Source organism: Pontibacter fetidus, assembly GCF_010119545.1.
GTDB classification, from domain to species: domain Bacteria; phylum Bacteroidota; class Bacteroidia; order Cytophagales; family Hymenobacteraceae; genus Pontibacter; species Pontibacter fetidus.
Map to the genome: position 1 here is coordinate 57672 of NZ_JAAEAA010000013.1, position 57671 is coordinate 115342.

The window sequence follows — 57671 nt, forward strand, 5'->3', positions numbered from 1 at the left end:
GTGCTCCAGGCTGCTGGTTTCAAATATCCGGTCGCAGGCTTTTATAAACTGTTCCCACACCTGGTCTGATACAGACGGATGCACCGGGCCTACTTTTTTCCATTCGGCCTGCAGTTCCTTGGCGCGACGTACGGCATCGTTCAGGTTATGCTGCTCCAGCAAACCGTTGGCTTCGTCTACCAGCTGCTTTTTCTTTTCGTAGTTAGTGTCGTAAAACTGCTCGCGCGATGCATTCTTTTCGCTGTTAATCTTCACCTTCAGGCGCTCAAAAAAGTGGTTATGCGCTTTACGGAAGTCAGTCCATAGTTTGCTGGTAACTTTGCGCGGCAGGCTGCTGTCTATGTCTTTCCACTGGTTCTGCAATTGCTTTAGCTTGGCTGTTGTGTTTTCCCAGTCGTCGGAGTTCTGCAGCGCTATCGATTGCCTGATCAGGTCTTTATACTTGTCGTATGCGTGGTTCTGCATACGCTTCTTGTCTTCAAAGAAGTTCTTTTTGCGCTCAAAAAACGCCTCTATCGGGGCTTTAAAGCGTTCCTCAATTTCTTCGGTCAGTTCCTTGTCTACAGGGCCGGTCTTTATCCAGGTGGCGCGCAGTTCTTTTAGTTGGTCCGATGCTTCTTTCCATTCAATACTCTCCTGCAGTGCTTCGGCCTGTTGTATCAGCCCTATTTTAATGGCCAGGTTCTTCTCCCGGTTCTGCTTTATCGTTTCGTTAATGTTTTCTTCGGCCTTACTCAGGGTATGAAACATTACTTCAAAATCGCCAAGGGCATCGTACTCGCCCACCTGCTCTTTCATATGAAGCACTTTCATCAGAAAAGACCCCTTGTTCTCAGATGACGCAATTCGCTCCAACAGGGAGTTCACTTTTTCACGGAACATTTCAAAACGTCTCGCAAAGTATACTAAGGAGTCGTTCTCAGATTCTTTTACATCGCCAACCTGGCGGGCAGGGTAGTTCATGAAGGGTTTCAGCCACACCTGCTGGTCCTGAATAAAGCCATATTTCTTGGCTTCTTCCAATAGATCGTTGTTTTCCATTTGACTGGATCGGGTTTTGCGTCAAAAAATAGGGTAAGGCACTTTTTAAACTAACTTTAGCATACGCAGCTTTAACTTAAGCGTTATATGAGCGCATCCGTAAAACAGATGGCACAAACAGTTTGCAGGCGAAGCTGGTTGCAAAGCAAGTATAAGTATACTAAACCCAACAGTATTTTACAAGTTTAACGATTTCGTGGCAATATTCTGAGGGGTAAATGCATGAAATTTTACGATATTTGTATTTAATCTGAAAACGAAAACGATGGCAGCCTGCTGTTTGAAAAAGCAGATTTGCCACTTTCCGGAACGTATAAACCTGACAGAACGATAGCATGAGCAACGAAAAGATCATTTTCTCGATGGCCGGGGTAAGTAAAGTTTACCCTCCGCAAAAACAAGTACTTAAAAATATTTACCTCTCTTTTTTCTATGGCGCTAAAATTGGCGTGCTGGGTCTTAACGGTTCTGGTAAGTCTAGCTTGCTGAAGATAATTGCAGGAGTTGATAAGCAGATACAGGGCGAAGTAGTCTGGAGCCCGGGTTACACAGTAGGTTACCTGGAGCAGGAACCGCAACTGGACCCAACCAAAACTGTGCGCGAAGTGGTGGAAGAAGGCGTAAGCGAAGTGGTGGCTTTGTTGAAGGAATTTGACGAGATCAACATGAAGTTTGGCGAAGAGATGACTGACGATGAGATGAATAAGCTTATCGAGCGCCAGGGTGTAGTGCAGGAAAAACTGGACCACCACAACGCCTGGGAACTGGACAACCGCCTGGAGCGCGCCATGGACGCCTTAAGAACGCCGCCTGAAGATGCTATAATCGGTAACCTGAGTGGTGGTGAGAAGCGCCGTGTAGCACTATGCCGTTTGCTATTGCAGGAGCCCGATGTACTGTTACTGGATGAGCCTACCAACCACCTGGATGCTGAATCAGTAGACTGGCTGGAGCAGCACTTAAAGCAGTATAAAGGTACCGTAATTGCCGTAACCCACGACCGTTACTTCCTGGATAATGTGGCTGGCTGGATACTGGAACTGGACCGTGGCGAAGGTATTCCGTGGAAAGGTAACTATAGCAGCTGGCTAGAACAGAAATCTAACCGTCTGGCACAGGAAGAAAAGACCGAAAGCAAGCGTCAGAAAACATTACAGCGCGAGTTGGAGTGGGTTAAGATGGCGCCCAAAGCACGCCATGCCAAGTCTAAAGCGCGTATCAGCCAGTATGATAAACTAGCCGGCGAAGATGCCAAACAGAAAGAAGATAAACTGGAGCTATTTATTCCGGACGGCCCGCGTCTGGGTGCTCAGGTTATCGATGCGCACAACATCAGCAAAGCTTATGGTGATAAATTACTGTTCGAGAACCTGAACTTCTCGCTGCCGCAAGGTGGTATAGTTGGTATCATTGGTCCAAACGGTGCTGGTAAAACTACTTTGTTTAAACTGATAACAGGCCAGGAGAAACCAGATGCCGGTGACTTTACAGTGGGCTCTACAGTGCAGATTTCGTATGTAGACCAGGAGCATGCCCAGCTTGACCCTAATAAATCTGTATTCGAGGTGATATCGGGTGGTACGGAGCACATGATGATGGCTGGACGCCAGGTAGTTTCCCGGGCTTATGTAAGCAAATTTAACTTTACGGGAGGCGACCAGGAAAAGAAAGTAGCCAACCTGTCGGGTGGTGAGCGAAACCGTGTGCACCTGGCTATGACGCTGAAAGAAGGCGGAAACTTGCTGCTACTCGATGAGCCAACCAACGACCTGGACGTGAACGCGATCCGTGCGCTGGAAGATGCCCTGGAGAACTTTGCAGGTTGCGCTGTAATCATCTCACACGACCGTTGGTTCCTTGACCGTATCTGTACGCACATCCTGGCCTTTGAAGGCGACTCGCAGGTTTGCTGGTTTGAAGGTAACTACACCGATTACGAAGAGAACAAGAAGAAGCGCATGGGCGATGTTGAGCCAAAGCGTATCCGTTATAAGAAGCTGGTATAAAACAGTTTTATATACTTTATAAAAAAGGCTTGTTGCAGATTTTGCAGCAAGCCTTTTTCTTTTTCATCGCCTGAGATCAAGCCAATTAAATGAATTCTTATTTAACCTGAGCAACTATAAAAAAAGCTGTTTTTAGGTCTTAAATTGAATTTTTTAAATTAAATATTGTTTGTTTTTGGGTTATTTTATCTTGTGTTAACAAATCGGTAACAACGCTCGTAGCCTATAATACAAAGACAGCCAAAGGGATAAATCAGTGTTTAACGATTAAAGGTTGTTTATGATGAAAAATGTTTACCACAATCAAGATGAGTTAGCTTACTGGATCATTGCAGGATACTTCGCAGTTGTTGGAGTAGTGGCAATGCTGGTTTCTTAAGTTAATCGTTCCTTAACGGAAACACAAAAGCCGCACCCGTAAGTGCGGCTTTTGTGTTTATAGTTACCTGTAAGGTTATTAGTTACTTTACACGCTCAAACTTCAGCTCATCAAAGTGGAAATCCGGGTTGTCAGAATCTATGCGCATCTGGCTTATAGTTCCGTCCGGGCCAACTAAGAACCGCACTTTTGTAGGTGTCAGCAATGCGAAATCGTTTTTCCAGTCCAGGTCAAAAATATCGTGCTGCCAGTGGGTAAGCGTACCTCCTAATGCCTGCGCTGGTACCAACTGTAGATCCAGTTTGCCGTCTTTTATAGTTACAGTAGCATTACCGTATAGCTGGCTGTAGTAGGTGCCCGTATAAGCGCTCAGGTCCATGGTTGGTTTGCTTTTGCGCTTTTTCTCTTTCGGGGCTTTGGCTTGCGTTTCGGCTTGTGCTTTTTTCGCTTTTGCCATCATATCCAACGTAACCTGGCTCCAGTCTTTGCCATGCTGCACACCAAAAAACTGGTCTAAGGTATAGTTGGCAATCGGTGTCATAATGCTGCTCATGCTGTTAGTCAATATCACGATGCCCAGTTTCTCTTCAGGAGCCAGTACGGTACGGCTGTTCATGCCCTCGTGTCCGCCACCATGGTATACCAGTTTGCGGCCTTCGTAATCGCTCACAAACCAACCCAGGCCTGCTGCACTAAAGTGGGTAGAAGGCATAAACTCTTCAGAGCCTTTAGACACAGGCATGGGGTTGTGGGCCTGCCACATATGGCGGCTGGCATTTTCGCTGAAAATCTTTTTGCCGTTATAGGTACCGCGGTTCAGTTGCAGGCGCATCCACTGGGCCTGCTGGGTTACGCTGGTAAAAATGCCGGCAGCCGGATTCCAGTTGTCCCAGGCGGTAAGGATGGTAGCTACTGGTTTACCCTCTTTATCAAAACCGTGCGGTGAAGCTACATTCTGCACCCCTTTCAGGTCGTTTACCGAAGTATAAGAACGGGTCATGCCCAGTGGCTGGAAGAAGGTTTCTTTTATATAGTTTTCCCAGGTCTTGCCAGTTACATTTTCAATCACTTCACCAGCGGTTATAAACATCAGGTTAGAGTAGCCATAACCATCCCGGAAACCATAATCGGGCTCCAGGTACTGCATTCTCCGGATAATTTCTTCGCGGCTATAGTTGGTGTTGTACCAAAGCAGGTCGCCGCCAAATGTTCTAAGCCCTGCACGGTGGCTTAGTAAGTCTTCTATAGTCAGGTTTTCGGTAACGTATGGCGAATACATTTTCAGGTATGGGATGTACTTATTTACCTTGTCTGTCCATTTTATTTTGCCAGCATCAACTAGGGTTGCCAGCGCAGCCGAAGTATAGGCTTTGGAGTTAGACGCGATTCCGAAAAGTGTATTGGCATCTACTTGCCCGCCTGTTTTGTTGTTAAGTACGCCATAGCCTTTGGCAAATATTACTGAGTCGTTTTTAACGATAGCAATAGCCATTCCCGGCACATCCCAGTCTTTTAAAGCTTTTTGGTAGTAAGCATCGAGTTTGGCTATAGTTGCGGCATTATTGTTTTTCTGAGCCAGGGCAGGCTGCAATATAAAGCACAGCAACAGGCTCAGTAGCAGGAAACTTCTGCGCAAAGTAGTCAGGTTGTTCATAAGGTTTAATAGTATTTTTAAGGTGTAGCAATATAGGGTTTTTTAGATTGTAAGGGAAATCAGGGGTAGTGTCATTTTGAGGGTAGTGAGATCTGTTTTTTTATGAACTAGCAATGTGTCCAGCTTTTGCTAGAGCCTAATACTATAGTTGAACATTTGTCATTTCGACGCAAGGAGAAATCTGTACCAGCTTTTAGTTAATTATAGTTGCATCTTGAGCCAAGCTATACTTTCAAATTTCCTCTAATCCTGGGAGCTTTACCTACCCATCGTTTCAAATGAGCTTTGGTGCCCTCACGGCCGGGAGGCCCCGTCTTCGGGCATCGCGCTGCTGCCTTCTTGCTATCCTCGTTCCTCGGATTGGCTCACGCCACCGCAACAAGTCAAAGGCGCTCAACCCAAAGACTGCTATCTTTCTATTATGTTCCTCTGTCTATAGTTTGATAGTATAAGCTTCGAGATTGATCGTGGGTATAGTTTCGTAGGAACAGGTCGCGACCTGTCCGCCTCATGGACTATAACTATGAATCTATACAGTCAACTATAATTATAGCCAAAAAATCCCCTCTTGAGAGGGGCAGGGGTGTGTTATAGCAAAGGCTTCACGCATCTCGTCACAAGATCCTTCCAGGATGACAAATAAAGTAGTAGTAGCAGTAAAAACTCCCTCTCCTGTATTGGGGGTAGGAACCCTCTTCAAAAGGAGAGGGCTGGGGTGAGGTTAAATCCTGCTAATCCATTAATCCTGCAAATCCTGATTCAGACAAGCTTACTCTAATTCCCTTCCTCTCTTGGTTTGTGCGGGCCGGTTTCGTAGTCTTTTTTCTCCATTTCCAGGCGGTGCAGTTCTTCGGGGGTAAGGGAAGTGGCGAGTGTGCCTAAATTTGGTTGTCCGGCATCTACCCAGGCGGTATACCAAAAGCTGGCAACGGTTTGTATCGCTAAGCGCATTTGCCGCTCTACCTGGCCGTTCAGCTTTTTACTATAGGCTTCCGAAAATTCGCGGGAGTAAACACGGGTGGTCAGGTTATTTCGCAGTTCAAAGCCGTATTTTTTCTCCTCATCAAAAGCTATAGTTAACTGGCGCTCAAAACTCAGCACAGAATCAAGGGCTATGTGGGCGCTGGCAACCAGGTCCCAGGCCCGCAGCTGCGGATTAGTAATGTACTGTGCAGGACCTACAAAAAAGTCATAGTTATCTGAAAACAGTTCCGGCAACCGCGACTCCCAGAAGCCATGTATCCCGCGCTGATCGGTAAGTTGCCCGTTATAGTTGCTGGTGGTGTGCAGCGGCACGCAGGCATCTGCAATGTAATGGCCCAGGTCAGACGACACCCGGAGTATTTTGTCCAGGTTCCGTTCTTTAAACGCCTGCGTAAGCTGATACTTCATAAAATTGATGTGCCAGGGCACAATGCCAAACGCCATTAAGGTGTCTTCGGTAAACTTTTCGACGGCGGGCTGCCAGTAACGTGGTAATTTATACAGGGCGCTGTCGCCATACTCGTCTAAGTCAATGTAGTGGCGCGGAGCTTCGCCTTCTACTGCGTAACGGCGCTTGTCGGGGTTAACGGCGTTCTCGGTAATGTAACGGATGTGTTTCTTGTAAAATCCGACCATTTCGGGAGGTAAGGCAAACACAGCCAGCCGGTTAATACGCTGGTGTGCGTAAAATCCCCAACTATAGCTATGCAAGGGCAGCAGCAAAGCAAACAGCACAAATACAGTTGTTATAGTTCGGGCCATACATGCCCTGTACGCAATAAAACGATAAGTTGGTTTATAACCATTGCCTGGCTAATCGCTAAATTATTTATGCTTTTCTGAACTATAGTTAAACACCCGTTCAGGTTTTGCCTGCCATACCAGTATAGTTAATGCTGAAAAATTTTACGGATGATTTTAATCATCTAATGTAAATAGCTTAACCTATACCTTTGAGATTAGTTAAATAATTGAATCTACGGTTAAAAATATGGCAGAAATGCTGAAGCAGCTTCTCGAATTTAAACAGACAGACCGCAAGTGGCATTTGCCGGTGCTGGCTGGCCTGTGTGTGGGCCTACCTGTATTGGCAGGCTACTTTACTGATAACCTGCAGGATGGTAAACTGGTTTCGATGGCAGCTTTGGTTATTTTGTACATCCAATCCCAAAGTATAGCCCGCCGCATGATCGTGCTGATGGCAAGCTCATTCGGAATTATGGTGTCGTATGCGGTGGGAGCTTTGTTTGGCTTTAACCCGGTGGTGGCTTCTTTGGTGCTGGGCCTGTATGCTTTTACAGTGCACCTGGTGCTTTATTACCTTAAAATGGTACGTCCGCCAGGTAACTTCTTTTTTATCATGATCGCGTCGGTTGCCATATCCTTGCCGCATAACTTGGAAACTGTTCCGCATAAAATAGGGCTCGTGGGCATCGGAACGATGATCTCGTGCCTGCTAGGGCTGGTTTATAGTTTGGTAACCTTAAGAAATACCAATGCTGCTGATGAAGTTATAACCGTGACCAAAAACCAGTACATCAATTTTGTAGAGTCAGTTACGTTCGGGTTTTTTGTGGGTGTTTCGTTGCTTATTGCCCATTTATTTGAGCTGGATACGCCTTACTGGGTGCCAACCTCTTGCGCAGCTGTAATGCAGGGGATTAGCGCTACCCATATTTGGCAACGTAGTGCGCAGCGTGTGTTGGGTACATTTATAGGGCTGGTATTAACGTGGTTTATATTGTTGCTAAACCCATCTATGCTCGTCATTACCTTGGGCATCATCTTGCTGCAGATAATTGTGGAGTTTCTGATCGTGCGCAACTATGGTATTGCGGTTGTTTTCATCACGGTGCTTACCATATTCCTGGCAGAAACCGGTACAGCTTTAACTATAAACCCAAGTGAGTTAATACAAGCCCGCTTTTTCGATATTTTAACCGGCAGTATAATTGGAGCGATAGGTGGCTGGATTTTATTCAACGAAAGGCTGCAGTTTATAGCGACAAGGCAGATCCGCAAAACAAGGATATCGTTGGTGAGGCGAAAGTTATAGGTTAGGTTATACTTGAAGAGTAGTGAAACTATAGTTAATTGATAATTACTATATTTGATAAGCAGCTACTCCTGCTATCTACCGTATTTGGCAGATAGTAGGAGTAGGTACTCCAGATATCCAATAGTTATAACCAATTTTAGATACAAAAATGAAATCAAACTTTTTACTTTTAGCCCTATCAATGTTTAGTTTTAGTGCGCTTGCACAGTCAAACGAGCCAGTTCAATCAAAAGAGTTGGTAAGTATGACGAAGCTTGAAATAGGACTCCAAGGAATTGGAGTAGGCTATGAAGTGCCGTTTAGCGATAAGTGGTCTGTAAACCTAAGTGCTGGTTTGGGGGGCGGATACTCTATTGACAAGAACAGCTATGCCAACGGGTTCAACAGTACGTTCATCCTCAAAGAGCCTGTGGCTTATTTTAGGTCTGAGTTCAAATATACCTATAACCGAGATAAAAGAGCTACTAAGTCAAAGTCTTTACTAAACAACGCGGGTAATTACGTTGCCTTTCAGACTAAGTACACCACAGCCAGAGTTTTCGAAAACAACGAGTGGAATCAGCTAAATAATCCCCTGAATAGAACTTTACTGAATGAAGTACATTGGGGCATGCAAAGGCCTCTTGGACAGAAGTTTCTTTATAATCTTCACCTAGGTTTAGGTTATGCAGCTGACTTTGATTTTAAAAATAGCCAAATTTATCCAGCGGCGGGACTTCAATTTGCCTACGTAATTTCTAAAAACAAAAGGTTATAACCATACCCATAAGCCAGCTACGCCGCCTTATGGCTAAGTCCGTTAAAAGAAACCAAACCGGCCTGCTATAAAACTATAGCAGGCCGGTTTTTATACTTCTAAACTATAAATCTAGCGGCGCTTATCGGCAGCCGGGAACTTCATTTTATAGTCGGCGTCTACTTCGCCTTTCGATATTTTGGTCAGCTTATTTTTGATCAGGCGCTTTTTCAGGCCGTTCAGGTGGTCTGTAAACAGGATGCCTTCAATGTGGTCGTACTCGTGCTGGATAACGCGGGCAGTCATGCCATCATAGGTATCGGTGTGTTCGTTCCATTCTTCATCAAAATAGCGGATAACAATGCGCTCCGGGCGGTACACGGTTTCGCGGACACCTGGTATACTTAAACAGCCTTCTTCAAAGCCCCACTCTTCACCGTCTTCTTCCAGTATCTCAGCGTTAATAAAGGCTTTCTTCACACCTTTTCCTTCATCTTCGTCGTCCATCATCGGCTCCGAATCTATCACGAACAAACGAATAGCTTTCCCGATTTGTGGTGCTGCCAGGCCAACGCCGTGTGCATGGTACATGGTGGTAAACATGTCATCTACCAGTTCTTTCAGGTTCGGAAAATCCTTTGGCAGGTCGTCTGCTTCCTTTTTTAGTACAGGGTCGCCGTAGGCTACAATAGGGTAAATCATAATATGTTTTTGCTCTCTAAATACGATTGTAAAATAATGGCGGCGCTCACACGGTCTACAGTGCCTTTGTCCTGACGGTCTTTCTTTTTAAGGCCGCCGGCCAGCATGGCAGCCTGTGCCATTTTAGAAGTAAACCGCTCGTCTATAGTATGCACCGGTATAGTTGGGAACTCCCGCTGCAGAATACGCATAAACCCAACCACATGCTGTGTGGCATCCGAATCTTCGCCGGAAAGACGGCGCGGCATACCTATAACTATAGCCTCTACAGGCTCGCGCTGCACATAGGTTTTCAAGTAAGCAAGCGCATCTTTGGAGTGTACCGTATCCAGCGGATTGGCCGCAATCTGCAGTACATCCGTAACGGCTATGCCAACGCGTTTTGTTCCGTAATCAATTGCCAGTATCCTGCCCATAGTATGCATTTGCACCACAAAGGTAAGTATTTAATTGCTGATTGTTACTTGTTGATTGTTTGGAGATTTAATTGCTGAATTGCTGTAATGTCAGGTTGCTGAAGGATTAATTGCTAAATGGTTGGCTCAACTATAGTTTATGAAGCAAATTGTTTATCTCTATAGCGCTTTAACTTTCTAACCTTCTAACTTCCCAACTTTCTAACTTAATCAACTCCTAAATTATAACACCGGCTGTAGTAGTGTGGCAAAACGCAACCCTGTTAAATTTGTACTTGTATAGATAAGTAGCCCTTCCGTATATTGAAGCGTAATTGGTAGTGCGGCTTGGTATTTGAGCGGATACTACACAGACACACAAAGAACTATGAGTAAAATAGAGCACAGCGAAGAAAGGAAAAGCATCCGCAATTCGCCTATTCAGATAAAACTGCCGCTTTTTATTGCACTGGCCATGGCAGCCGGCGTCCTGATCGGGGCAAACACGTTTTCGCCATCTACTACCAATCCGCAGGATACTGCCAAAAGCTACCTGAAGTTCCGGGATATACTCAGTTACATAGACCGCGACTATGTAGACACCGTGGATATAGAAGCACTGACAGACCACGCTATAACCGAAATGCTGGAGAAACTGGATCCGCACACTTCCTATATTCCGGCTAAAGATATGGCTATGGCCCGCTCGTACCTCGAAGGCGATTTTGAAGGTATAGGAGTGGAGTTTAATATTTTTAATGACACCATTTATGTAATTACACCACTTAGCGGAGGCCCGTCGGAGGCAGCGGGTATACTGGCCGGTGATAAGATCATAAAAGTAGATAACGAGAATGTTGCTGGCACGGGCATTACTAACGAAGGCGTATTTAAGCGACTGCGTGGCAAAAAAGGCTCTAAAGTTAATTTAAGTATACAGCGCGGCACCAACCCCAAGCTACTGCCCTTTACCATACAGCGCGACAAGATACCAACCGTGTCGGTGGATGTGAGCTACATGGTAAATGACAAGACCGGATATATTAAAGTGAGTCGCTTCTCGGCCAATACATTCGAAGAGTTTAAGCAGGCACTTTCCGGGCTTAAAAAGAAAGGCATGAACCAACTGATACTGGACCTGCGTGGCAACCCCGGCGGCTACATGGACCACGCCACCCGCATGGCCGATGAGTTTTTGGCTGGTAATAAGTTGCTCGTTTATACCGATGGCAAAGGCACGCGTTATGATTCTAAAAGTTTTGCCCGCACCAAAGGCGATTTCGAGAATGGTCCTCTAATTATATTGCTGGATGAAGGCAGTGCATCGGCATCAGAGATCGTGGCCGGTGCCATACAGGACAACGACCGCGGTCTTATAGTTGGGCGCCGTTCGTTTGGTAAAGGACTGGTGCAAATGCCGATACCGCTGAACGATGGCTCTGAACTGCGCTTAACTATATCCAGGTACTATACACCAAGCGGGCGCTCTATCCAGAAATCGTATACCAACGGCACCGAAGAGTATGAAAAAGATATGCTGAACCGGCTGGAGCACGGCGAGTTCTTCCACCCGGATAGTAGTTTGTTTGTAGATTCGCTGAAGTATAAAACAGCAAAAGGGCGTGTAGTATATGGCGGCGGCGGTATTATGCCCGATGTGTTTGTGCCACGCGATACCACAGCTTTCTCAGAGTACCTGAGCCAACTATACAACAAAAATGTGCTGCGCGAATATGCCCTGGCTTACTACAAAAATAACCAGAAACAACTGGAAAAGATGAGCTTTGCACAGTACAAAAAATCGTTTGAAGTAACAGACAAAATGCTGCAGGACATGGTGAAACTGGCCGGTAAAAATGAGGTAACATACAACGCCGAACAGTTTAACCGTTCTAAAAGCCTGATCCGCAACAACCTGAAAGCCTTTATTGCGCGCAGCGTGTATGGCAATGCCGGTTTCTTCCCGGTACTGCACGAGTCCGACGAAGAGTTTCAGGCAGCGCTTAAGCAGTTTGGTAAAGCCCAGAAGCTGGCAAAAGGCGGCGTATAAAAGCACTGTCGCGGATATTTGTACATTTGTAAAGATTACACCAGTTTTAACTATAAACGTAGCTTTAACGCATGCCATTTTATTATAAACTGGGAGAGATCCCGCAAAAAAGACATACACAATTCCGGCAGCCGGATGGCAGTTTATATGCCGAGCAGCTAGTGGGCACGCTGGGCTTCAGTGGCGTTTCATCGTTGCTGTATCACATAAATCCGCCTACCAAAATAAGCCGCATAGACGAGCCGGTGCCGTTTAAACCAACTATAGCCGAAGGTACAAAGCTGGCACCGCACCACCTGCGCACATTAAACATTGAAACGACCGGTACCGATTACCTGGATGCCCGCAAAACCGTGCTGCTCAACAACGATGTAGATATCAGTATCTGCAACCCGAGCGAGCGCGAAATGAACTACTACTATAAAAATGCAGCCAGCGACGAAGTAGTTTTTGTGCACGATGGCTCCGGCGACCTGCTCACCCAGATGGGGCGCATCCCGTTCAAGCCCGGCGATTACCTGGTAATTCCGCGCACGGTTATCCATAAATTCCGGTTCGATGAAGGGCAGGTAAGACTGCTGATTATAGAAAGCCATAGCCCTGTTGAAACGCCGCGCCGTTACCGCAATCACTTTGGCCAGTTGCTGGAGCATTCGCCGTTCTGTGAGCGCGACATGCGCCCGCCGGTAGAACTTATCACCGAAACCGAAAAAGGCGAATACCGTGTGCAAATCAAAAAAGAAGGCTACCTGCACCAGTATTACTATGAGTTCAGCCCGTTTGATGCCGTGGGTTGGGATGGGTATTTCTTCCCGTATGCATTCTCGATCTATGATTTTGAACCGATAACCGGCCGCATCCATCAGCCACCTCCCGTGCACCAGACCTTCGAGGCGCATAACTTTGTAATTTGTTCATTTGTGCCAAGGCTGTTCGATTACCACCCGCTGGCTATTCCGGCGCCATACAATCACTCTAACGTAGACTCTGACGAGGTGCTATACTACGTGGAAGGGGACTTTATGTCGCGCAAAGGCGTAGATAGGGCATCGTTTACGATACATCCGGGTGGTATTCCACATGGTCCGCACCCAGGCACGGTAGAGGCAAGCATCGGCAAAAAAGAAACGCATGAATATGCCGTAATGATTGATACCTTTAAGCCTTTGCTCCTGACGAAATATGCTGTAAACCTGATGGACAAAAATTACCCGATGAGCTGGAGCGAAGACCACCCAACCAACGGTCCGCGCCCAGCTGATATGATGGATTAATGCAATTAAATTTTTGTAAATTGCGGCAGGAGAGGCGGTTTATACTTGCAATTCCTGTCGCATTTATATTTTATATGTTTTCTGTTAAACCTTATTACAATATGAAACGCATACTTTTTGTTTTTGCAGTTCTTTTAACTTTTGCCACAGTAGTAGCCTGCGATACCATCGACGATCTGCTTACTTTTTATATAAACGAGGAAGCAACAATAGTTGTAGAATCTAACTTCCCGATAGGCCTGGTGGCTTTTGACCCTGTAACAGTGCCTACCAACTCCGAAGCTACTTTTAAGAATAACAAGACCCGTGCGGAGCTGGTAAAAGATGTTACCCTCGATAAACTAACCTTAACTATACCTGAATCCGAAGGTGCGGATTTTGATTTCCTGAAAAGTATAGAGATCTACATTGAAGCCGATGGCCTGGACGAAGTGCGTGTAGCTTACCTGGAAGAGGTGCCGATGGATGTGAAAACACTGAACATGCGCCTGACCAATGCCAAGCTAGACGAATACCTTAAAAAAGATAGCTACACCATACGTACCAGTGCTGTGCTGCGCAATACCGTTGTAAAAGATGTAAGCATTAACGCAGCCATGCGCTTTAAAGTAACCGCCGACCCTATTTAATGCAGCCACTGTCCATGAGAATATCGGAAAAGAATAAGCTGGAAAAGATCATTATAGTTGGCGACCGGGTGCTTATAAAACCAAAATCATCGCGGGAGCAAACCAAGAGTGGGTTGTATTTGCCACCAGGCGTGCAGGAAAAAGAGAAAGTGCAGGAAGGCTACATTATGCGCGTTGGCCCCGGCTACCCTATACCCGCCGACTATAGTTTTGATGAAGAAGACTGGGACGAAGACAAAGATGACGTGCGCTACATACCGTTGCAGGCCAAAGAAGGCGACCTGGCCATATACCTGCAGCGCGACGCTGTAGAAATAAACTATATCGGCGAAAAGTATTTTATAGTTCCGCAGTCGGCAGTGCTGATGCTGGTGCGCGAAGAAGACCTATAGTTTATACTTCTGTTAAAACTGGAAGCCATGCCGCTGAGGCATGGCTTTTTTATTTTAGAATTTTCTGCTGCCTAAGCAACCATTTACAGGTTTGCTACATCTTTATCTCATTAAGGTTATACTTGGCCGCAATAAGCGATTACCTTTGCACTTTAGAATAAACATTACGCGCACATACTACTATGAAAAAAAGTTTACAAGCAGCTTTGTTGCTGGTTTTTTGCTGTTTACTATCTTTCCTGCCGGGCACGCACGCGGTGGCGCAATCAGCTAAACAACCGCAGCCCACTGCTCCTAAAAAAGAACTCTCAGCATTACGGGTAACCGCTACTCCTAAAATAGATGGGGTACTTGATGAGCCGGAATGGCAGCAGGCCCAGATCGGGACAGACTTTATCCAGAACAGGCCAAACCCGGGCCCAAAAGAAAAATACCCGACACAAGTAAAAGTAATGTATGATGATGCCGCCATCTACATTGGTGCCGTAATGCAGGAAGTGTCGCCTGACAGTATCTTTAAAAGTTTGAGCGGCCGTGACGACACTGGTAATGCCGACTGGTTTGGTGTCTTTCTGGATACATACAATGACGAAATTAATGGTTACGGCTTTTTTGTAACACCCGCAGGTGTGCAGTTAGACTCCCGTTATTCCTCGAATGGCGAAGACTTTAGCTGGAACGCGGTGTGGGAAAGCAATGCAACAATACAAGGCAGCAGCTGGGTGGTTGAAATGAAGATACCTTATTCTGCTATCCGTTTCAGTGAGCGACCAGAACAGCTGTGGGGCCTAAACTTTATGCGTAACCGCCAGGCCCGCCGTAAAGGCTATTTCTGGAACCACGTAGAGCCCTCTAAAGACGGTTTCGTAAACCAGTGGGGTTTGTTAAAAGGCATTAAAGAAATAACACCACCTGTGCGCTTGTCCTTTACGCCTTATGTTTCGGCCAATGCCGAACGCTTCCCGACTGGCGCAAGCGAAGGCGCAGGCGAAAAATATAAAGAAGACGTTAAGTTTAGCGGTGGCATGGACCTGAAGTATGGCATCAGCGATGCGTTTACCCTGGATATGACCCTGATCCCGGATTTCAGCCAGGTAAAATCAGATAACCAGGTGCTTAATCTTTCACCGTTCGAGATTCAGTATAACGAGAACCGTCCATTTTTTATGGAAGGTACAGAGCTGTTTAATAAAGGCAATTTTCTGTACTCCAGGAGGATAGGCGCTAGGCCTATACATTTCTACGATGTTCAGAGAGACTTGCCCGAACATACGGTAATAAAGGAAAACCCTGGTGCAACTAAAATGATAAACGGTACCAAGGTATCGGGCCGTACCAAATCCGGGCTTGGTGTAGGGGTATTTAACGTAGTGGTGGGGCGTGCATATGCCACCTTGCGCGATACCATTACCGGCGCCGAGTTTGAGCGCGAAACCCAGCCCCTTACAAACTATAACGTAACCGTACTGGACCAGACCCTGAAAAACAACTCCTACGTAACGTTTGTAAACACCAATGTTATGCGACAGGGCAGTACCTACGATGCCAACCTGAGCGCCTTTCTGTTCAGGTTAAATACAAAAGGAAACAAGTACGCGATAGATGGCAAGGTTGCGCTTAGCCAGCAATACCATACCGATGATACCAAATTAGGCTATACTTACTCGATAGGTGCAGGCAAAACCAGTGGTAATTTTACCTATAACTTAAACCATACTATAAAATCAGATACCTATAACCCCAACGACTTAGGTATAAATTTTCAGGATAACCTGATTGAAGAGAACCTTTATCTGCAGTACAACATTTACCAACCCTTCTGGAAACTGCTGAACATGAACAGTAGCATCGGGGCGGTCTATTCGCAGCGCTACGATACCGGCGACTTTCAGAATTTCTTTATCTATAGTAACCTGAATGCAACGTTTAAGAATTTTGTGAATGCAGGTTTATTCGCTAACCTGGAGCCTGTTAAAACCTATGACCACTATGAAGCCCGCGTACCTGGCTGGTTTTATGAGTACCCTAGAAACTATAGTGCAGGAGGGTATATCTCTACCAACTATAGTAAAAAGTTTGCCCTTGATATAAGTGCTGATTACCGCTGGTTTGATGAGAATGATCGCCAGAATTTTGGTTTCTCTATTTCGCCACGTTTCCGCCCTAACGATAAACTGCTGCTTCTGTATAGTTTCTCAAATGGTTTGAGAGTAAGTGAAGTTGGTTTTGCGGATATGCATGAAGGAAAGATCATCTTCGGGACACGCGACGTTGACAATGTATCGAACAGTGTGGAGCTACAATATGTGTTTAATAACAAAATGTCGCTTAACCTGCGGGCATGGCATAACTGGTCAAAAGCTGAGTTTGAGACTTTTTACGAGCTGCTTGATAACGGTAAGCTGGTTCCTTCAGATTTTAAAAAGGAAAACGCCTCCGTAGCGCTTGACAAAAATTTCAACTCTTTTAACATGGACCTGGAGTATTCGTGGTGGTTTGCACCGGGTAGCCAGTTATCCATTGTGTTCAAAGACGCGTTCTTGGAATATGGCGACACTCTTAAGCCACGCTATTTCGATAACATAAACCACACGTTCAGCTCACCGCAGTCTAACATGCTTTCGGTTAAGCTGCTCTACTACATCGATTACCTGACCGTGAAGAATAAACTAACCAAAAGCAAAGTATAATCTATAGTTAGTACGCATAAGTAGCTATAGTTTACACTTCCGGATTTTTTGAAAACGATTATATGTAACTAAAAAGGCTCTGATAATTCAGAGCCTTTTTGTTTGGGTTATAGTTTATAGTTTGGTTTAGCGCTGTATCACTATTCGTTTCACAATCACTTCATCATTCTTCTGTATGCGAACCATGTATATGCCTGATGCTACCCCGGCAAGGTTTACCTGTGCTTCGTACTGGCCGTTATAGTTGCTTATTTCGCCTGTACGCAGGGTATTGCCCAGCATATCGTGCACAGCAAATGTTACCACATCTTTAAGTTCCAATTCGCCTTCCAGGGTAAATAAGCCGTCGGCGCTTGGGTTCGGGTATACTATAAACTCCTTGCCAAGTATAGTTTTCCCGGCTTTATGTACAAAGTTATAGTTTACTGCCTTTTCTGATAAGCAACCGTCTTTCTGCACTTCAACTGTATAAACACCGCTTTCGGTTGGCTCCAATACCTGTGCTGTTGCCCCTACTATGGCGGTGCCATTACGGTACCACTGGTTACCTTCTGCTGCGCTGGAGTGTAACTTATGGCCTTCGCGGGTCACTATAGGTTGGGTTAACGGTGTAGCACCTTTTATTTGTACCTGCACACGGTTGCTTGGGCAACCAAGGGCTTTCACCTTAAGGTCGTAGAAATAATAGTAGTAGGTATTGGTGTTGGTAGTAGCAGAGTTGCCTGTAATCTGGAACACATTCGGTATGCCCATCGGGTAAGGTACAGCAGACTCGTTGTTTCGGTAAATAGTAGCTCCGTCTTCGTAATCGATCGCAATTCTGTAGTCGCCGGCAGCAGGTAATACCAATCCCAGGTAGTAAACTTCCCCTTGGTCTGCAGGGTCATTTTCTACTGGTCCTGCAGCTTCGGTGGTGCGGGTAGCTGTTACGTTCAGTGTTTTTACAGATACGGCAGCGTTGTCCTGGTTAAACACCGTGAACGTTATTTTGCCACTATGTCCGATATAAAGACGAGCTGTTTCCAGCATCATTGGTGCCGAAGCTTTTACATACACATCCGGGTCAAATGCATTATAGCCGCCCTTGCTTAGGTCGTTTTTAGTTTTGTATCCTACAGTGCTGCTAAAATCGTTAAGGGCAGCAAACATAGTAGCGCCTACTTTAGATACCGGGTATAACAGTTGGTTGCCGGCAGCCACAGGGTTTGCATCGGTAGCTGCGTTGTACCAGTAAATAGTGCCGTTGCCAGTACCTGTTAACGAGAAATTAGGATCGTTGCCGCAACGGAAAACAGAAGCCTGTGGCGCAGCTTCGGGGTTGCCTACCGAGAAACTAAAGCTTGCTTCATTATTGCTGGTTTGTACATCGCCCTGCAGTGTTGCCAAGCCAGTTAGCTCATATGTTGCGCCGGCTTCGGTAGCAAAAGAGGTAAGGGTAACTTCGCCTACGCGCGATGGATTTATAGTTCCTTTATAAACGCCTGTCAGTTGGGTAAGCTCCGCACCATTTTTACGAACCGTTACTTTTACCGGTATGTTGCTTTGCGGTAGCATGCCGTTGTTACGGATCTTAACCTGAATTGCCTGAGCAGGGTTGGCACATACTGCTTGTGTTGCCGGGGCTACACTTAGCGTAGCCACATCTTTTCCGGGCTTGTTTAGTTGCACCAGGTAGTCCTGCGTTTCGCCTTTGGCATAGCTGCCGCACGGGCTTATAGTTGATGCTTCAGTTGTTTCTGATAACACCACACGCATACGTACTTTATTGCCTGTAGCTACAGTTGCAGGCACAGCGATAGAAGCCGAAATGGTTGTGTTATCAGTTACTACACCTGATGTGGCTACCAATTCGCCTGTATCTTCAAAACTGCCATTCCCGTTCCAGTCTATAAACACTTTAGCCATTTTGGCAGCGTTAGCGGTGCAGGTACCAGGTGTTAAACTTATAGTTTTAGTTTGGCCAGCCTCTAACGCGAATAAGGTCTCTGTAAAATCTGAATACGTAGTGCAGCCTGCCGAGCGCGACGGAGAAATGGTAACGCCGTCAATAGCTATAGTTTCGATAGTAGCGCCCTGGTCTGAAGTAGGAGCAGAGGCACAATAAGCTGCACCACCCACGCCACTGGCTACAATAGAATAGGCTTGCGGACCACGTACTAATGTACCTTTATGCGCGATTTGGATCTTGTATGTTTCGCCTGGTACGGCATTGGCAATAAATACCTGCTCTACGTTATCCAGTTTGTTATCGCCGGTTGTGGCTGCACTTGCCGGACTTTCAGGGGTTAATACCCAGGGCTTATAAGTAGTGTTTTTATGAAGTATACGCAGGTCCAGGTCGTTGATCAGGCGCGGTGTTCTGTTGTTAAGTACATTTGTGTTTACTGCAAGGGGAGTAGCTTCCGGGTCTGTCCAGGCTATAGTTACTACAAGCGGGCCTGCACCAGAGGCAACCACATCAAACGTATACATATCGCCTTGCTGTAGCTGGCGTTCTTCCAGCAGGTGTTTGTAAACCGGTTTTGCCATCGATTTAAAATCAGAAATAACAGCAGCCGCACGGCCCATATTCAGTATTCCCCAGCCAAAAATATAATCGGGTCCAGGGTTAGTGCCGGCTTCATCGGCAGTGTGTATTACGAGCGCCTTAAGTGTGGCTGACCGCATCTTGTTGCCGTTCATTACATTAGCATAATGCTCTTGTAACAGTAACAACGAACCTGATACGTTTGGAGCAGCCATAGAAGTGCCGCTGTAAGTGGCATAAGCATTATCGCTGGTACTGATTGAGGATAGCAGGTCCACGCCATTTCCAACTATATCCGGCTTAATGCGGCCATCATCGGTTGGCCCCCAGCTACTAAACGTAGATATTTTGACATCAGAAGACTGCATATACCCATCAGAGATGGCGTCTACTGCACCAACAGTAAGTATATTTTTAGCATTGCCGTAGGTTGAAATGATATCATAGCCATTGTTGCTACTGATGTTCTCACGCATACTTACCAACTCAAAGGTACCGCTGTTAGTGCGGCGGTAATACGATTCGCCATCTCTTGGGCCTGTTTCGCCACGGTTATTACCAGATGATTTTACCATCAAGTAATAAGGTGCTTCAAAGGCTATTTTATCCCATTGGGCAGCACTGTTGTCGTAATACCCAAACTTATAGTCTTCGGTGGCGCTTACGGCCTGGTAACCCCACCATTCCCAATACGGGTCTACGGGTGTACCTTTCCGGGTAGAGTTATAGCGCCAGCCACTGATAGAACCATACGAGTGGTTTGAAACCAGCAGGTTTGGAGCAGCTGCCGCCATTTCAGATACATCGCTGTTAAAGTCGTAAGCTAAAAGCGATTTGGCAGCGTAGGCCATACCTTTGGCCAGCAGGTTTACGCCGCTTGCTACCATAGTTCCGGCTACGTGAGTTGCATGGTCGCTTGCTTCGGCTGGTGTATCTTTCTGCACAATTCGTCCGGTCAGTTCCTGGTGCGAGCCACGCACACGGCCTCCATCCCAAATAGCCAGTTTATCTTTTACGTTAGAGCCTGCACCACTTAGGGTAAGACCCAACGCACCTCCTGCCCATACCTGGTCGGTACCTACTGTGGCAGCCGCACGTGCATTGTTATCGGTAATAAAATAGATAGGTAGTCCGTTAGTATCAAGGCCCTGCAGGGAAACGTGGCGCCCATCTGGAAACGTTTTTTCCACAACCCAACCATGTTTTTTTGCCAGTTTAAGTGCTTTCGTCCTGTTGGCTTTGTAGTCTTTTGCTGCTGCTGCGGCAAACCTGCCCAGTTCTTTTGTGTTAGTGCGTACTTCCTGTTGTTGGGCAATGGCCGAAGTGGCTGAAGCCAGGGCAACCGCGGTTACCCAAAGGCGTAATCTTCTCATAAAATGGTAAAAGTTGTAGTCGTGTGTGCTTTAAAGTTAAACTAAAAGCGCTTTAAAGCCAAAGCAGTTCAGGCGTTGTTATAATAAAAATTAGATGTTATAACATTGTTGTAGTGGTGATAAACAAAAAAGCACCGGCCATAACCGGTGCTTTTTAAACTATAGGTAAGGATCTGTTATCTACGGATATACTGAGCGTATTCTTTGGCAAAGTAAGTAAGTATAACATCGGCACCTGCGCGCTTTATACTTGTAAGCACTTCTACCATGGCTTTTTCGCCATCTATCCAGCCGTTTTGGGCAGCTGCTTTTACCATAGCATACTCGCCGCTGATGTTATAGGCCGCAATTGGCAGATTAGAATTATCGCGGAGCAGTTTAATGATATCGAGGTAAGCCAGGGCTGGTTTTACCATCAAAAAGTCTGCGCCTTCCTGGGTATCGAGTTCGGCTTCTATCAGGGCTTCGCGGCTGTTGGCAAAGTTCATCTGGTAAGTTTTTTTGTCACCTTTTTTAGGAGCAGAGTCCAGGGCATCGCGGAACGGACCGTAAAACGAGCTGGCATACTTGGCTGTGTAGCTCATGATGCCTACTTTATGGTAACCGGCAGTGTCCAGCACTTTGCGGATGTGGGCCACGCGACCATCCATCATATCAGAAGGACCAACTATATCGGCACCGGCCTGTGCTTGTACCAGAGCCATTTTGCCTAATACTTCCAGCGTTTCGTCGTTCAGAATCTCGCCATTCTCAACTATGCCATCATGCCCGTCCGAACTATAAGGGTCCAGGGCTACGTCGGTCATCAGCACCACATCCGGAAAGTTTCGTTTTATTTCGCGTATCGCTCTCGGGAACAGGCCATCCGGGTTCATGCTTTCGGAGCCCGTTTTGTCTTTCAGTTGCTCGGGGATGCTGGCAAACGGGGCAAAGGCTTTTACGCCCAGTTCTACGCAGCTGTTCACTTCTTCTAAAAGGGTATCGATGGAGAAGCGGTTAATGCCAGGCATAGAGCTGATCTCTATTTTCTTGTTCTGGCCTTCAATTATAAATAGCGGAAAAATGAAGTCGTTCAGGCCCAGTGTGGTTTCTTCTACCATGTTCCGGATAACTTCGCTCTGACGGTTACGTCGTGGTCTTCTGGTTATCATATCTATAGGAAATAACTATAAAAAGCTTGTAAATCAAAGTGCTGCAAAGGTACAGGTTTATTGCTGATTGTTGAAGGAGTAAATTGTTTTAATCCTGCTGCAGTACAAAAAACAAGACGTGGCATGCAATTGTTTTAAACTATAAAAGCGGCACAGAGGCGCCGCTTTTATAGTTTATAGTTTAAGCTATAGTTGCTTAAAAATTCATCAGTACGGTTTCGATAATATCGCAGCACTCGTTTAGCTGCTCTTCAGTTATAACCAACGGCGGCGCAAAACGAATAATGTCGCCGTGGGTTGGCTTGGCCAGCAGCCCATGTTCCATCAGCTTTACGCAAACGTCCCAAGCAGTACGGCCATCCACAGTTGGCTCGATGATGATGGCGTTCAGCAGGCCGCGTCCGCGTACCAGGGTTACCAGTTCCGGGCGCTCAAGTTTTATTTGCTCCATCCGCTGGCGGAAGATGTGGCCCAGTTTATGCGCATTTTCGGTCAGGTTTTCATCTTTTATAACATCCAGGGCGGCCATGGCAACGGCTGCTGCCAACGGGTTACCACCAAACGTAGAGCCATGCTCGCCTGGCTGTATACATAGCATGATGTCGTCGTTAGCAAGCACACACGAAACCGGCAGCACACCACCTGACAAGGCTTTACCAAGTATCAGGATATCAGCTTTTACATCATCGTAATAAGTAGCCAGTAATTTTCCGGTGCGGGCAATGCCGGTCTGTATCTCGTCGGCTATAAACAGCACATTATATTCTTTGCAAAGGGCATGGCATTTCGCCAGGTAGCCTTCATCCGGAACCATTACGCCCGCTTCGCCCTGTATAGGCTCTACTAAAAAGCCACAAACATTCGGGTTCTCTTTCAGGGCAAGTTCTAAGGCATCGGCATCGTTGTAAGGTATTACTTTGTAGCCCGGCATGTATGGCCCAAAGCCTTTGGTAGAATCAGGGTCGGTGGAGAAGGAAATGATACCGGTGGTGCGGCCATGGAAGTTATGCTCTACAACTATGATTTCGGCAGAGTTTGGTGCTAATCCTTTTTTAACATATCCCCACTTGCGCGCCAGTTTTATAGCAGTTTCTACGGCTTCGGCACCTGAGTTCATGTACAAAGACTTGTCGTAGCCGAAATACTCGCAGATATACTTTTCGGCAATGCCCAGCTTATCGTTATAAAAAGCTCTGGAGGTAAGCGTAAGTTGCTGAGCCTGCTCGGTTAGGGCATTTATAATGCGTGGGTGGCAATGGCCCTGGTTCACGGCGCTGTACGCCGACAGAAAATCGTAGTAATGTTTGCCTTCTACATCCCAAAGGTGCACGCCTTCGCCGCGGGTAAGTACAACGGGTAGCGGATGGTAATTATGGGCGCCATATTTGTGCTCAATGTCTATGGCTTCCTGGCTCGAGGTAATGCTCTGTGTGTTCATAGTTTAAAGGTAAGCTCTTGTGGTGGCGCGGGTGTACCGTTGCCGTTATACTTTTACACAAAATATAATTTATAGTTGTAAATGTAATAAAAGCTAGCCTGAATTAAAACTGTGCTGCTTATGCGCCAGGTACCCGCCGCAGGCAACGGCCAACTATAGCTTCAAACTCATCGGGGGCATATTCGGAGTAGGTGTCTGTCATAATAGCCAGCTTGTTATCCTGCGTTCTAAACCCGTATACCTCGCGGTGGCCAGTGGTGTCGGGTGCTGTTACATGGTGCTGCTCCAGTAAAGTAAGGTGCTCCGGTAAGATAGGAATAGATAGTTCGGGGCAGAAAAGCTGGTGCTGCTGTATAGTAAATGTATTTACAAAGCCGCGGGCGCGCATGTCAGCAATGGCATCGGTAAGTGTGTGGTAAGTAGGCATAGGCAGGTAAGTTTAAGTACAGGCTAATTCGGGCGATGCGATTAAGGCAAAGTGTGCAAAAGAATAACGACCTGGCCGGTTAAGGCAGTACAAGTAGCGCGTGTTTTTGGTCAATGGGTCTTATTTATGGATATTTGCAGGTGCTACCTAAGTAAACGTGATGCAGCCACTAAAAGAAGGAGAAGATTTTTATTGGAATGAACAGGGGCTGATGGTATTTACAGCTAAATACCACCTAAAGCGTGGCTACTGTTGCCAGAACGGTTGCCGCCATTGCCCCTACGGTTTCCGGAAAAAACTCCAAAAGGCTGAAGAAGATAAAGCCAAATGATAGCCCAAACTATAAAACTATGATTCAGCTTGTTGGCATCCCTACTTTTGCAGGTGCCCTTTACCCTGGTACAGAAGCTACCCCGGTTGCTTTGCGTAGCCACGGCTTGCTACAAACTATAGCAGATGCAGGTATAACAGTTTCTGATTTTGGTGATATAGCCTTGCCAACCGATCTGCCGAGACACAACGTTCCCCCGGTTCGTAACTGGCCGGCCCCACGTATGGTCTGGGAAACTATAGTTGCGCAGGGAAGTAGTTGGTTTGATCCTGAAAAATTTAACCTGTTGCTGGGCGGCGACTGTAGCATAGTGGTTGGGGTGGCTGATCATCTGGCCAAACTATACGGCGACAAACTATACTTGCTGGTAATTGATGCCCATGTGGATGTAGTTAAGCCGGACCCGAATGTATGTGTTGGCGCTGCGGCCATGGGGCTGTGGTTTTTAACAAATAAGAACCTGCTCTGGCCAAAGCCCGAAACTATAAATCCGGAGCAAATAACTGTAGTAGCCTGCCAGAACCCACCTGCTGAAACCTACGGTATTCAAACTATAACCCTGGAGCAACTGCGCCAAAGTATAAAACAAACTATAGTTTCTGTACTTTCAAATATCCCGGAAGATGCCAAAATCCTGATCCATTTTGATGTGGATAGTGTGGGTAAAGACGAAATGCCAGCTGCTTACGCGCCCTCCGAAACCGGCTTAACTATAGTTGAGTGCCACGAATTGTTGACCAACATTATAGCCGACCCGCGAACGATAGCCATGGAAGTAACAGAGTTTTCGGCTATAAAAGACGAAGATGGACACAATGCATGGAGCCTGAATAACTTGCTCGCTGATAGTTTACGTGAAGGACTAAAAGAGCGTAAATTGCAAACCGGGCAGGAAACTATAGTTGTAAACCAGAACAATTAAACCAATAATTAAAGCTTCTCAGGGGCTTGGGAAAGGCAATTGTATAAAAATATTCACGATGGCTTTGACATTGTGTATCATTTTGTTGATATTTGCACCCCTATTGAAATAATTTAGAAGATAATACAAGATGGCACGAGTTTGCGACCTAACCGGTAAAAGACCTCAAGTAGGAAATAACGTATCACACGCTAACAATAAAACGAAGCGTAGATTTTATCCAAACCTTCAGAAGAAGCGTTTCTACATCCCTGAAGAAGATGCTTGGATCACTCTGAAAGTTTCTACTTCAGCTTTAAGAACTATCAACAAGAATGGTATCACTGCTGTTCTTAACAAAGCAGTAGAGCAAGGCTATATCCTGTACTAATGGCCGCCTTCCGGCTATGCGTGCTGCTGGTTTGGGCAACTATAACAGCTGCCACGGCACAGTCGCGTGTATCCCCGGACAAGCCATCTGATACATTAGATCAAGAATTTCACCGGCAACGGAGAGAGCAATTGCGTAAGCAGTTACCAGCTCGCTCCGTTGCCGTTTTCTTTGCTTCCCCGGTCCGTAACCGCGCCAACGATGTGGATTACTACTACCATCCGGACCCTGATTTCTATTACCTGACCGGCTATACCGAGCCAAATGCTGTGCTTATAGTGTATGCCGAGCCGCAAACTATAAATGGCAAGCAGGTGCAGGACCTCCTTTTTGTGCAGCCCAATAACGCACAGGCCGAACTCTGGAACGGTAAGCGCCTGGGCGTGGAAAATGCCGCCACCAGTTTAGGTATAGCTACCCAGTCAAATACTGCCTTTCAGAAATTCCAGTTCAGTAAAGATCTTCAGAAGGTATACATAAAGCCGTTGCCCACCGATGTGCGCGACGACGAGCGTGATAATGCTGACTTGTATAGTTTGCTGGAGCAGTTCAAGTCAAAGAACCTGGCAACTGACACAAAGGCGCTTGAAACGGTAATGAGCCAACTACGGGAACTGAAAACACCGGAAGAAATAAACCTGTTGCGTAAAGCGGTTACAATATCAGCTCTTGGCCAGATAGAGGTAATGAAGGCGATGAAGCCTGATATGTCGGAGCTGGAGATACAGGGCTTGCATGAATTTGTGCATAACAAGTATGGCGCGCAGCATGTCGGCTACCCATCTATAGTTGGGGCCGGTAACAACGGTTGTGTGCTGCATTACATCGAAAGCGCCAAGCCAAGTATAAGTAACAAAGAGCTTGTGCTGATGGATGTGGGAGCCGAATACAAAGGCTACACTGCCGACGTTACCCGTACCATACCTGCCAACGGTAAATTCTCTCCGGAACAAAAAGCCATTTACGAACTGGTGCTGCAAGCGCAGGATGCCGGAATTGAGCAGTGTAAAGTTGGCAATGATTTCTCGGCACCGGGCCAGGCAGCGCAGCAGGTAATTGCAGATGGATTGTTAAAGCTGGGTATCATCAAGAACAAGTCAGAAGCACGTCGTTACTTCCCGCATGGTACATCGCATTACATTGGCCTGGATGTGCACGATGCCGGTACGTATGGCCCTTTCAAAGCTAATTCGGTTATAACAGTAGAGCCAGGCATTTATATACCAGATGGCAGCCCTTGCGATAAGAAGTGGTGGGGGATAGGTGTTCGCATTGAGGATGACATTCTGATCACGGATAAAGGCTGGGAGAACCTGTCTAAGCTTGCTCCCCGCACTGTATTGGATATCGAGAAAATGATGGCACAACCGAGCGCTTTGGATGATTTCAAGCTCCCGGAAATCAAGTAAACTGAACTATAAACAAGGGTTTAAACTATAGTTTTGCGACCTAAACCTGAACTTTGCAATAAAATTTATAGTTTGTTTGTAGTTAAGAATTTAAGATTCTATATTTGCAGTCCCAAATAAAAAATTACAAGAGAGATGGCTAAAAAAGCAAAAGGTAATAGAATCCAGGTGATTATGGAGTGCACAGAGCATAAAAATTCTGGCATGCCTGGAACTTCAAGGTACATCACTACCAAAAACAGAAAGAATACGGCTGAGCGTTTAGAGCTTAAGAAGTATAACCCGGTGTTGAAAAAAGTAACTGTACATAAAGAAATTAAATAACCATGGCTAAGAAGGTAGTTGCAACCCTAAAGACCGCCACAGGTAAAGACTGGGCAAAAGTGATTAAAGCCGTTAAGTCGCCAAAAACTGGTGCTTACAGCTTTAAAGAAGAAATGGTTCCTGTTGATAAAGTGCAGGAAGTTCTTGCAAAGTAATACAAGCCTACTCTACTATTTAGATAGATAACACGAAGAAGTCCCTGCATTGGGACTTTTTTAGTATATTACCGTTTCACCGCAAAAGCTTACCCAACAACAACGCAGCATGGGAATTTTTGACTTTTTCAGTAAAGAGAAGAAAAAGGAATCGCTGGACAAAGGGCTGGAGAAAACCAAAGACAGCTTTTTTGGCCAACTGAGCAAAGCCGTTATAGGTAAATCTACTGTTGATGTAGACGTGCTGGACGAGCTGGAAGAAATTCTGGTGCATGCTGATGTGGGGGTAGAAACGACGGTTAAAATTATTGACCGCATAGAAAAACGTGTAGCCCGCGATAAGTATGTAAATACCTCGGAGCTGGACAAAATTCTGCGCGAAGAGATTGCAGCCCTGCTGGAAGAAAACAAAGCCGGAGACGGAGCCAACTTTGATTTGCCTGCAGGTATAAAACCCTACGTGATTATGGTGGTAGGCGTGAATGGCGTAGGTAAAACGACAACCATTGGTAAGCTTGCTTCACAATTCCACAAGGCCGGTAAAAAAGTAGTGCTTGGCGCTGCTGATACTTTCCGTGCTGCTGCCGTTGATCAGCTGATCATCTGGGGCGAGCGCGTTGGTGTGCCGGTTATATCGCATGGCATGAACACAGACCCTGCTTCGGTGGCGTATGATGCTGTAAAGAAAGGTGTGGAGATCGGCGCTGATGTCGTGATCATAGACACGGCTGGTCGACTGCATAACAAAGTTGGTCTGATGAACGAGCTTTCGAAGATCAAGCGTGTGATGCAGAAAATAACAGAAGATACCCCGCACGAAGTATTGCTGGTATTGGATGGCAGCACAGGCCAGAACGCCTTGCTACAGGCCCGCGAGTTTACCAAAGCTACCGACGTTACAGCCCTTGCCATTACCAAACTGGATGGTACAGCTAAAGGCGGCGTGGTGATCGGTATTTCGGATGAGTTTAAGATTCCGGTGAAGTATATTGGCGTAGGTGAGAAAATTGAAGACCTGCAATTGTTTGATAAGCAACAGTTTGTGGAGTCGTTCTTCTCGCGTAAAAAGTAAAATAGTATGAAGGGGTTTTTGTTTTCGGCGCTGCTATTGCTGGCAGCTTGTTGCAGTAGCAAGCAGGGCAAGGAAACAGCAGGCTCAGAAACAGGAACTATAACACAACCTGAAACTACGCAGGTGCAGCAAAGCCAGGCAAGTATCAAACAAGGCATAACCGGTCGCATTTTATGGGAATCCGGTAACCGTATGCCATCGCCGGATGCGCCGCCAACCGAAAGCAAACGTGGTGTGCAGCGTACAGTTTATATTTATAAACTGACCAACGCAAACCAGGTTACCACACAAGACGGTGTTTTTCACACCAACATTCAAACTAATTTAGTCTCTCAGGTTGTTACAGATGCTAACGGAAACTTTTCTGTTGCGCTGGAGCCCGGCAAGTATAGCCTTTTCACCAAAGAAGAGAAGGGGTTATATGCCAACCTTTTTGACGGGGAGATGAACCTTTTCCCGGTTGAAGTGCAGGAAGGGCAGGTTACAACTATAGAGTTCCTGATAAATTACCAAGCAAGTTATTAATACGTGAAAGTAAGAAGCTTAAAGAAGGATAAGGTAAACGTGATCACCTTGGGTTGTTCTAAAAACCTGGTGGATTCGGAAGTGTTGATGGGGCAGCTGCGTGCCAACGAGTTTGATGTGGCGCATGAGTCTGACAAAGATGATTCGAACATCATTATCGTTAACACCTGCGGCTTTATAGATAATGCCAAGCAGGAATCTATAGATACTATTCTGCGCTACGCCGATGCCAAAGAAGCCGGCCAGATAGATAAACTATACGTAACGGGTTGCCTTTCGCAGCGCTACAAAGATTCTCTGGAAGCTGAGATTCCGCAGGTTGATGCCTACTTTGGTACACTGGAATTGCCGCGTTTGCTCAAAACCCTGGAAGCAGACTATAAGCATGAACTGATCGGTGAGCGTTTACTGACTACGCCATCTCATTACGCTTACTTTAAGATTGCCGAAGGCTGTAACCGCCCGTGTTCTTTCTGTGCGATACCGCTGATGCGTGGCAAGCATGTAGATCGCCCGATCGAAGACCTGGTGAAGGAAGCAAAGCGCCTGGCAGGTATGGGTACCAAAGAACTTATACTTATTGCCCAGGATCTTACTTACTACGGTTTGCAGCAGTACGGCGAGCGCAAGCTAGCTGACCTGTTAAGAAATCTTTCGGACGTAGAAGGTATTGAGTGGATCAGGATGCAGTATGCCTACCCGTCGCAGTTCCCGATGGAAGTGTTTGATGTGATGGCTGAGCGCGACAACATCTGCAAGTACCTGGATATGCCGTTGCAGCACATCTCCGATAATATGCTGAAGACGATGCGCCGCGGTATCAGCAAGCGCAGAACTATAGAACTGGTAGATTCTATTCGCCAGCGTGTGCCGGACATTGCGTTGAGAACAACGCTTATTGCAGGTCACCCAGGCGAAACAGACCAGGACTTCCAGGAACTATACGATTGGGTAGAAGAAACACGCTTCGACAGATTAGGCATTTTTGCTTACTCTCACGAAGATAACACGCACTCGTTTACGTTGGAAGATAACGTGCCGGACGAAGTGAAGCAGGAGCGTGCTGATGCCATTATGGAACTGCAGCAGGGGATTTCTGTAGAGTTGAACGAAGAGAAAGTTGGCAAAACTTACAAAGTGCTGTTCGATAGAAAAGAAAGCGGTTATTTCGTAGGCCGTACCCAATACGACTCTCCGGAAGTAGATAACGAAGTACTGGTGCCAGCCGATAGCAATTATGTGCGCTTAGGTGATTTTGCAAATGTGAAGATCACGGATTCGTCTGATTTTGACCTGTATGGCGAAGTAATAGCCGAGTAAACTATAGCTCAAACTATAAAAAAGTCCTTACCAGTGCAGGCTGGTAAGGACTTTTCTTTTTAAGGCTATTGAAAAATAAAAGCTGATTTCGGAAAATGATTTTTTAAACAAAACCTGTGGTGTGTTTGTAATACTACAGGCCAATAAAAATTAAGGCCGGTTTTAAAGCACTTTCTCCTGTGCCGGGAAGGTAAGCCTGTTTTTATTTATGAAGCGTATAAAACTTCTTGTTACCGATTTTCTTAGCCTGGAATATAATGCCATAGACGATTACCTTATTGCAAACTGGCATGGCGAATTAACAAACGAGGCCGTTATGCATGGCTATGAGAACATACTATTCTTCCTGAAAAAAGAGCATTGCCATAAATTACTTGACAACCATTATGAAATAACAGGCTTATGGTCAGAACTTTCAGATTGGTTCGCAGAAAACTGGCATCCACGTGCCGAGGCAGCCGGTTTAGAATACCATGCAGCTGTTTACTCGCAGGACCACTTTAGCAAATTATCTACCGACAAAGCCATTAAAATGGTGAAAAGCGGAATTGTAAAAGGCTTTGACACCGTGGAAAATGCCGAAGGCTGGTTAAACTCTTTTTAAAGGAAATGTTGTTGACCCTTTTAGCATATGTTGCCGTGTGTGCTTGACTTTAGCAATTTCTTACGCACTAAAATTCTTATTATCTCATCAGCATCATCTCCTGATATTCTATATTTCTTGCATAAAAATTCAATAATCTCTTGCCTATTCATATAGCCCCATGTAGGCCCGTATTCTATACCTGACTTTAAAATCTCTAGAGCTATTCTCTCCCAGTTCTTAATATTATAACCTTCAATAAAATGTAATAGAAGCTGATCTTCTTCAAAATCATCTCCTAGGTCATTGTTAAATAAAAGTAGGTTTATATATTTTAGGGTTTTTCTCTTGTCTGATTCAGATAAATAAGGCAGTCTTTTTTTAATGTCTTCAATGATCATAATTTCTTCTAAAATTTACTTTAGCACATACTTACTCAGTACTTTGTAAGCTTCGTTTATATTATCACCTTTCCTGAAATCCTGTTTTATAGTTGGCGCAGACTCGCCAGTCAGCCATATTTTTAGCTCGGCGTCAAAATCCATCATGCCGGCTGTCTCTTTCGAGAACATTTTGATGCTGCTGTACGGGATGCTCTGGTAATCGACTTTAGAACCTGTCAGGCCCTGCTTGTTAACCAGGATTAGCCGCTTGTTAGTGAACACCAGCATGTCGCGGATGAGTTTGTATGCTTTCTCGATCTGCTCGTTATCCAGCAAAATTGGCTGAAATTCGGCAGTCAGTTTTTCGATCGATACTTCGGAGGCATGGCCCATCAGGCCGCTTAATAATCCCATAGTTTTATTTTTAAAGTTTGATGTACAGAAAGATAAGCGTTATAGTTTATAGTTAAAAATTTGTCTGAATCAGGATTTATAGGATTTTAATAGATAAGGGAGGGTGATTAGAAATTTCCCTCCTTGGACTACCGAGAAGTGATTTCGAGCGTAGCTCTGAGGGGCAGGGGTGGTTTGATTTGCCAACTATAAAACGATACACCCAGACACTAGCAGGAGCTTCGCACACTGCTAGGTCTAAAAAACCGGTAAATCCTTGGGGTAGGGGCCTTACTTATATTTCAGACAAAAAAATAAAAGCCGTACTTTGTGGCGTGGGCGGTAAACTATAGTTTGCCTGAAACACAAACCCGATAAAGCTGTTAAAGTAGCTATAAAACAACCTCGCTCCTGATGGAAGTTACCACTATGAAGATCACGAAGATGGATTATGCCGCCACCGGCGCCTTCTCGCAAACTATAGCAGACTACCTTGCCCAAAACGGTAAGCTGAAACCGTTCTATAACCGTTTCCCTACTATAGCTGCGTTTGAAGCCCAGCTGCAGGAGAAAAGGTTTGGCCAGGAGCAAAGGCAGGTGTTGCACAGGGCGTTGCAGGAGCAGTATCGTTCTGTAGCAGAGGTCAACCCGAAGGTGCAGCAGAATCTGGACTTGTTGTTGCAGTCGAATACTTATACCATCACCACGGGTCACCAGCTCAATATCTTTACCGGACCGCTGTACTTTGTTTATAAGATCATAACGGCCATAAACACCTGTAAGCAATTGCAGGCAGCTTACCCCAACTATAACTTTGTGCCGGTTTACTGGATGGCCACCGAAGACCACGACTTTGCCGAGATCAACCACTTTAATTTGTTTGGAAAAGCCTACCGTTGGGAGAGTGAGCAGAAAGGTGCGGTGGGCAGATTTACAACCGAAGGCCTGGAGCAACTGTTGGATGAACTGCCTGAGCAATTCCCTGTTTTTGAAGACGCCTATCGCAACAATAAAACCTTAGCCGATGCCACCCGCGACATTACCCATAGTTTGTTTGGCGAGTACGGCCTGGTAACGATTGATGGCGACCATGCAGAACTCAAGAAAGCGTTAACACCTATAGTTGAGAAAGAACTGACCGAAAATCTATCGCATAAGCTGGTTTCGGAAACAAGTGCGCAGCTGGAGGAGCTGAACTATAAACCGCAAGTATTTTCCCGCGAGATCAACCTATTTTACCTGAAAGACGGCTTGCGTGAGCGAATAGTAGAAGAAGGCGGCAACTATAAGATCCTGAATACGAATATCAGTTTTACGAAGGAAGAAATACTACAACTTGCTAAAGAACACCCGGAGCAGTTCAGCCCGAATGTAATACTCAGGCCGCTGTACGAAGAACTGATACTACCTAACCTGGCTTATATAGGTGGCGGTGCCGAAGTGGTGTACTGGTTCCAGTTGAAGCAGGTATTTGAGTACTATAAGGTAGCTTTCCCGATGCTGATGCTGCGTAACTCTGCGATGTATATAAACCGCGGTAACGCCAGCCGTATGCACAAACTGGGCCTGACGCCGGAGGAGCTGTTTAAGCCATACCTAGAATTAAAGAAATACCTTTCGAGCCAACTTCACGAAGAAGAGATAAGCCTGGAAGCGCAACGCCAAACTATAGATGCGGCTTTTAAGGAAGTAGAAAAGCTAGCTCAAACTATAGACCAGACCTTGGTAAAAGCCGTAGCCGCCGAAGAGCAGAAAGCGCACAATGCCCTGCAGATGCTGGAAAAGAAAATCTCAAAAGCGCGCGACAGCAAACACGAGCAAACCTTTAAGCAACTCGAAAACCTGAAAGAGAAACTATATCCGGGCGGCAGCCTGCAGGAACGCCACGACAACCTGCTTTCCATTCAAGCCAACAACCCCGACTTTATAGCTGCTTTGGTTGATGCTTTCGAGCCACTGGAGTTTAAATTTACCATACTGGAGGAAGAATAATGCTGAAGGCAGAGCTTCGGAAACTGATGCTGCAAAAGCGCAGAGCGTTGCCTACTGAAGAAGTGCAGCGCCGCAGCGAAAGAATTGCGGATCAGTTTTTCTCTAACTTTCCATTGCGTCCGGGGCAAATGGTGCACGTATTTCTGCCTATAGTTAAGAACAACGAAGTAAACACCTGGCCAATCATAGAACGGTTAAGGCTGCAGTACCCAAAAGTGCGTGTAGCCGTTCCGGTAACCGATGTAGCCCAAAATATCCTGACGCATCACCACCTCACGGATGATGCAATACTAATCGAAAACCCCTGGGGAATACCCGAACCGCAAAATGCGCAGCACATACTGGCTCCCGAAGTTGATATAGTTTTAATTCCGTTACTGGCTTTTGACAACACTGGTCACCGGGTAGGCTATGGCAAAGGCTTCTACGACCGTTTTTTAGCTGACTGCAAACCAGATGTACTGAAAGTAGGATTATCGCTGGAGCCGCCCGTGCCAACTATAGCTGACCCCAACCCATTTGATGTGCCACTGGATGCCGTGGTAATGCCGGATGGAGTCTGGTGGAATAAGTAGCGGATCTATTCTGATTTTCCTTCGCGTTTATCTTCTGCAGCTTCTTCTTTGCCTTCTTCTATTATTTCGGATGCGTCTTCCTGGGTTTGTTCATCGGCTTCCGGCTCTACCTGTTCGTATTTATTTTCCGGAGAAAAACTTAACCTGATATACATCGGGAAGTGGTCTGATTCGATATTGGATAGCCGCTTTATACTTTCCAGCTTAAAATGGGTAGAGTGGAAAACATGGTCGAGGGGCCAACGCAGGATAAGGTAGTTGGCATTAAATGTATTGTAAAAACCTCGGCCCAGGCGCGGGTCCAATAGTCCGCTCACTTCCTGGAAAAGCTCTGTTGTGCGCGACCAGGCCACGTCGTTAAAATCGCCGGCTACCACTACCGGGTATTTAGAGTTGGCAATGTCGCGGGCAATCATCACAATCTCCGCATCGCGTTTTTCAGAAGTGGCATCCTCGGTGGGCACAGGTGGTTTGGGGTGTACTACATGTAATTCTACCCACACGCCGTTGCGTAGTTTCACAAATGTTTTGATAGACGGAATATCCTTATCGAGGAGGTAATCTACTTTTTGCTGGCGCAGGGGTAATTTGCTGTAAAGGTGCATGCCATACGTGTTTTGGAGGGGGATCTCGACGCGGTAAGGAAATTTTTTAGTAGCAGGTTGCATAGCCTGTTGCCAAACCGAGTCAGACTCTAACAATAACACTATGTCAGGTTCCTGTTTTTGGATGAGGGCTATCAGTTTGCCATGTTCCTTGTTATACATCAGCACATTAGATACCAGCAGACTAAGCATGGCATCAGTTGGGCTGTCTTTAGCAGCATCTTTTACCTCTTTAGGTGCCAAAAAAGTATAGGGGTAAATGTTGACGGCCTGGTAAACTATAGCTACCAGCAGGGCTACCAACAGAAATTTATCGCGTTTGCGGGTTTTTGGGGCCAGCCAGTTATAAAGTAGTAAGCTAACTATAGCAAGTGTAAAAAGCTGTAGCCTGGGGTAATCGAAGACCCGTATGTACCACTCCTGTGAGGGGAGCAGCGGCAGAAAAGTGGCAAGTATAGCAAAGCTGGCCAGGGCTTGTAGCGTTATAACTAAAGCAGGACGCCTGATAAGGGCAGAGGGTTTGGGTGCAACTGACAAAGTATAGTTTAAACAGTATATGTGCAGCAATACGCAATAGCGTAACCGAAGTTAAGCTTAGCCAGTTACCCGAAAACAAAAACGCCCTGCCGGCGCTAACCAACAGGGCGTTTATAAATGCAGCCGTAGCTGTTATTTCTTTTTCTTGCCTTTGTTCAGGCTTTTCAGGTGCTGTACCGGGCCAAACTCGGCCTGCTCTATAGTTCTGCCGCCGATGTATATCTTGCGCAGCTGTACCTCTACAGGAGCCATAGTCTTGGTCATATCAGATGATACAACTTTGGTATAAAATTCTTTTGCTTTAACAGATGCGCCACGCTCAAAAGCATGCTTCTGCTCGTTTTTGCTAACCGGCAAACCCGGTATAACCTGGTAAGTAGTACAAACCACTTCGTACTTAGACTGGAATGGCTTTACAACGCCACGGCCAATTGCCTTTATCGGGCTTACTATTACGTTTGTAAATAATTTCTTCATTATGGCTAAAAGGGTAAAGGATGTTTCATGCTAATGCAAAATACTACATTATCCGTAAAGTTAAAGTTCACTTGCTAAATAAAACTATAAATGCAATGCAGTTACAGCTATAGTTATACTTTAAGATAGGCAATTGGCTGATAGCCAGCCAGCAAGTAACTATAGCACAGGCCTGATGCCACGGGTCATTTCGCGTTTGCCGGGAGGGCCGGGCAAAGCCTCTACTATAAAACCGGCCGCTTTCAGGTTGCGCTTAAAAGCTCCTTTGGCACAATACGTAACCAGTATACCGCCAGGCCGCACGGCGTTGTATAGTTTGGTAAATACTTCTTCGGTCCAGAGTTCGGGCTGTTTTTCGGGCGCGAATGCGTCAAAATACACTACATCGTAATAAGCTTCCGGCGGGCAGAACTCCTCCAGTGTTTCGTGTATCTTTTGTAAGGTAAAGTAAGGGCTCAGGTCTGTCGGCTGGTTCCAGGGGGCGGCATGCATCTTTTTAAAATTATCGAGCAATTCCGGGTTAAGAATAAATTGCTCAAAATGCAGCTGGTCCACGATTTCGGCGGTAAGCGGGTACTTCTCCAGCGTGTCGTATTGGATAAACGCCTGCTGGGTCAGCGCAAACGGTAAGGTAAGTATCGCATTAAGGCCTGTACCAAACCCGATTTCAAGTATCTTTACATCGCGCTTCTGCTCCAGGGCATACTCCAGGCCGTGCTTTATAAACACATGCTGCGACTCCTGCAACGCGCCGTGCACCGAATGGTAATGCTCGTTCAGATCAGGAACATACAGGGTGTTAGAGCCATCTTTGGTCTGGCGTATCTCGAGATGCATGACTTATTAAGGTAAGCTACAAATGTAAGCATATCCGCTTACTGTCTGCAACTATTAATGATTAATTAGGAATGATTAATAACTAAAATATTTAAAAATTCTGAGCCACAGATTAATAAAGGTTTATAGGATTAAACTTGACTAAAAATCCTGTTCATCATTTTAATTACCCTTAAATCTGGGGCTCATACTATTAACCATCAACAACCAGCAATAAAAAATGGCACGCATAAAAGCAACTATACCAGCCCACAAACATTTTACAGCAACTATACCGGTGCGCGTAACCGACCTTAACTATGGCAACCACCTGGGCAACGATGCCCTGCTCTCTATTATGCACGAAGCCCGCATGCAGTTGCTTGGCAATTTTGGGTGGAGCGAACTACAGATTGGCGGTGCCAGCATGATTATGGCCGACGTGGCGATAGAGTATAAGGGCGAAGGTTTTTACGGCGATGTGCTAACGATTGACCTGGCTTTCGACGACATCAATAAGTATGGTTTTGATATTACGTACCACGTGCTCAACCAAAATGGCAAAGAAGTAGCTCGTGCAAAAACCGGCATGCTGTGCTTTAACTATACCGAGCGCAAGCTAATGCCCCTGCCCGACGAAGTAAAGGCTAAAATTGAAACTAATGCCGGCTGATTTTTGTAATTTTGCAGTATGACTTTGATCGCAGATATTCCTATTCTTAATAAAAAAGATATTCGTAAGCTGAAGCTCGACGACCTGAAAGCCTGGTTGGTAGAGATCGGTGAAAAGCCTTTCCGTGCCAAGCAGATCTATGAATGGCTTTGGAAGCACTCAATTCAGTCGTTTGCCGAGATGAACAACGTGAGCCTTGCCCTGCGCGAAAAGCTGGAGCAGCACTTTGCCATTAACGCCGTTCAGGTAGCCACCGAGCAGCTGAGCAACGACGGAACTATAAAATCTGCGTTTAAACTATACGACAGCAACATTGTAGAAGGCGTACTGATACCGCACGACGAGCGCAAAACAGCCTGCGTGAGTAGCCAGGTTGGTTGCTCGCTTACCTGTAAGTTCTGCGCCACCGGCTACATGGACCGCGTCCGTAACCTCGATGCCGCTGAAATTTACGACCAGGTAGTGCGTATTAACGAGCAAAGCCTTCGCCAGTACGGTACACCGCTTACGAACATTGTGTATATGGGTATGGGCGAGCCGATGCTGAACTATGCCAACGTCATGCAGAGCATCGAGCGCATTACGGCCCACGATGGCCTGGGTATGGCTGCGCGCCGCATTACGGTAAGCACTGCTGGTATTGCCAAAATGATCAAGAAAATGGCGGATGATGGTGTGAAAGCGAACCTAGCCTTGTCGCTGCATGCGGCGAACGACGAGAAGCGCAACCAGATCATGCCAATCAACGAGACCAATTCTCTGGAAGCCCTGAAAGATGCGTTGAAGCATTATCATCAGGTAACGGGCCGCAAGGTAACCTATGAGTACATTGTGTTCGATAACTTTAACGATACCCTGCAGGATGCTGAAGAACTGTTACGCTTCTCGAAGATCATCCCGTGCAAGATCAATCTGATAGAGTATAACCCGATTGCAAACGCTGATTTTGTGAATACCGATGACGATCGTCTGCAGAACTTTATTTATTACTTAGCAGATCGTGGGTGCCAGGTAAACGTGCGCCGTAGCCGTGGTAAAGACATTGATGCTGCCTGCGGACAGTTAGCTGTAAAAGAAAAACAGCAGGCTTAAACTATAGCCAGCCAAACTATAAACCCCGGGTGTTAAGGCAGCCGGGGTTCTTTTTTGTATCTAGTCTAACTCCAAAGCAATATCACTTACGGATTCTTGTTATATCGGCCTTCTGCTTTTGGTCTGCCGCTTTTGGTGTCCTGTTTGTCTTCGGTAACTTCTACGGAGCGCACAAACACGGCGTGTGGTTTTGGGCGGATGTGTTGGCCGTATTTTTCAGCGTACTGCTGCGTAAATTCGGCTCCATAAAACACGATCATCGACGAATAATAAATCCAGACAAGGATAACGATAATAGAGCCTGCCGCGCCGTAAGCTGAGCCCGGGTCGGAAGTGCCAATGTACCAGCTGATCAGAAATTTACCCAACCCAAAAAGCAGCGCCGTTACTACCGCACCAATCAACGTGTCTTTCCAGCGGATAACGCCGTCGGGCAGGTATTTAAAGATGAGGGCAAACAGCAGTGAGATGATACCTACAGAAACTATAAAATCGATGAGCTTGATAACCCAGACACCTACGCCCGGCAGCAGGTCGGAAATGTAGCCGCTCAAAATAGAGATAGCCGCACTCATAACCAGCGAGAACAGCATCAGCAGGGCAATACTCAGTATAATACCAAAGGAGAAAATACGCTCTTTCGCCATGCGCATAATGCCATTGGTAGGCTTCACTTTCAGGTTCCAGACGGTGTTAAGGGACTGTTGTAGCGTTACAAAAAAAGTAGTGCCCGCAAAAATTAACGTACCGATACCAACCCACAGCGCCCAGCCACTTTCGCTGATAGCGGCATTCTTAATAATGCCTTGCACCTGCGTAGCAGCCTCCGGGCCAATTGCTTTTGAAATTTGATTAGAGAGTTCTCCGGATACAGCAGCCTCGCCTAAAAAGAATCCTGCCGCTTTTATGATGATCAGGAGAAGTGGCGGAATAGAAAAAATTGCATTAAAAGCCAGCGCTGCCGCCAGCCGCAACGATTCATTATCCAGAAACTCCGAAACCGAAGACTTCAGAAGCGAGAAGATATCCTTAAAAGTATAAGTAGCCATGCGTTTGTGCCGTTTGTTAGGTTTTTGATTACGTTTGGCTACTTATGATAGTTGGATTTTAGCTTTTAGCATGCTGTACTGAGCTTATCTGCTATAGTTACTAAAGTAAAAAAACAGGGTACTGCCACTAATAGCAATACCCTGTTCGGCAAATTTGTTTTACGCTTAAACTATAGTTTGTCTATAGTAGCTGATAGGTTTCCTTTTGCATTTATTACAGTCCGGATAGCGGTCGGAGTCAGGTAGATGTTATCAGGTTCTATCGTCTGTATCTTGCCTTTCAGTAATACCGATTCGTATACGCGGCCCTGCTTATCCAAAGCCTGCTGCAGCGATTTATGTGCTTCGGTTAGCTGGTCTTTTACCGGTATGTTCACCTGCTGCTGTATCATGTCTTTAAACTTGTTTTTGGCTAACCAACTGGCCGTGTTCAGCAATTTGTCCTTCGTTTCGAGGGTGTAATCTACATCACGCACTTTTATAGATGCCGTGGCTGCATCGTAATAAGGTGTGCCTTTTAAGTATACTTTGCCCACAATTTTTTTGGTGAACAAACCCGCTTTTGTTTTGCCGTTTACATCCAGCATCAGCACCAGTTGGTCGCCGCCAGGCGTTATAGTAGCATCTTTTACGGTTAGCTGGCTTTTGCCTTCGTCGAATTTATAGGTCTGGTTGGCTACCTGCTGCTGCAGCATTTTGCTGGCCTGTGTGTACGGAATATCGGCTGTCAGCCCGACCTGTATGTTATCAGTCAGTTTGTTGTCCAGCACCAGGTTTGGCAGCTTTTTTAGGGATTGCGCTTTGGGCTTTCCGTCGGTGGTTACGTTTATATAAGAGGTAATGCCAATGCGCATAGCCAATGTACCGTTTCGTGCCTGAAGTGGTGTAACTCTAACATCCTGTGGCAACACCTGCAGCCAGGCATTCATGCCGTCATCTACCTTAACCGGCTCCTGCAACATATTCCAGGCTTGCTGCACATATTGTTTTACATTTATCTGCTTCTGTAGTTCGGCATCAAGTTGTTTGGTAAGTGTTGCCATCTGCTTGCGCAGTTCCGGTTCTACAAAGCGGGCCAACCCGATCTTTAGCGGACCCAGTTCCAGCACAGGCTTGGTGTTTCCCCATTCAAAATCGCCGGTGGTAGTGGTCTTTAGTTTATAGTCTTCCGTCAGCCCGATCTTGCTTTCTGTGTTAATCACCATGTCAAACCGGGTGTCTTCAGTCTTATCGATGGCCGGGCAAAGCTTACAAGGGTCCCATTTCCAGCGGCCTTTGGCATAAATATTCAGCGGCACACTAAAGTAGATCTTATCCTTATCAGCCCGGATGCTCATGCGGCCATTCTTGCTCACAGTTACAGCCACATCGTCATCGTCGAGGTTCGTGTCTTTGTATAGTACGCCTGTAAATTGTCGGTTCAGCATTTCCTCTAAAGTAGCCACCTGCACACTTACCGGTATAGTGATAGAAGATAGTTTGGGCTGGTAAACAGGAGCGGCAGCTATAGTTGCAGCAGGTGCTTCGGTTTGCAGTTTAGCGGTGCTGGTGCAGCCGGATAGATAAAGCAACGTTGTAAGCAACAGGGTTGCTATAAAGGGCGTGGTTCTCACGGGGTTATGGTTTTTTCAGAAATTGCGGCGCAAGTTAGTATAGTTTTGGCTTTTGTAACAGCAGGAGGGATGAAATAGTGCCGGCAGAAAGTAATGTTACAAATGTCATTTCGAACAGAGTGAAAAATCTGAGTTTACTAGACCTAACAGCGTGCGCAGCTCCTGTTAGCGTCTAATGCTATAGTTGGTTATTTGTCATTCCGAGCACTCCTGAGACACGAGTCGAAAGGAGCCAGCGTAGCTGTGAGAAATCTTATGTGTCCTATAATATCTTTTTGTCATTTCTAACAAAGTGAGAAATCTATCTCGAACTATAGTTGGTTATAGTCGCTAGCTTGAACCAAGCCTTCGTTTTAAATCCCATCCATTCCTGGGAGCTCTACTTGCCTATCATTTCAACTTTACTTTGGTGCCCTCACGGCCGGGAGGCCCCGTCATCGGGCATCGCGCTGCTGCCTTCTTGCTATCCTCCTGTGTCGGATTGGCTAACGCCACCGCAACAAGTCAAAGGCGCTCAACCCAAAGACTGCGATCTTTCTTCTATTGACCTGTATCTATAGTTTGAACTTTCTCGCTTCGACTTTTTTCATGTAGTATTTTCGTAGGGACAGGTCGCGACCTGTCCGCATCATGGACTGAAATTATGAAACTATAGCTTTAACTATAGCAAAAGCAGAAAATTCCCCTCTTGAGAGGGGCTAGGGGTGTGTTCTAGCAAAGGCCTAACGCATCTTTCCACAAGATCCTTCCAGGATGACAGAAAAAGTGGTAAGTAAAAACTCCCTTTCCTGTTTTTAGGAGAGGGTTAGGGAGAGGTAAAACAAGGGCAGTTGGACCACGCTAACTATGGAACTACAAGTAACGCCTTTGCCTGTCCCTGTCGGGCCAGTTGCATCTGGAGATACAACATCATAGTTCGACACGAGCGTGGACGCTCGCGCCAGCAATTATTAACAATAAAACTATAGTTTAATCCTGTAAATCCTAAAATCCTGCAAATCCTGATTCAGACAAAACTCCAGCTTTTCAAAAGGAGAGGGCTGGGGTGAGGTTCAATCCTGATTCGAACAAAACAAAAACCCCCTCCTTTTTTTAGGAGGGGGTAGGGGGAGGTAAACCTTAAACAGCCTGCTCTTGCTTCATTTTCTTTAAGTTCAGCAACATATCAGCGGTCATGGCATCCAGGTCGTAGGCTGGTTTCCAGTTCCAGTCCTGTTGGGCGGCGCTGTCGTCTATGCTTTGTGGCCACGAGTCGGCGATTTGCTGGCGCGAGTCTGGCTTGTAACTGATCTCGAATTCAGGAATATGCTTTTGAATAGATGCTGCGATCTCTTTCGGGGAGAAGCTCATGGCGCTCAGGTTATACGAGCTGCGTACTTTTACCTGTTCTGCCGGGGCGTGCATTAAATCCAGGGTAGCTTTCAGGGCATCCGGCATGTACATCATCGGCAGGTAGGTGTTCTCGCTCAGGAAGCATTCGTAGCTGGCGCTTTCCAGGGCCTGGTGGTAAATATCTACGGCGTAATCTGTGGTGCCACCGCCCGGTAATGCTTTGTATCCTATCAGGCCAGGGTAGCGCAGGCTGCGCACATCTAAGCCATACTTCTCGAAATAATATTCGCACCAGCGTTCGCCGGCCTGCTTGCTGATACCATACACCGTGTTTGGGTCCATGATGGTGTGCTGCGGGGTGTTCTGGCGTGGCGTGTTCGGGCCGAAAACGGCGATGGAACTAGGCCAGTAAACCTTCTCTACTTTATGCTCCAGGGCCAGGTCCAGCACGTTAAACAGGCCGTCCATGTTAAGTTTCCAGGCAAATTTCGGGTTCTTTTCGCCGGTGGCCGACAACACAGCTGCCAGGTGATAGATCTGCTTGAATTTATACTTTGCGGCCAGTTCGCCCATTGCCTTGGGGTCCAGCACGTCTATTTTTTCGAAAGGTCCGGAGTCGCGCAGGTCGGCATGTTTGGGAGCTGCAATATCTGCCGCCACTACATTACTTCCGCCATACATATTGCGCAGTTCCATAGTTAGTTCTGAGCCAAGCTGGCCGCTCGAACCAATTACCAGTACCGTATCAGTTGTGTTTGCCATAGTTACGCTAAATCGTTTGCACAAAGTAACCTATTTCGGTGCAATACTGAAAGAGTAGCGAATAAGAAACACAAGGGCTTATGCGATTTGGATAGGAGAATGTTGCTTAAATGCAAAAAGAGAGCATCTGCCGGCTGCAAACACTCTCCTGCACTAAAACTAATCTAACTTTTAACTCACCTTACAACAAAGGTACTCAGCGGGGTGCAGCTACAAAACAGGTAACAGCAGACTTAAAGATTAAATAATATTAGCCCGAAAAGCAGTTGGTGCCGTACTGGCTTGTGCAGCGGATTTGCCTATATTTGTAAGCATAAGCCTGTGTTTTACAAGACGGCCAGTACATGACATTTGAAGAATACCTTGTAAAGAAGCGCATCAATAAAGCTGCATTTGCTGCCGGCGACCCCGTACGTTTTGCTGCCTGGGCCGATATGTATGACCAGATGCACCAGAACAGCTTTTACATTGCCACTAAAATGGTGATAAACGATGTGCGCCTAAGGTATCATTTAAAAGAGGAAGATGTGCCGAAAGCCGCGCCTGCACCTGCAGCAGCAAAACCAGTTATGCGCCGTGCTGCTCCTGCGGCCTCCGAAACTATGGAGACTGCGGAGCCTGCCGTTCCACAGGAAACACCGGAAGCTGCGCCAGCACCACGACCAGTTGTAAAGCGCCCGACCACAGCCAGACCAACTATAGCTAAACCTGCTGCAACCGAAGGCGAAACTATAAAGACCGACGAAGCTCAGCCTGAGAAAGCAGCAGAGCCGGGTAAAGCGCGTCCGGTTATAAAAAGGCCGGTAATTGCCAGACCTGCGCCAACTACAGAAGGTGAAAACACAGCGGACAAACTGGCAACTGAAAGCCCTGTGCCGGCCCGTCCACGACCGGTAATAAAGCGCCCGGCTGCGTTACAGAAACATGCTACGGATGAACCCGAATCCAGCATACCCGCTGAGCCAACTATAACTCCGGAAACCGAAGCCTCGAAACCAGCTGCGCGACCAAGACCAGTTATCAAAAGGCCAGCAGCTCTACAGAAATCAGCTGAAGAAAAACTACCGGAAACGGAAAAGCCAACTATAGAACCGACCGGAGAAACTATAAAACCGGAAGAAACTATAGTTTCAGGTGAAGCAGAGGCACCAAAGCCTTTACGACCAAGGCCAGTTATAAAACGCCCGGTTGCGTTGCAGAAACCTGGAACCGAAGAAACAAAGCCTGAGGAAACAAAAACTCCAGAGCAAACTATAAACGCTACGGAAGAACCTGCTGCACCAAAGCCGCCCAGGCCACGACCAGTTATCAAAAGGCCAACGCCAGCTGCAGGGCAAACTATACCGGATGCCAAACGGGAAGAGCTGAACCCAGCTCCAGCTATAGAAAACTCTGAACCAGCGCAGCCAACTATAAACGAAGCAAAAACAGATCAGCCCGAGGCATCGGCACCAGACGAAACGATACAGCCAAAGCCGCCGCGCCCAAGGCCCATTATTAAAAGGCCACCGCCAAAAACCGACATATAACTATAGTTTATGCTATCTTAGAGCGAATAACGAACAACGATAAACGAATAACGAAATGTACGAAACCTTAAAACCAGACCTGGAACAGCAGCTTGCTGAGATAAAAGAGGCCGGACTATATAAGCAGGAACGCATTATCACCACGCCGCAGGGCGCCGATATCGACACCACGCAACAGCCGCATGTGCTTAACTTTTGCGCCAACAACTATCTGGGCCTTTCGGCGCACCCGAAGGTAATTGAAGCCGCCAAAGAAGCCATCGATACGCATGGTTATGGCATGAGCTCGGTACGTTTTATCTGCGGTACCCAGGATATCCACAAAGAACTGGAGCGCAAGATCTCTGAATTTTTAGGTACCGAAGACACCATTCTGTATGCTGCTGCTTTTGATGCGAACGGCGGTGTGTTTGAACCCCTGTTCGGCGAAGATTCAGCTATTATTTCGGATGCGCTGAACCATGCGTCTATTATTGATGGCGTGCGTTTGTGCAAGGCACAGCGTTTCCGTTACGAGCACAACAACATGGCCGACCTGGAAGCCAAATTACAGGAAGCTGTGGACGCCAATACCAAGCACCGCATCATCGTTACCGACGGTTCTTTCTCGATGGACGGCACCATTGCCCAGCTGGATAAAATTGTAGAACTGGCCGATAAATACAAGGCGCTTATCATGATAGATGAGTGCCATAGTTCGGGCTTTTTGGGTAAGACCGGCCGTGGCACGCATGAGTACCGTGGTGTAATGGGCAAGATCGATATCATAACAGGCACGTTGGGCAAAGCGCTTGGTGGTGCGATGGGTGGTTTCACATCAGGCCATAAAGAAGTGATTGAAATGCTGCGTCAGCGCTCACGTCCGTACCTGTTCTCTAACTCGCTGGCGCCGTCTATAGTTGGCGCTTCTATTGCCGTGTTGGATTTGCTGAGCTCAACTACCGAACTGCGCGATAAACTGGAGTGGAACACCAGATATTTCCGTGAGAAGATAACAGAAGCCGGTTTTGACATTAAACCAGGAGACCACCCGATTGTGCCGGTAATGCTGTACGATGCCCCACTCGCCCAGGAGTTTGCCGCCCGCATGCTCGACAAAGGTATATACGTGATAGGTTTTTACTACCCGGTGGTACCAAAAGGCCAGGCCCGCATCAGAGTACAGATATCAGCTGTGCACGACAGGGTGCATTTGGATAAATGTATCGCTGCCTTTACCGAAGTTGGTAGAGAGCTTGGTGTGATCAAGTAAGGTCAGCTGTAGTTTGTCTTCCCCTGCATTCGCTGGCGCGAGCTTGTAGCTTGTGTCCTGGTTTCATATTAAGCACGAGCTACAAGCTCGCGCCAGTGAAACAGAAAAGCCACTCTTAAAACTGGAGTGGCTTTTTTTATATTTCAAATTTAGTAACTTGATGTTTAAACTATAGATAAGGCATGGAATTCGTAACCCCTAGCATCAACAACTTTGCTTATAGTGCCATCTTTACACTGATTATAGTTTACTATGTCGGCGCTTTTATCTCCCTGATTCACTTAATATTTAAAACAGACTATGACCTGAAAGAGCGCCTGCTCTGGATGTTGGTGCTGTGGCTGGTGCCTATACTTGGGCTGATATTTTATTGGGTAAACTGGCGCAAAAGGAAATTATAATTATCTGAACCACAGATTAATTAAGATTAATCAGATTGATGGGATAGATAGCTAAACCAGCATGTCCTGATTCAGACAAAAAAGACGCAATATATTGCATCTCTGCATAATCAATCCAATCTCACAAATCACCATTAATCCCGGTTCAGACAAACTATGCAGCGCTTACGGAGTTCTCGGAAGCACTTATACTTGGGCGCTGGTCTGTGTCGAACAGGAACTGGTTGAGTTTTACGCGTAGGTCTGAGGAAGATAAGTTTCGGAAAGCCTCACCATTACGCACTAGTGCAATCTGGCCGGTCTCTTCCGAAACTACCAAAACTATACTGTCTGTGATCTCGGTTAAGCCAATAGCCGCGCGGTGTCGCAAACCCATAGAAGCCGGGATTTCCTGGTTTTCAGAAACGGGAAGTATGCAGCGGGCCGCTTTAATCCGGTTGCTGGCAATAATTACAGCACCATCGTGCAGGGGGCTGTTCTTGTTAAAAATTGACATCAGCAAGCGCTTCGAAACAACAGCATCTATCAGGTCACCGGACTCGGCGTAGTATTTTAGCTCCGAGCTTTTAGCGAACACGATAAGGGCACCGGTGTTTTTGGCTGCCAGCGATTTTGCAGCTTCAATAAAAGGCGTAAGGCTTAGCTTTTCGGTTGGCTCGCGGCGCCACGGAAATCCCCGGAAAAAGCGGTCGTTGTTAAAGGCGGTGGTCTTACCGATCATCAGCAGGAAACGGCGAATCTCGGGCTGGAAAAGTATAATGGCGGCCAGTACACCTACACCCATAAACTGCCCCAGAATAATGGTAAGCAACTCCATGCCGGCAGCACGAACCACCAGGTATAGCAGGTAAATAGAGAGCAAGCCTAAAAAGATCTTGAGCGCCACGCTACCGGTTAGCAGCTTATATAGTTGGTATAAAAGCGCCGTTACGAGCAGTATGTCGATAATGTCGAGCAGCTCGATCTCTAAAAACCCTATGCTGAATAAAAATATCAAAGTGTTGTTTTCTTGTATAGTTCTACTGCCTGCTTGGTTTCTTTTACGTCGTGCACGCGCAAAATATTGGCTCCTTTGGTTAAAGCAATGGTGTTTACAACTGTAGTTCCGGTCAGGGCATCGGTCTGATGAATACCCAGCGTTTTGTACACCATCGATTTACGCGACATGCCCACCAGTACAGGTAAGCCCAATATACGCAAATCTTCCAGACGGTTAAGCAACTCGAAGTTATGTTCTGTAGTTTTTGCAAACCCGAAGCCGGGGTCAAGTATAATATCGTTAACGCCGAGCCGGGTAAGTTTATGCACTTGCTGCTGCAGTTCGTCCAGCACTTCTATCGTTACATCGCTATAGTTGGCAAACGTTTGCATATTTTGCGGCGTACCGCGCATGTGCATCAGTATGTACGGAACCTGCAACCGGGCTACAGTTTCAAACATTTGCTCATCCAATGTACCGCCTGCCACATCGTTAACTATAGCCGCGCCTGCTTTTATAGTTGCTTCTGCCACATCTGCCCTAAACGTATCTACCGAAAGAATAACATCCGGAAACTCCCGAACTATAGCTTCGATGGCCGGTATCAGCCTGTCCTGTTCTTCCTGCGACGAAATATCTGCAGCGCCGGGGCGCGTGGAATAACCGCCAATATCCAGTATGTCGGCCCCTTCGGAGAGCATTACGCGGGCACGTTCAACGGCTTCTTCGGTGGAGCTCAGGCGGCTGCCGGGGTAAAAAGAATCGGGGGTAACGTTCAGGATGCCCATCACCAGCGGCGTGTCCAGGGAGAGGAGCTTTCCGCGGCAATTGAGTGTGGTTTTTTTCTTAAAAAGCGTATCTTTCGATTCCAATGTAGGCACTTCGGTCTATTGATTTTAAAATTAAAGCTAAAAAGTTGATTAGTCAAACACTCCAGGAATATAATCAGGTAGTACAGCGCTGCAAAGACACTTTTGTGAAGAAAACGAAAGACTATGGCACGGCCTGGCGCGTGCTGCGGCTACCTTCTATTACCGATCAGATCTTTATTAAGGCGCAGCGCATCCGCTCTATACAGGAAAAGGGCAAGCAGTTGGTGGAAGACGACATCCGCGATGAGTTTGTAGGCATTATTAACTACTGCGTGATCGCCCTGATGCAGCTAGAGTTGCCAGTAGATGCCGAGCAAACCCTGCCAGCCGAAGAAGTAGAACGCCTGTACACGCACCACATAGAAGAGAACATAAAGCTGCTTACAGCCAAAAATCACGATTACGGCGAAGCCTGGCGCGACATGCGTGTCAGCTCTATTACAGACATTATCCTGATGAAACTATACCGTACCAAGCAGATAGAAGACAACGAAGGCCAGACGCTGATCTCGGAAGGTGTAGAAGCCAACTACCGCGACATGATCAACTACGCCGTTTTCGCGCTGATAAAGCTGGGTGCTGGGGAATAACCTCCCCCTAACCCCCTCCTAAAAACAGGAGGGGGAATTTATAGGTTATAGTTGCTTGTCTCTTTTTGTCATTCCGAGCGCAGCCGAGGAATCTTATACAGCAAATGGACACATAAGATGTCTCGACTGCGCTCGACATGACAGTGAGATTTATAGTTATACTTTGGACATGAAGGTAAAAGAGAATATACACTTAGTTATCGCTGTAACTATAAACCTACTTCTTGTTTGGCTGTTGCTTAAGGCCACTTGGGAGGGAAATGATAAAGCAGTAATTTTTGTGTTCGTCTTTTACCCGTTGCTGATTTTGTTGAATGCTTTGCTCTGGCAGGTTTTTAGAAAGCGCAGCAGCGTTTCGAGAGTTTATAAGATCACAACCTTTGGCTTGATAATACTTTTTCTGCCAGTTCTGATTATGGCAACATCATATTAGAAACTATAAAACTTATAACCTATATAAACATATACCTAACCCCCTCCTGTTTTTAGGAGGGGGCAGGGGGAGGTAAAAACCATGAAATACATCACCAAATTCTTCTGGCTCTTTGTGGGCGTGCTGTTCATCTTTTCCGGTCTTATTAAGATAAACGACCCGGTAGGTACCGCCATAAAACTGGAAGAGTATTTCGAAGTTTTCTCGACTGACATTGCGCCGTTCTTTAAATCGCTGGAGCCGGCTGCGCTGCTCCTGTCTATTTTCCTGAGTGCGCTGGAGATTGTGCTGGGCGTTGCCTTGCTGGTGCGCTGGAAATTGAAAGAAGTGCTGTGGCTGCTGCTGGCCATGATCGTGTTCTTCACTTTCCTGACATTCTATTCTGCCTATTTCAACAAAGTAACCGACTGCGGCTGCTTCGGCGATGCTATTAAACTTACGCCTTGGGAGTCGTTTACCAAAGACATTGTTCTGCTCGTAATGATCATTGTGCTGCTGATGACGCAGCGTTACCTGCAGCCTTTTATCAGCCAAAAGATGGGTGCAACTATAACGGCACTTACAGCTATACTTTCGGTGGGCATTGGCTGGTACGCTTACGAAAACCTGCCTTACATCGACTTCCGCGCTTACAAAATAGGCAATAACATACCGACGCTCATGAAGCCATCGGCACCGCTGAAGTATAAATATGTGATGACCAAAGGCAGCGAAGAGCAGGAGTTCCTGGAGTACCCAACCGACACCACCTGGACTTTTAAAGAAATGGTAGCAATTAACCCGGAAGATGGCCCTAAGATCACTGATTTCAACGTCTGGAACGACGAAGGCGACCATACGCAGGAAGTGCTGACCGGCACTAAGCTGGTTATAGTAGTGCAAAGTATAGCAAAAGCCAGCACCGAGAATTTTGACAAAATAAATGCATTGGTAGCAGATGCCGAAAAGCAGGGCATTACCCCAATCGTTATCACAAGCAGCGGCGCACAGGAGTTCGAGGCATTCCGGCACGAAGTTAACCTGGCTGCTCCGTATTATTTCGGTGATGGCACGGTGCTTAAAACCATTATTCGCTCTAATCCGGGTATCTGGTTATTAAAAGATGGAACCACCAAAGGCCTATGGCACCATAACAACACCCCAACTATAGAAGAGGTGAAAGCTTTAATTGCTGATTAATAACTGTTGATTGTTGCATATCTTGTCATGTCGAGCGCAGTCGAGACATCTTATTTGTCCAACTAATGTGCTGTATAAGATCCCTCGGCTACGCTCGGAATGACAACTATAAACTATAGTCGCTAAAAAGTATAGAAGGTAATTGATGAGAAATTGGTTTGTATTAGCTCTGCTGGGATTTACGTTGCTTTCTTGCAAAGAGAAAGTCGTACAAATTCCGGTATGTGAATATAAAACTGATGATCCACAGCTGCAGGTATATAATGACTTATTAATAGAATTAGTTGAAGAACAATTCCATAATCTGAGTTTCGGCGAGGTTATCACAGATGCTACTAGTTTTAAAACAATATTTTTAAGCCATAATAGCTATCACAGAGAGCTTTTCGGAGAGTTTAGAGATGGTTTATGGAAGACCCCGACTCCTGCTGCAGGTGATGAAATAAGGCCTTTGCTTTCAGAGTATGGTTTAGACAATGCCGCCATTTTTGCAAACTTTAGTAAAGCACAGCAAAAGTACATAGCTTCTGATTTTCAAGCCTGTACTTTTAAAGTTGGCGCCTTAGGTAAAGCTGAAAACTTGTTTGAACTAGAATCGAAACAGAAAGAAAATTTAATTGGTCAGGTAAGCTTCTCTGAAATACACTGGAATAAACAGCGGGATAAAGGAGTCTTATACTATGAATTTTACTGTGGCACTAAGTGCGGTAAAGGAGAGCTGATTAGTTTTGAAAAAGTGAATGGGCGCTGGAGAATCTCGGACAGCGTGCAACTTTGGGTATCTTAAAAATATATTATACATGAAATTCATAGGATTTATACTTAGCCGACTGGGGCACGGCCTGCTGATCATGCTGGGTGTGTTGGTGGTGGTATTTTTCCTGTTTAACGTGTTGCCCGGCGACCCGGTGGCTATGCTGGCCGGCCAACGCTCCGACCTGAGCACCCGTGAAGCCATTACCAAAGACCTGGGCCTGGATAAACCACTGCCAGCGCAGCTGCTGTACTATATAAACGATGTGTCGCCATTGTCGGTGCACGAGGATACAGAGGCTAACCAGCAGAAGTATGAATACAGTACTATAGTTGACTTTGGAGAAGATGCTTTGGTTTGGAAAACGCCTTACCTGCGCCGCTCATTCCAGAGTAACAAAAGCGTAACCGATATCCTGTTAGATCATTTTCCGGGCACGTTGTGGCTGGCTGTAGCTGCTATGCTTATTGCCACGGTGTTCGGGATACTTTTCGGGGTGCTGGCTTCTCTTAAACCGCATAGCACTTTAGACCATACTTTAATCACCACATCTGTTTTAGGCATTTCGGTACCATCGTTTGTGGCGGCTATACTTATTGCCATCACCTTCGGGTTTTACTGGAGCGACTGGACAGGCCTTAGCCTGACCGGGCAACTATACGAGATCGACCCTTTTGAAGGAAAAGAACTGAAACTACGAAATCTACTGCTACCAGCTTTTGCGTTGGGTATTCGTCCGTTGGCGGTTATAGTTCAGCTTACGCGTAGTTCTATGTTAGATGTGATGTCGCAGGATTATATTCGTACAGCGCGCGCCAAAGGCCTGAATAGAAGCAAAGTTATAGTTAACCACGCCCTCAAAAACGCCCTGAACCCGGTGGTTACGGCTGCATCGGGTTGGATGGCTTCGCTGATGGCTGGCGCATTCTTTATCGAGTACATTTTTAACTGGAAAGGATTAGGCTCGGTAACTATACAAGCTGTTCAGAATCTGGATTTTCCGTTGGTTATGGGGGCCACCTTGTTTGTTGCGTTCCTGTTTGTACTCATCAACATCTTCGTAGACCTGCTCTACGCCGCCCTCGACCCACGCGTGAAACTTGATTAATGAGTAATTAATAATGACGAATGATTAATATCAAGATGAATTCAGACCACAATTATTCATTACTCATTCCTAATTAATCATTAAAGAAAATGCTAATTTTCTTAATCGGTATGATGGGCAGCGGCAAGACCACTCTGGGCAAAGAACTGGCTACAGAACTGAACTATAGTTTCGTGGACCTGGATGCCTTTATCGAGGAAAAAGAAGGCAGAACTATAGCGCAAATTTTTGAACAGGAAGGGCAGGAGCGGTTCCGGAAAATAGAACGCGAGGCGCTGCAAACTATAGTTGCCAACTATAAAAACGCCATAGTTGCTACTGGCGGCGGCACACCCTGCTTCTTCGATAACATGGCCCTGATGAATGCTGGCGGTGAGACCATTTTCCTGGATGTACCTGCCGAATTTATTGCCCAAAGACTCTCACAGTCAGACTTATCTACGCGTCCGCTGCTAGCTGGCAAAACACAATCCGAACTATTCTCGTTTGTAGGCGAAACATTAGCCGAACGCCGGCAATTTTATGCGCAGGCAAAACACATAGTTGCGCGCCCGCCGTATACTATAGATGCATTGCTGGCGTTGTTTTCGCTGTAATTACAGGTACCACTACCCTGGGTTTTTTCTTGTTTCCGGCGAAGCAGTTTTCCTGGATTTTAAAGTTTTGCGTACTGAAACAACTCATACCTAACCTATAACTATGAAACCTAATCACAAAGGACGTGCGCAGATCTTCGCGAACCCCGTTCTCGAACGACTGACCAGAACCCACATTGCCCTCCCTATTTTTATCTTTATTGCCATCTCGGTGGGTTTAATTTACTATGGCCTTACCTATGGCTTTATAGATGTGGCAGAAGCGATTGGCCTGTTTATACTGGGCTGGTTTATTTTCAGCCTGATGGAGTATTCGGCACACCGTTTTATTTTTCATATGGATACGGATACGCCTGCAAAAGCGCGCATTCAGTACACGTTCCATGGCAACCACCACGATTACCCGAAAGACAAAGAGCGCCTGGCCATGCCGCCTATCGTTAGTGTGCTGATCGCCTCGTTCCTGTTTTTTGTGTTTAAGCTGCTATTTGGGCAGTTGGTGTTTGGCATAGTGGCAGGCATGTTGTTCGGGTATGCCATGTACTTATTTGTGCACTATGCGGTTCATGCCTACGCACCGCCTAAAAATTTCCTCAAAACACTCTGGATCCACCACAGCATCCATCATTACAAAGATCCGGATGTAGCCTACGGTGTGTCGTCGCCGCTCTGGGATTACCTGCTGGGTACCATGCCGAAACGAGCAAAGTAATATAACTATAGTTTTACGACGTGTTAGGGAGCCCCGGGCTCCCTTTTTTATTGCTACAACCAGCCACTTTTAGCTAATTATGATATAGTGTATAACTAATGTTTAAACACTGTATGTGTCTGATTTACAGCAGAGGCTATTGCACTATAAGAACAAAAGCTGTTTTCTGTAATACTGTATTTTAGAGGTAACATGTTGGTTAGTAGTAGTATATGTTAAGGTTTTGGTTGATTATATGAATACGTGTTCATATATTCGCATCCCGATATAAACCATAGTAGAAAACCTATATACTTCGAGCTACAGACCAGGAATGAAAAAGCCAGTAATTTGCAGCAGTGTACTTATTCTCTTTTTCATGCTGTGTGGTTTAACTATAAATCCGGTTGTTGCCCAGATCAGCATTCCCCAAATGACGGCGGATGGTTATCAGTTAAAGCACACCTACACTCAGGACTTTAATGCCCTGCCCACGTCTGGTACCTGGGCAAACAACAGCACCTTGTCCGGTTGGTATGCAAGGCCCCTTAGCGGCAGTACGCCAACTACCATTGCTGCAAACGACGGTTCATCCGGTACAGTGGGGCTGTATAGTTTCGGGAGCCTTGGCAGCACAGACAAAGCCTTGGGCGGGCACGGCGCCAATGGCTATGGCGGCTATTATTATGCGGCACGCTTCAGAAACAACTCCGGCCAAACTATAAAGCACATTAAAATAAGCTATACACTGGAGCAATGGTACACCATTAAACAGGCAGGCTCTGCTTTAAATTTTGACTATGCCATAGGTGCTTTAGTAAATAGCCCGGTTGCAGCTATTACCTGGGTGCCGGTCGCGCCGCTCTCTACTAACATACAAGTCCCTATTCCGAAAGGCAGCGGTAATACCAGCGTTCTCGATGGAAATATGGCAGCTAACAGAGCTCAGGCAGCCTACCTGGTGCTGGATGTAAACTTGGCTCCCAACCAGGAAATTATGTTGCGCTGGAGCCAACCCGACTCTTATAACGGAACAGGAAGTGGAAAAGAGTACCCATCATCGGCTTTAGATGATGTAGAAATTGAGTTTCTCCAGAACGATGTTTTTTATGCTACCAGCCAGGTGCTGAGCAATAAAGCCAGCTGGAACACCGATGTGGCAGGTACGGGCAGAAACCCGACCGATTTTTCGATTAAAGACCAGATGTTTGTTGTAGCCACCGCCGGCAACTATAAACTAAGTAAAGACCTCACAATTGCAGGGCTAAACTCTAAACTGATACTCGGCGAAGAGCCAGCTGCCGCAACCTTAACTATACCTTTCAAATACAAACTTGCCGCAACTGTTGATATTGCCAATGGCTCCACGCTGCTTATAAACCACGAGTTGGCTGCCCCTGCATTTGGTAACCTTGCACCTAACAGCAATGTGGTCTATAACACTGATAGTACGGCGGCACCCGTGCAAGGCAACTATGGCAACCTGCTTATTAAAGGTGGCAAAGAGAAACTGATAGATATGCCGGTGCAGGTGCGCGGTAGGTTAAAGCTGGAAAATACAGGCGTACACCTAAAAAGCGCAACCATAACCCTGGAAAACGGAGCAACTATAGAACCAACCGGTAACGCAGCAATTATTAAGATTGGTCAGGGTGGTAAAGTAAAGCAATATGTGCAGCCAGGCAGTACCCGGTTTTTACCGGTAGGTTCGCAGCTAAGTTATACGCCCGTTAACATTACTTTACCAGCAGGCAAGGCGGCACGCTATATAAGTATAGCCTTGGCCGATGCCGTTTATGTACACTACGACAGTTCCCTGAAAGGCATCGGCGAGCCACTAAAGACGGGGCTGGTAAACAAAGTATGGACAATTAGCCAGGAAGGGGCAACAAGCCCGGATGCCGAACTTACTTTTTACTGGAACCCTGCAGACGAACTACCAGACTTTGACCGAACCGTTGCAGAGATGGCTTACTATAACGGAACGGCCTGGGAGTCGGCGGGTGGGGTGGTTACAACTATGGCAGGTGCCCGGGTAGCAGCAAAGGCAACGGCTTCGCCGAGTAACACAGTTACTATAACCAATGCCAGAAGTGGCATGTATGCTATCTGGCAGCCTCCGCGCAACCCCTTGCCTGTAGAGCTTACTGCATTTACAGCCAAATACAACTATGGGCAAACTGTGCTTAAATGGACTACAGCATCGGAGCGTAACAGCAATTATTTCGCTATTGAAACAAGTCCGGATGGCAGGCGCTTTACTGAAGTGGGGCAGGTAAAAGCGGCAGGATTTAGTGCAGTAGTTAACCAGTATAGCTTTACCCATTACCCAGCAGCTACCGGTGCAGTTTATTACAGGCTGGCAGAATATGACCTGGACGGAACAAAGACGTATTCTAAAGTGGTGACTGTACAGGTAAAACAGCATGGGCCGGCAACTATAGAGGCATACCCTAACCCGGGCCGTGGCCAGCTATATTTGTCATCGGCAACTATAAACGGGCCTGTACGCCTGGTGCTAACCGATATGAGCGGCAAAACTATAGTTACACATCAACTTACCTTAACGAGTGGGCAACCCATACTAACAGACCTGCAGCATTTGCCCGAGGGAGTTTACCTGGTGCAACTACAGCACACTGCAGGCCGGCAGGTTATCCGGTTGGTGCATTCGCCAAAACAGCCATAAACTAAAAAGGAGCCCGAAGGCTCCTTTTTTTATCCTCTCAACTTCCTGAATAACCAGGTAACAAGCAGGATGATCAGGACTATAACAATGAGGGCCGTCCACATGCCCGCTTCAAAAATATCTCCTACCAGTTCACAGCTACTCAGGGTTAATGCCATCAGTATAAACAGGGTAGCCAGGTATGTTCTTATGTTTTTCATAGTGCTATAGTTGTTCCGGTGCTAACAACATGGGCTTTTGCCAGTTACAGGCTTTTACCGGGTTATATGAATATATTGCCATGTGTATTAAAAGATACTGTATTGTGCCTTAAAAGGTTGGGCTGCATCGCTTGCAGGCAGTAAGCTTCTTCCAATCTATAGTTGCCTTTAACAAGTAGCTGGCAAGTGCCAGAAAAATAGTGGTACTGAGGATAATATCCATCTTGTTTATAGTGTATTAACTATATAAATTGTACCCGTATTTTTTCAAGATATTTTTGCTTTAGCCTGCCTTTTAATTTTTAACCCTCACCCTTGAGGAAACTATTAGCCAGTGGAGTTGGAGCAAGAAGAAGGGATTTATTTCTGTTTATAGCAACAACCTTTTATGCAACACTTTTACGCAGGGGCTCCTGTAAGCCCACCAGCATGCTTGCCGCAAACTGCTCCAAAAACGGCTAAAGCAGCGCTACTTCTTTTATTCAGCTTTTTGGTGCTTTCGGTGCCAGGTTACGGGCAGGGCAGCTATAGTTGGCAGCCAGTAGGCGGTGCGGGTATTTCCAAAGCAGCAGCAACCCATACCTCTGTTGCCTTAGATGCGCAGGGCAAACCGTATGTTGCTTTTTATGGCGATGCAGGCACTGGTACCGGTACCCGCGGTATGCTTATGAAATACAATGGTACCAGCTGGGTGGCGGTTGATGTTTTCGGTTTTGCAAATAGTGCCATTAATTCAACATCGTTAGTAATTGATGCCAACGGTAAACCATATGTCGCTTACCAGGACTCAGATGCCAATAAAAATAAAGCCGTAGTAAAAAGCATGATAGATGGTGCTTTCCGGCAGGTGCGCTACGATGGCATATTTCCTAACGAAGGAACAGGCGCTTCTACAGCCGGCGATAATCCTGCTATAACATTAGATAAAAGTGGTGTGCCCTATATAGCGCTTCAGGATGAACTGAATGGCAATCGACTAAGTGTTTATAAATACAACGCAGCAGGCTGGTCTGTGGTAGGCACCGTAGGTTTCTCCGCAGGCGTGTCTTATAATCCTTCGCTTAAACTGGATGGTAATAACGTACCTTATGTGGCTTACCAGGATGGAGGTGCATCCGGAAAAGTTACCGTTATGAAGTATAACGGCACATCTTGGGAAAATGTAGGTGCAGCCGGTATTT

The 57671-nt window shown here is 46.3% G+C and carries 53 protein-coding genes (2 of these 53 cut by a window edge); 33 read left to right on the forward strand and 20 right to left on the reverse strand.

Annotation, left to right across the window (positions count from 1 at the left end):
• Positions 1–1041, reverse strand: the 5' portion of a protein-coding gene (locus GWO68_RS11195) for a DUF349 domain-containing protein (RefSeq protein WP_162346538.1). The gene continues 279 nt to the left of window position 1, outside the view; only the first 1041 of its 1320 coding nucleotides appear in the window; its start codon is at positions 1039–1041; the stop codon falls past the left edge of the window.
• A gap of 335 nt (positions 1042–1376) precedes the next feature.
• Here GWO68_RS11195 and ettA point away from each other — a divergent pair, with 335 nt between their 5' ends.
• Positions 1377–3047: an energy-dependent translational throttle protein EttA gene (gene ettA, locus GWO68_RS11200; protein WP_162346539.1), complete on the forward strand. Its 1671-nt coding sequence runs from the start codon at positions 1377–1379 to the stop codon at positions 3045–3047.
• A gap of 461 nt (positions 3048–3508) precedes the next feature.
• On the opposite strand, the gene GWO68_RS11205 is transcribed toward ettA, so the two are convergent.
• Both GWO68_RS11205 and GWO68_RS11210 read right to left on the reverse strand, forming a co-directional pair.
• Positions 3509–5080, reverse strand: coding sequence for a serine hydrolase (locus GWO68_RS11205; protein WP_162346540.1), 1572 nt, complete (start codon positions 5078–5080; stop codon positions 3509–3511).
• Positions 5081–5854: 774 nt separating this feature from the next.
• Positions 5855–6826 (reverse strand): zinc dependent phospholipase C family protein, encoded by a 972-nt coding sequence (locus tag GWO68_RS11210; protein WP_235942029.1) that lies wholly within the window; start codon positions 6824–6826, stop codon positions 5855–5857.
• A 229-nt stretch (positions 6827–7055) separates the two neighbouring features.
• Between GWO68_RS11210 and GWO68_RS11215 the strand changes: the two genes are divergently transcribed.
• Together GWO68_RS11215 and GWO68_RS11220 are read left to right on the forward strand one after the other, a co-directional pair.
• Positions 7056–8120, forward strand: coding sequence for an FUSC family protein (locus GWO68_RS11215; RefSeq protein WP_235942030.1), 1065 nt, complete (start codon positions 7056–7058; stop codon positions 8118–8120).
• A gap of 151 nt (positions 8121–8271) precedes the next feature.
• Positions 8272–8880 carry a hypothetical protein gene (locus GWO68_RS11220; RefSeq protein WP_162346542.1) on the forward strand — a complete coding sequence of 203 codons (609 nt, stop codon included), beginning with the start codon at positions 8272–8274 and terminating at the stop codon, positions 8878–8880.
• 111 nt (positions 8881–8991) lie between these two features.
• On the opposite strand, the gene def is transcribed toward GWO68_RS11220, so the two are convergent.
• Both def and ruvX read right to left on the reverse strand, forming a co-directional pair.
• Positions 8992–9561: a peptide deformylase gene (def, locus tag GWO68_RS11225; protein ID WP_162346543.1), complete on the reverse strand. Its 570-nt coding sequence runs from the start codon at positions 9559–9561 to the stop codon at positions 8992–8994.
• Positions 9558–9977: a Holliday junction resolvase RuvX gene (gene ruvX / locus GWO68_RS11230; RefSeq protein ID WP_162346544.1), complete on the reverse strand. Its 420-nt coding sequence runs from the start codon at positions 9975–9977 to the stop codon at positions 9558–9560. Before ruvX ends, def begins: the two co-directional genes overlap by 4 nt.
• Before the next feature lie 367 nt (positions 9978–10344).
• Here ruvX and GWO68_RS11235 point away from each other — a divergent pair, with 367 nt between their 5' ends.
• The 5 genes from GWO68_RS11235 (at position 10345) to GWO68_RS11255 (ending at position 16991) form a co-directional block, all read left to right on the forward strand.
• Positions 10345–12006: a S41 family peptidase gene (locus tag GWO68_RS11235; protein WP_162346545.1), complete on the forward strand. Its 1662-nt coding sequence runs from the start codon at positions 10345–10347 to the stop codon at positions 12004–12006.
• Positions 12007–12077: 71 nt separating this feature from the next.
• Positions 12078–13280: a homogentisate 1,2-dioxygenase gene (locus tag GWO68_RS11240; protein ID WP_162346546.1), complete on the forward strand. Its 1203-nt coding sequence runs from the start codon at positions 12078–12080 to the stop codon at positions 13278–13280.
• Positions 13281–13381: 101 nt separating this feature from the next.
• Positions 13382–13909 carry a hypothetical protein gene (locus GWO68_RS11245; RefSeq protein ID WP_162346547.1) on the forward strand — a complete coding sequence of 176 codons (528 nt, stop codon included), beginning with the start codon at positions 13382–13384 and terminating at the stop codon, positions 13907–13909.
• 14 nt (positions 13910–13923) lie between these two features.
• A complete protein-coding gene (locus tag GWO68_RS11250) occupies positions 13924–14301 on the forward strand; it encodes a co-chaperone GroES (protein WP_162346548.1) in 378 nt (125 codons plus the stop codon).
• Between the two features lie 182 nt (positions 14302–14483).
• On the forward strand, positions 14484–16991 hold the full coding sequence (locus GWO68_RS11255; RefSeq protein ID WP_162346549.1) for a DUF5916 domain-containing protein: 2508 nt from the start codon (positions 14484–14486) through the stop codon (positions 16989–16991).
• 126 nt (positions 16992–17117) lie between these two features.
• On the opposite strand, the gene GWO68_RS11260 is transcribed toward GWO68_RS11255, so the two are convergent.
• From GWO68_RS11260 to GWO68_RS11275, 4 genes are all read right to left on the reverse strand, one after another.
• A complete protein-coding gene (locus GWO68_RS11260; protein ID WP_162346550.1) occupies positions 17118–20891 on the reverse strand; it encodes a S8 family serine peptidase in 3774 nt (1257 codons plus the stop codon).
• Between the two features lie 176 nt (positions 20892–21067).
• Positions 21068–22042, reverse strand: coding sequence for a porphobilinogen synthase (hemB, locus tag GWO68_RS11265; RefSeq protein WP_162346551.1), 975 nt, complete (start codon positions 22040–22042; stop codon positions 21068–21070).
• Between the two features lie 196 nt (positions 22043–22238).
• Complete coding sequence (gene rocD / locus GWO68_RS11270) at positions 22239–23480, reverse strand: ornithine--oxo-acid transaminase (RefSeq protein ID WP_162346552.1); 1242 nt, start codon at positions 23478–23480, stop codon at positions 22239–22241.
• Between the two features lie 118 nt (positions 23481–23598).
• Positions 23599–23907, reverse strand: a complete 309-nt coding sequence (locus GWO68_RS11275; protein ID WP_162346553.1) for a hypothetical protein — start codon at positions 23905–23907, stop codon at positions 23599–23601.
• A gap of 160 nt (positions 23908–24067) precedes the next feature.
• Here GWO68_RS11275 and GWO68_RS11280 point away from each other — a divergent pair, with 160 nt between their 5' ends.
• The 10 genes from GWO68_RS11280 (at position 24068) to GWO68_RS11325 (ending at position 30939) form a co-directional block, all read left to right on the forward strand.
• A complete protein-coding gene (locus GWO68_RS11280) occupies positions 24068–24238 on the forward strand; it encodes a DUF5522 domain-containing protein (protein WP_162346554.1) in 171 nt (56 codons plus the stop codon).
• A gap of 19 nt (positions 24239–24257) precedes the next feature.
• Entirely contained in the window at positions 24258–25160 is a 903-nt protein-coding gene (locus tag GWO68_RS11285; protein ID WP_162346555.1) for an arginase family protein, read from the forward strand.
• Between the two features lie 130 nt (positions 25161–25290).
• Positions 25291–25530: a 50S ribosomal protein L28 gene (rpmB, locus tag GWO68_RS11290; RefSeq protein WP_162346556.1), complete on the forward strand. Its 240-nt coding sequence runs from the start codon at positions 25291–25293 to the stop codon at positions 25528–25530.
• Complete coding sequence (locus tag GWO68_RS11295) at positions 25530–26939, forward strand: aminopeptidase P N-terminal domain-containing protein (RefSeq protein WP_162346557.1); 1410 nt, start codon at positions 25530–25532, stop codon at positions 26937–26939. The genes rpmB and GWO68_RS11295 overlap by 1 nt, the downstream gene beginning before the upstream one ends.
• A 135-nt stretch (positions 26940–27074) precedes the next feature.
• A complete protein-coding gene (gene rpmG / locus GWO68_RS11300; RefSeq protein ID WP_162346558.1) occupies positions 27075–27263 on the forward strand; it encodes a 50S ribosomal protein L33 in 189 nt (62 codons plus the stop codon).
• Positions 27264–27265: 2 nt separating this feature from the next.
• A complete protein-coding gene (locus GWO68_RS11305; RefSeq protein WP_162346559.1) occupies positions 27266–27418 on the forward strand; it encodes a DUF4295 domain-containing protein in 153 nt (50 codons plus the stop codon).
• A 109-nt stretch (positions 27419–27527) separates the two neighbouring features.
• Positions 27528–28490, forward strand: a complete 963-nt coding sequence (gene ftsY / locus GWO68_RS11310; RefSeq protein WP_162346560.1) for a signal recognition particle-docking protein FtsY — start codon at positions 27528–27530, stop codon at positions 28488–28490.
• 6 nt (positions 28491–28496) lie between these two features.
• Positions 28497–29015, forward strand: a complete 519-nt coding sequence (locus GWO68_RS11315) for a carboxypeptidase-like regulatory domain-containing protein (protein ID WP_235942031.1) — start codon at positions 28497–28499, stop codon at positions 29013–29015.
• A gap of 3 nt (positions 29016–29018) precedes the next feature.
• Complete coding sequence (gene rimO / locus GWO68_RS11320; protein WP_162346561.1) at positions 29019–30335, forward strand: 30S ribosomal protein S12 methylthiotransferase RimO; 1317 nt, start codon at positions 29019–29021, stop codon at positions 30333–30335.
• A gap of 208 nt (positions 30336–30543) precedes the next feature.
• Positions 30544–30939, forward strand: coding sequence for a hypothetical protein (locus GWO68_RS11325; protein ID WP_162346562.1), 396 nt, complete (start codon positions 30544–30546; stop codon positions 30937–30939).
• 20 nt (positions 30940–30959) lie between these two features.
• Here GWO68_RS11325 and GWO68_RS11330 read toward each other — a convergent pair whose 3' ends face one another.
• Positions 30960–31319, reverse strand: a complete 360-nt coding sequence (locus GWO68_RS11330) for a hypothetical protein (protein WP_162346563.1) — start codon at positions 31317–31319, stop codon at positions 30960–30962.
• Between the two features lie 15 nt (positions 31320–31334).
• Positions 31335–31715: a PH domain-containing protein gene (locus tag GWO68_RS11335; RefSeq protein ID WP_235942032.1), complete on the reverse strand. Its 381-nt coding sequence runs from the start codon at positions 31713–31715 to the stop codon at positions 31335–31337.
• A 393-nt stretch (positions 31716–32108) separates the two neighbouring features.
• On the opposite strand from GWO68_RS11335, the gene bshC reads away from it, so the two are divergent.
• Together bshC and GWO68_RS11345 are read left to right on the forward strand one after the other, a co-directional pair.
• Positions 32109–33686 carry a bacillithiol biosynthesis cysteine-adding enzyme BshC gene (bshC, locus tag GWO68_RS11340; RefSeq protein WP_162346564.1) on the forward strand — a complete coding sequence of 526 codons (1578 nt, stop codon included), beginning with the start codon at positions 32109–32111 and terminating at the stop codon, positions 33684–33686.
• A complete protein-coding gene (locus tag GWO68_RS11345) occupies positions 33686–34261 on the forward strand; it encodes a 5-formyltetrahydrofolate cyclo-ligase (RefSeq protein WP_162346565.1) in 576 nt (191 codons plus the stop codon). The genes bshC and GWO68_RS11345 overlap by 1 nt, the downstream gene beginning before the upstream one ends.
• A 5-nt stretch (positions 34262–34266) precedes the next feature.
• Here GWO68_RS11345 and GWO68_RS11350 read toward each other — a convergent pair whose 3' ends face one another.
• The 3 genes from GWO68_RS11350 to mnmD all read right to left on the reverse strand — a co-directional run bounded on the left by GWO68_RS11350 (position 34267) and on the right by mnmD (position 36717).
• Positions 34267–35403: an endonuclease/exonuclease/phosphatase family protein gene (locus GWO68_RS11350; RefSeq protein WP_162346566.1), complete on the reverse strand. Its 1137-nt coding sequence runs from the start codon at positions 35401–35403 to the stop codon at positions 34267–34269.
• Between the two features lie 132 nt (positions 35404–35535).
• Positions 35536–35880 (reverse strand): hypothetical protein, encoded by a 345-nt coding sequence (locus GWO68_RS11355; RefSeq protein WP_162346567.1) that lies wholly within the window; start codon positions 35878–35880, stop codon positions 35536–35538.
• Positions 35881–36039: 159 nt separating this feature from the next.
• On the reverse strand, positions 36040–36717 hold the full coding sequence (gene mnmD, locus GWO68_RS11360; protein WP_162346568.1) for a tRNA (5-methylaminomethyl-2-thiouridine)(34)-methyltransferase MnmD: 678 nt from the start codon (positions 36715–36717) through the stop codon (positions 36040–36042).
• Positions 36718–36937: 220 nt separating this feature from the next.
• Between mnmD and GWO68_RS11365 the strand changes: the two genes are divergently transcribed.
• Entirely contained in the window at positions 36938–37369 is a 432-nt protein-coding gene (locus tag GWO68_RS11365) for a thioesterase family protein (RefSeq protein ID WP_162346569.1), read from the forward strand.
• 18 nt (positions 37370–37387) lie between these two features.
• Positions 37388–38461 carry a 23S rRNA (adenine(2503)-C(2))-methyltransferase RlmN gene (gene rlmN / locus GWO68_RS11370; protein WP_162346570.1) on the forward strand — a complete coding sequence of 358 codons (1074 nt, stop codon included), beginning with the start codon at positions 37388–37390 and terminating at the stop codon, positions 38459–38461.
• Positions 38462–38547: 86 nt separating this feature from the next.
• Here the strand turns inward: rlmN and GWO68_RS11375 are convergent, their stop codons facing one another.
• The 3 genes from GWO68_RS11375 to GWO68_RS11385 all read right to left on the reverse strand — a co-directional run bounded on the left by GWO68_RS11375 (position 38548) and on the right by GWO68_RS11385 (position 43217).
• Positions 38548–39510, reverse strand: coding sequence for a YihY/virulence factor BrkB family protein (locus GWO68_RS11375; protein ID WP_162346571.1), 963 nt, complete (start codon positions 39508–39510; stop codon positions 38548–38550).
• Positions 39511–39680: 170 nt separating this feature from the next.
• Positions 39681–41123 (reverse strand): DUF4403 family protein, encoded by a 1443-nt coding sequence (locus tag GWO68_RS11380; protein WP_162346572.1) that lies wholly within the window; start codon positions 41121–41123, stop codon positions 39681–39683.
• A 1119-nt stretch (positions 41124–42242) separates the two neighbouring features.
• Complete coding sequence (locus tag GWO68_RS11385) at positions 42243–43217, reverse strand: NAD-dependent epimerase/dehydratase family protein (RefSeq protein WP_162346573.1); 975 nt, start codon at positions 43215–43217, stop codon at positions 42243–42245.
• Between the two features lie 344 nt (positions 43218–43561).
• On the opposite strand from GWO68_RS11385, the gene GWO68_RS11390 reads away from it, so the two are divergent.
• The 3 genes from GWO68_RS11390 to GWO68_RS11400 all read left to right on the forward strand — a co-directional run bounded on the left by GWO68_RS11390 (position 43562) and on the right by GWO68_RS11400 (position 46399).
• Positions 43562–44746, forward strand: a complete 1185-nt coding sequence (locus GWO68_RS11390; RefSeq protein WP_162346574.1) for a hypothetical protein — start codon at positions 43562–43564, stop codon at positions 44744–44746.
• 55 nt (positions 44747–44801) lie between these two features.
• The gene (gene kbl / locus GWO68_RS11395) at positions 44802–45998 is read left to right on the forward strand and encodes a glycine C-acetyltransferase (RefSeq protein WP_162346575.1); all 1197 of its coding nucleotides are present in this window, start codon (positions 44802–44804) and stop codon (positions 45996–45998) included.
• A gap of 182 nt (positions 45999–46180) precedes the next feature.
• Complete coding sequence (locus GWO68_RS11400) at positions 46181–46399, forward strand: PLDc N-terminal domain-containing protein (protein WP_162346576.1); 219 nt, start codon at positions 46181–46183, stop codon at positions 46397–46399.
• A 154-nt stretch (positions 46400–46553) separates the two neighbouring features.
• On the opposite strand, the gene cdaA is transcribed toward GWO68_RS11400, so the two are convergent.
• Together cdaA and folP are read right to left on the reverse strand one after the other, a co-directional pair.
• Entirely contained in the window at positions 46554–47396 is an 843-nt protein-coding gene (cdaA, locus tag GWO68_RS11405) for a diadenylate cyclase CdaA (RefSeq protein ID WP_162346577.1), read from the reverse strand.
• Positions 47393–48250 carry a dihydropteroate synthase gene (gene folP / locus GWO68_RS11410; protein ID WP_162346600.1) on the reverse strand — a complete coding sequence of 286 codons (858 nt, stop codon included), beginning with the start codon at positions 48248–48250 and terminating at the stop codon, positions 47393–47395. Before folP ends, cdaA begins: the two co-directional genes overlap by 4 nt.
• 44 nt (positions 48251–48294) lie before the next feature.
• Between folP and GWO68_RS11415 the strand changes: the two genes are divergently transcribed.
• The 7 genes from GWO68_RS11415 (at position 48295) to GWO68_RS11445 (ending at position 56290) form a co-directional block, all read left to right on the forward strand.
• Positions 48295–48840: a DUF1599 domain-containing protein gene (locus GWO68_RS11415; protein ID WP_162346578.1), complete on the forward strand. Its 546-nt coding sequence runs from the start codon at positions 48295–48297 to the stop codon at positions 48838–48840.
• Positions 48841–49354: 514 nt separating this feature from the next.
• The gene (locus GWO68_RS11420) at positions 49355–50452 is read left to right on the forward strand and encodes a BT_3928 family protein (RefSeq protein WP_162346579.1); all 1098 of its coding nucleotides are present in this window, start codon (positions 49355–49357) and stop codon (positions 50450–50452) included.
• A gap of 145 nt (positions 50453–50597) precedes the next feature.
• A complete protein-coding gene (locus tag GWO68_RS11425; RefSeq protein WP_162346580.1) occupies positions 50598–51239 on the forward strand; it encodes a hypothetical protein in 642 nt (213 codons plus the stop codon).
• A gap of 13 nt (positions 51240–51252) precedes the next feature.
• Positions 51253–52314: an ABC transporter permease gene (locus GWO68_RS11430; protein WP_162346581.1), complete on the forward strand. Its 1062-nt coding sequence runs from the start codon at positions 51253–51255 to the stop codon at positions 52312–52314.
• Between the two features lie 89 nt (positions 52315–52403).
• Entirely contained in the window at positions 52404–52910 is a 507-nt protein-coding gene (locus GWO68_RS11435; protein WP_162346582.1) for a shikimate kinase, read from the forward strand.
• 103 nt (positions 52911–53013) lie between these two features.
• The gene (locus GWO68_RS11440) at positions 53014–53622 is read left to right on the forward strand and encodes a sterol desaturase family protein (RefSeq protein ID WP_162346583.1); all 609 of its coding nucleotides are present in this window, start codon (positions 53014–53016) and stop codon (positions 53620–53622) included.
• A 313-nt stretch (positions 53623–53935) separates the two neighbouring features.
• The gene (locus GWO68_RS11445) at positions 53936–56290 is read left to right on the forward strand and encodes a T9SS type A sorting domain-containing protein (RefSeq protein ID WP_162346584.1); all 2355 of its coding nucleotides are present in this window, start codon (positions 53936–53938) and stop codon (positions 56288–56290) included.
• Between the two features lie 29 nt (positions 56291–56319).
• Here the strand turns inward: GWO68_RS11445 and GWO68_RS17725 are convergent, their stop codons facing one another.
• On the reverse strand, positions 56320–56490 hold the full coding sequence (locus GWO68_RS17725) for a hypothetical protein (protein WP_202923732.1): 171 nt from the start codon (positions 56488–56490) through the stop codon (positions 56320–56322).
• 388 nt (positions 56491–56878) lie between these two features.
• On the opposite strand from GWO68_RS17725, the gene GWO68_RS11450 reads away from it, so the two are divergent.
• On the forward strand, positions 56879–57671 hold the 5' end (the start) of the coding sequence (locus tag GWO68_RS11450) for a T9SS type A sorting domain-containing protein (protein WP_162346585.1). It continues 3167 nt past the right edge of the window; 793 of the gene's 3960 nt are visible here — the first part of the coding sequence; it begins with the start codon at positions 56879–56881; the stop codon falls past the right edge of the window.

What these genes read in the sequence shown, in the direction of transcription:
- ettA (WP_162346539.1), top strand. Translation starts at nt 1,377, where the DNA reads ATGAGCAACGAAAAGATCATTTTCTCGATGGCCGGGGTAAGTAAAGTT.
- GWO68_RS11205 (WP_162346540.1), bottom strand. Translation starts at nt 5,080, where the DNA reads ATGAACAACCTGACTACTTTGCGCAGAAGTTTCCTGCTACTGAGCCTG.
- GWO68_RS11210 (WP_235942029.1), bottom strand. Translation starts at nt 6,826, where the DNA reads ATGGCCCGAACTATAACAACTGTATTTGTGCTGTTTGCTTTGCTGCTG.
- GWO68_RS11215 (WP_235942030.1), top strand. Translation starts at nt 7,056, where the DNA reads ATGGCAGAAATGCTGAAGCAGCTTCTCGAATTTAAACAGACAGACCGC.
- GWO68_RS11220 (WP_162346542.1), top strand. Translation starts at nt 8,272, where the DNA reads ATGAAATCAAACTTTTTACTTTTAGCCCTATCAATGTTTAGTTTTAGT.
- def (WP_162346543.1), bottom strand. Translation starts at nt 9,561, where the DNA reads ATGATTTACCCTATTGTAGCCTACGGCGACCCTGTACTAAAAAAGGAA.
- ruvX (WP_162346544.1), bottom strand. Translation starts at nt 9,977, where the DNA reads ATGGGCAGGATACTGGCAATTGATTACGGAACAAAACGCGTTGGCATA.
- GWO68_RS11235 (WP_162346545.1), top strand. Translation starts at nt 10,345, where the DNA reads ATGAGTAAAATAGAGCACAGCGAAGAAAGGAAAAGCATCCGCAATTCG.
- GWO68_RS11240 (WP_162346546.1), top strand. Translation starts at nt 12,078, where the DNA reads ATGCCATTTTATTATAAACTGGGAGAGATCCCGCAAAAAAGACATACA.
- GWO68_RS11245 (WP_162346547.1), top strand. Translation starts at nt 13,382, where the DNA reads ATGAAACGCATACTTTTTGTTTTTGCAGTTCTTTTAACTTTTGCCACA.
- GWO68_RS11250 (WP_162346548.1), top strand. Translation starts at nt 13,924, where the DNA reads ATGAGAATATCGGAAAAGAATAAGCTGGAAAAGATCATTATAGTTGGC.
- GWO68_RS11255 (WP_162346549.1), top strand. Translation starts at nt 14,484, where the DNA reads ATGAAAAAAAGTTTACAAGCAGCTTTGTTGCTGGTTTTTTGCTGTTTA.
- GWO68_RS11260 (WP_162346550.1), bottom strand. Translation starts at nt 20,891, where the DNA reads ATGAGAAGATTACGCCTTTGGGTAACCGCGGTTGCCCTGGCTTCAGCC.
- hemB (WP_162346551.1), bottom strand. Translation starts at nt 22,042, where the DNA reads ATGATAACCAGAAGACCACGACGTAACCGTCAGAGCGAAGTTATCCGG.
- rocD (WP_162346552.1), bottom strand. Translation starts at nt 23,480, where the DNA reads ATGAACACACAGAGCATTACCTCGAGCCAGGAAGCCATAGACATTGAG.
- GWO68_RS11275 (WP_162346553.1), bottom strand. Translation starts at nt 23,907, where the DNA reads ATGCCTACTTACCACACACTTACCGATGCCATTGCTGACATGCGCGCC.
- GWO68_RS11280 (WP_162346554.1), top strand. Translation starts at nt 24,068, where the DNA reads ATGCAGCCACTAAAAGAAGGAGAAGATTTTTATTGGAATGAACAGGGG.
- GWO68_RS11285 (WP_162346555.1), top strand. Translation starts at nt 24,258, where the DNA reads ATGATTCAGCTTGTTGGCATCCCTACTTTTGCAGGTGCCCTTTACCCT.
- rpmB (WP_162346556.1), top strand. Translation starts at nt 25,291, where the DNA reads ATGGCACGAGTTTGCGACCTAACCGGTAAAAGACCTCAAGTAGGAAAT.
- GWO68_RS11295 (WP_162346557.1), top strand. Translation starts at nt 25,530, where the DNA reads ATGGCCGCCTTCCGGCTATGCGTGCTGCTGGTTTGGGCAACTATAACA.
- rpmG (WP_162346558.1), top strand. Translation starts at nt 27,075, where the DNA reads ATGGCTAAAAAAGCAAAAGGTAATAGAATCCAGGTGATTATGGAGTGC.
- GWO68_RS11305 (WP_162346559.1), top strand. Translation starts at nt 27,266, where the DNA reads ATGGCTAAGAAGGTAGTTGCAACCCTAAAGACCGCCACAGGTAAAGAC.
- ftsY (WP_162346560.1), top strand. Translation starts at nt 27,528, where the DNA reads ATGGGAATTTTTGACTTTTTCAGTAAAGAGAAGAAAAAGGAATCGCTG.
- GWO68_RS11315 (WP_235942031.1), top strand. Translation starts at nt 28,497, where the DNA reads ATGAAGGGGTTTTTGTTTTCGGCGCTGCTATTGCTGGCAGCTTGTTGC.
- GWO68_RS11325 (WP_162346562.1), top strand. Translation starts at nt 30,544, where the DNA reads ATGAAGCGTATAAAACTTCTTGTTACCGATTTTCTTAGCCTGGAATAT.
- GWO68_RS11330 (WP_162346563.1), bottom strand. Translation starts at nt 31,319, where the DNA reads ATGATCATTGAAGACATTAAAAAAAGACTGCCTTATTTATCTGAATCA.
- GWO68_RS11335 (WP_235942032.1), bottom strand. Translation starts at nt 31,715, where the DNA reads ATGGGATTATTAAGCGGCCTGATGGGCCATGCCTCCGAAGTATCGATC.
- bshC (WP_162346564.1), top strand. Translation starts at nt 32,109, where the DNA reads ATGGAAGTTACCACTATGAAGATCACGAAGATGGATTATGCCGCCACC.
- GWO68_RS11345 (WP_162346565.1), top strand. Translation starts at nt 33,686, where the DNA reads ATGCTGAAGGCAGAGCTTCGGAAACTGATGCTGCAAAAGCGCAGAGCG.
- GWO68_RS11355 (WP_162346567.1), bottom strand. Translation starts at nt 35,880, where the DNA reads ATGAAGAAATTATTTACAAACGTAATAGTAAGCCCGATAAAGGCAATT.
- mnmD (WP_162346568.1), bottom strand. Translation starts at nt 36,717, where the DNA reads ATGCATCTCGAGATACGCCAGACCAAAGATGGCTCTAACACCCTGTAT.
- GWO68_RS11365 (WP_162346569.1), top strand. Translation starts at nt 36,938, where the DNA reads ATGGCACGCATAAAAGCAACTATACCAGCCCACAAACATTTTACAGCA.
- rlmN (WP_162346570.1), top strand. Translation starts at nt 37,388, where the DNA reads ATGACTTTGATCGCAGATATTCCTATTCTTAATAAAAAAGATATTCGT.
- GWO68_RS11375 (WP_162346571.1), bottom strand. Translation starts at nt 39,510, where the DNA reads ATGGCTACTTATACTTTTAAGGATATCTTCTCGCTTCTGAAGTCTTCG.
- GWO68_RS11385 (WP_162346573.1), bottom strand. Translation starts at nt 43,217, where the DNA reads ATGGCAAACACAACTGATACGGTACTGGTAATTGGTTCGAGCGGCCAG.
- GWO68_RS11390 (WP_162346574.1), top strand. Translation starts at nt 43,562, where the DNA reads ATGACATTTGAAGAATACCTTGTAAAGAAGCGCATCAATAAAGCTGCA.
- kbl (WP_162346575.1), top strand. Translation starts at nt 44,802, where the DNA reads ATGTACGAAACCTTAAAACCAGACCTGGAACAGCAGCTTGCTGAGATA.
- GWO68_RS11400 (WP_162346576.1), top strand. Translation starts at nt 46,181, where the DNA reads ATGGAATTCGTAACCCCTAGCATCAACAACTTTGCTTATAGTGCCATC.
- GWO68_RS11420 (WP_162346579.1), top strand. Translation starts at nt 49,355, where the DNA reads ATGAAATACATCACCAAATTCTTCTGGCTCTTTGTGGGCGTGCTGTTC.
- GWO68_RS11425 (WP_162346580.1), top strand. Translation starts at nt 50,598, where the DNA reads ATGAGAAATTGGTTTGTATTAGCTCTGCTGGGATTTACGTTGCTTTCT.
- GWO68_RS11430 (WP_162346581.1), top strand. Translation starts at nt 51,253, where the DNA reads ATGAAATTCATAGGATTTATACTTAGCCGACTGGGGCACGGCCTGCTG.
- GWO68_RS11435 (WP_162346582.1), top strand. Translation starts at nt 52,404, where the DNA reads ATGCTAATTTTCTTAATCGGTATGATGGGCAGCGGCAAGACCACTCTG.
- GWO68_RS11440 (WP_162346583.1), top strand. Translation starts at nt 53,014, where the DNA reads ATGAAACCTAATCACAAAGGACGTGCGCAGATCTTCGCGAACCCCGTT.
- GWO68_RS11445 (WP_162346584.1), top strand. Translation starts at nt 53,936, where the DNA reads ATGAAAAAGCCAGTAATTTGCAGCAGTGTACTTATTCTCTTTTTCATG.
- GWO68_RS17725 (WP_202923732.1), bottom strand. Translation starts at nt 56,490, where the DNA reads ATGAAAAACATAAGAACATACCTGGCTACCCTGTTTATACTGATGGCA.